The sequence below is a fragment of the Marinomonas dokdonensis genome (assembly GCF_052747885.1).
Genome location: NZ_JBRAND010000009.1, coordinates 1 through 41,528, shown reverse-complemented (window position 1 = coordinate 41,528; position 41,528 = coordinate 1). Strand labels below are relative to the sequence as shown.

At 44.0% G+C, this 41,528-nt stretch carries 42 protein-coding genes, 5 tRNA genes and 1 rRNA gene; 24 read left to right on the top strand and 24 right to left on the bottom strand.

The genetic code is table 11. The features are described from left to right. Positions 1-254 precede the first annotated feature (254 nt). Complete coding sequence (tyrS, locus tag ACUM5Y_RS15590) at positions 255-1,559, bottom strand: tyrosine--tRNA ligase (protein ID WP_445977795.1); 1,305 nt, start codon at positions 1,557-1,559, stop codon at positions 255-257. Positions 1,560-1,664: 105 nt separating this feature from the next. Between tyrS and ACUM5Y_RS15585 the strand changes: the two genes are divergently transcribed. After that, the gene (locus tag ACUM5Y_RS15585; RefSeq protein ID WP_445977794.1) at positions 1,665-3,143 is read left to right on the top strand and encodes a peptidoglycan DD-metalloendopeptidase family protein; all 1,479 of its coding nucleotides are present in this window, start codon (positions 1,665-1,667) and stop codon (positions 3,141-3,143) included. Positions 3,144-3,210: 67 nt separating this feature from the next. On the opposite strand, the gene trxA is transcribed toward ACUM5Y_RS15585, so the two are convergent. From trxA to lptM, 6 genes are all read right to left on the bottom strand, one after another. Continuing rightward, a complete protein-coding gene (gene trxA, locus ACUM5Y_RS15580; protein WP_445977793.1) occupies positions 3,211-3,537 on the bottom strand; it encodes a thioredoxin TrxA in 327 nt (108 codons plus the stop codon). Positions 3,538-3,642: 105 nt separating this feature from the next. Next, positions 3,643-4,356 carry an HAD family hydrolase gene (locus tag ACUM5Y_RS15575; RefSeq protein WP_445977792.1) on the bottom strand — a complete coding sequence of 238 codons (714 nt, stop codon included), beginning with the start codon at positions 4,354-4,356 and terminating at the stop codon, positions 3,643-3,645. Then, complete coding sequence (locus ACUM5Y_RS15570) at positions 4,353-5,018, bottom strand: DUF484 family protein (protein ID WP_445977791.1); 666 nt, start codon at positions 5,016-5,018, stop codon at positions 4,353-4,355. The genes ACUM5Y_RS15575 and ACUM5Y_RS15570 overlap by 4 nt, the downstream gene beginning before the upstream one ends. 7 nt (positions 5,019-5,025) lie before the next feature. Then, complete coding sequence (gene dapF, locus ACUM5Y_RS15565; protein ID WP_445977790.1) at positions 5,026-5,856, bottom strand: diaminopimelate epimerase; 831 nt, start codon at positions 5,854-5,856, stop codon at positions 5,026-5,028. 10 nt (positions 5,857-5,866) lie between these two features. Next, complete coding sequence (lysA, locus tag ACUM5Y_RS15560) at positions 5,867-7,120, bottom strand: diaminopimelate decarboxylase (protein ID WP_445977789.1); 1,254 nt, start codon at positions 7,118-7,120, stop codon at positions 5,867-5,869. A gap of 10 nt (positions 7,121-7,130) precedes the next feature. After that, complete coding sequence (gene lptM / locus ACUM5Y_RS15555; RefSeq protein WP_445977796.1) at positions 7,131-7,250, bottom strand: LPS translocon maturation chaperone LptM; 120 nt, start codon at positions 7,248-7,250, stop codon at positions 7,131-7,133. A 175-nt stretch (positions 7,251-7,425) separates the two neighbouring features. Between lptM and ACUM5Y_RS15550 the strand changes: the two genes are divergently transcribed. Further along, on the top strand, positions 7,426-8,358 hold the full coding sequence (locus tag ACUM5Y_RS15550) for a hypothetical protein (protein WP_445977788.1): 933 nt from the start codon (positions 7,426-7,428) through the stop codon (positions 8,356-8,358). A 76-nt stretch (positions 8,359-8,434) separates the two neighbouring features. Here ACUM5Y_RS15550 and argH read toward each other — a convergent pair whose 3' ends face one another. Then, positions 8,435-9,841 carry an argininosuccinate lyase gene (gene argH, locus ACUM5Y_RS15545; protein WP_445977787.1) on the bottom strand — a complete coding sequence of 469 codons (1,407 nt, stop codon included), beginning with the start codon at positions 9,839-9,841 and terminating at the stop codon, positions 8,435-8,437. A gap of 157 nt (positions 9,842-9,998) precedes the next feature. Between argH and hemC the strand changes: the two genes are divergently transcribed. Genes hemC through ACUM5Y_RS15525 form a run of 4 tightly spaced genes read left to right on the top strand, consistent with a single transcriptional unit; the run spans position 9,999 to position 14,309 of the window. Continuing rightward, positions 9,999-10,922 carry a hydroxymethylbilane synthase gene (gene hemC, locus ACUM5Y_RS15540; protein ID WP_445977786.1) on the top strand — a complete coding sequence of 308 codons (924 nt, stop codon included), beginning with the start codon at positions 9,999-10,001 and terminating at the stop codon, positions 10,920-10,922. A gap of 9 nt (positions 10,923-10,931) precedes the next feature. Beyond that, positions 10,932-11,693: a uroporphyrinogen-III synthase gene (locus tag ACUM5Y_RS15535; protein ID WP_445977785.1), complete on the top strand. Its 762-nt coding sequence runs from the start codon at positions 10,932-10,934 to the stop codon at positions 11,691-11,693. Continuing rightward, positions 11,683-13,077, top strand: a complete 1,395-nt coding sequence (locus ACUM5Y_RS15530) for a uroporphyrinogen-III C-methyltransferase (RefSeq protein WP_445977784.1) — start codon at positions 11,683-11,685, stop codon at positions 13,075-13,077. The genes ACUM5Y_RS15535 and ACUM5Y_RS15530 overlap by 11 nt, the downstream gene beginning before the upstream one ends. Then, complete coding sequence (locus ACUM5Y_RS15525) at positions 13,074-14,309, top strand: heme biosynthesis HemY N-terminal domain-containing protein (protein ID WP_445977783.1); 1,236 nt, start codon at positions 13,074-13,076, stop codon at positions 14,307-14,309. The genes ACUM5Y_RS15530 and ACUM5Y_RS15525 overlap by 4 nt, the downstream gene beginning before the upstream one ends. Before the next feature lie 81 nt (positions 14,310-14,390). Here the strand turns inward: ACUM5Y_RS15525 and ACUM5Y_RS15520 are convergent, their stop codons facing one another. Both ACUM5Y_RS15520 and ACUM5Y_RS15515 read right to left on the bottom strand, forming a co-directional pair. Further along, on the bottom strand, positions 14,391-15,302 hold the full coding sequence (locus ACUM5Y_RS15520) for a bile acid:sodium symporter family protein (protein WP_445977782.1): 912 nt from the start codon (positions 15,300-15,302) through the stop codon (positions 14,391-14,393). 47 nt (positions 15,303-15,349) lie between these two features. Then, the gene (locus ACUM5Y_RS15515) at positions 15,350-15,535 is read right to left on the bottom strand and encodes a hypothetical protein (protein ID WP_445977781.1); all 186 of its coding nucleotides are present in this window, start codon (positions 15,533-15,535) and stop codon (positions 15,350-15,352) included. An 89-nt stretch (positions 15,536-15,624) separates the two neighbouring features. Here ACUM5Y_RS15515 and yaaA point away from each other — a divergent pair, with 89 nt between their 5' ends. Beyond that, a complete protein-coding gene (yaaA, locus tag ACUM5Y_RS15510; RefSeq protein ID WP_445977780.1) occupies positions 15,625-16,398 on the top strand; it encodes a peroxide stress protein YaaA in 774 nt (257 codons plus the stop codon). A 59-nt stretch (positions 16,399-16,457) separates the two neighbouring features. Here yaaA and prmC read toward each other — a convergent pair whose 3' ends face one another. The 3 genes from prmC to hemA are packed head-to-tail and all read right to left on the bottom strand — an operon-like array spanning position 16,458 to position 19,658. Further along, positions 16,458-17,294 carry a peptide chain release factor N(5)-glutamine methyltransferase gene (prmC, locus tag ACUM5Y_RS15505; protein ID WP_445977779.1) on the bottom strand — a complete coding sequence of 279 codons (837 nt, stop codon included), beginning with the start codon at positions 17,292-17,294 and terminating at the stop codon, positions 16,458-16,460. Positions 17,295-17,297: 3 nt separating this feature from the next. Further along, positions 17,298-18,386: a peptide chain release factor 1 gene (prfA, locus tag ACUM5Y_RS15500; RefSeq protein WP_445977778.1), complete on the bottom strand. Its 1,089-nt coding sequence runs from the start codon at positions 18,384-18,386 to the stop codon at positions 17,298-17,300. Positions 18,387-18,389: 3 nt separating this feature from the next. Next, the gene (gene hemA / locus ACUM5Y_RS15495; protein WP_445977777.1) at positions 18,390-19,658 is read right to left on the bottom strand and encodes a glutamyl-tRNA reductase; all 1,269 of its coding nucleotides are present in this window, start codon (positions 19,656-19,658) and stop codon (positions 18,390-18,392) included. A 231-nt stretch (positions 19,659-19,889) separates the two neighbouring features. Here hemA and ACUM5Y_RS15490 point away from each other — a divergent pair, with 231 nt between their 5' ends. The 13 genes from ACUM5Y_RS15490 to ACUM5Y_RS15430 all read left to right on the top strand — a co-directional run bounded on the left by ACUM5Y_RS15490 (position 19,890) and on the right by ACUM5Y_RS15430 (position 27,802). After that, a complete protein-coding gene (locus tag ACUM5Y_RS15490; RefSeq protein WP_445977776.1) occupies positions 19,890-21,665 on the top strand; it encodes a CDC27 family protein in 1,776 nt (591 codons plus the stop codon). 2 nt (positions 21,666-21,667) lie between these two features. After that, a complete protein-coding gene (gene lolB, locus ACUM5Y_RS15485) occupies positions 21,668-22,249 on the top strand; it encodes a lipoprotein insertase outer membrane protein LolB (protein ID WP_445977775.1) in 582 nt (193 codons plus the stop codon). 4 nt (positions 22,250-22,253) lie between these two features. Next, positions 22,254-23,111, top strand: coding sequence for a 4-(cytidine 5'-diphospho)-2-C-methyl-D-erythritol kinase (ispE, locus tag ACUM5Y_RS15480; RefSeq protein ID WP_445977774.1), 858 nt, complete (start codon positions 22,254-22,256; stop codon positions 23,109-23,111). 63 nt (positions 23,112-23,174) lie between these two features. Next, positions 23,175-24,122, top strand: coding sequence for a ribose-phosphate diphosphokinase (locus tag ACUM5Y_RS15475; protein WP_445977773.1), 948 nt, complete (start codon positions 23,175-23,177; stop codon positions 24,120-24,122). A 68-nt stretch (positions 24,123-24,190) separates the two neighbouring features. Then, positions 24,191-24,769, top strand: a complete 579-nt coding sequence (locus tag ACUM5Y_RS15470; protein ID WP_445977772.1) for a 50S ribosomal protein L25/general stress protein Ctc — start codon at positions 24,191-24,193, stop codon at positions 24,767-24,769. A gap of 19 nt (positions 24,770-24,788) precedes the next feature. Then, entirely contained in the window at positions 24,789-25,373 is a 585-nt protein-coding gene (gene pth, locus ACUM5Y_RS15465; protein ID WP_445977771.1) for an aminoacyl-tRNA hydrolase, read from the top strand. A gap of 27 nt (positions 25,374-25,400) precedes the next feature. Next, on the top strand, positions 25,401-26,492 hold the full coding sequence (ychF, locus tag ACUM5Y_RS15460) for a redox-regulated ATPase YchF (RefSeq protein ID WP_445977770.1): 1,092 nt from the start codon (positions 25,401-25,403) through the stop codon (positions 26,490-26,492). A 112-nt stretch (positions 26,493-26,604) separates the two neighbouring features. Then, a tRNA-Gln gene (locus ACUM5Y_RS15455) sits at positions 26,605-26,679 on the top strand. A 7-nt stretch (positions 26,680-26,686) separates the two neighbouring features. Further along, positions 26,687-26,763 (top strand) — tRNA-Met (locus tag ACUM5Y_RS15450). A gap of 10 nt (positions 26,764-26,773) precedes the next feature. Further along, positions 26,774-26,848 (top strand) — tRNA-Gln (locus ACUM5Y_RS15445). A 16-nt stretch (positions 26,849-26,864) separates the two neighbouring features. Then, a tRNA-Met gene (locus ACUM5Y_RS15440) sits at positions 26,865-26,941 on the top strand. 17 nt (positions 26,942-26,958) lie between these two features. Beyond that, positions 26,959-27,033, top strand: a tRNA-Gln gene (locus ACUM5Y_RS15435). 103 nt (positions 27,034-27,136) lie between these two features. Then, a complete protein-coding gene (locus tag ACUM5Y_RS15430) occupies positions 27,137-27,802 on the top strand; it encodes a TIGR04219 family outer membrane beta-barrel protein (protein WP_445977769.1) in 666 nt (221 codons plus the stop codon). 77 nt (positions 27,803-27,879) lie between these two features. Here ACUM5Y_RS15430 and clpB read toward each other — a convergent pair whose 3' ends face one another. From clpB to rluD, 3 genes are all read right to left on the bottom strand, one after another. Next, the gene (gene clpB, locus ACUM5Y_RS15425; RefSeq protein ID WP_445977768.1) at positions 27,880-30,456 is read right to left on the bottom strand and encodes an ATP-dependent chaperone ClpB; all 2,577 of its coding nucleotides are present in this window, start codon (positions 30,454-30,456) and stop codon (positions 27,880-27,882) included. 119 nt (positions 30,457-30,575) lie between these two features. Then, positions 30,576-31,313, bottom strand: a complete 738-nt coding sequence (gene pgeF / locus ACUM5Y_RS15420; RefSeq protein ID WP_445977767.1) for a peptidoglycan editing factor PgeF — start codon at positions 31,311-31,313, stop codon at positions 30,576-30,578. 241 nt (positions 31,314-31,554) lie between these two features. Then, positions 31,555-32,538 carry a 23S rRNA pseudouridine(1911/1915/1917) synthase RluD gene (rluD, locus tag ACUM5Y_RS15415; protein WP_445977766.1) on the bottom strand — a complete coding sequence of 328 codons (984 nt, stop codon included), beginning with the start codon at positions 32,536-32,538 and terminating at the stop codon, positions 31,555-31,557. A 160-nt stretch (positions 32,539-32,698) separates the two neighbouring features. Between rluD and ACUM5Y_RS15410 the strand changes: the two genes are divergently transcribed. Next, complete coding sequence (locus ACUM5Y_RS15410) at positions 32,699-33,541, top strand: outer membrane protein assembly factor BamD (protein ID WP_445977765.1); 843 nt, start codon at positions 32,699-32,701, stop codon at positions 33,539-33,541. Positions 33,542-33,588: 47 nt separating this feature from the next. On the opposite strand, the gene ACUM5Y_RS15405 is transcribed toward ACUM5Y_RS15410, so the two are convergent. Further along, entirely contained in the window at positions 33,589-34,242 is a 654-nt protein-coding gene (locus tag ACUM5Y_RS15405) for a glutathione S-transferase (protein ID WP_445977764.1), read from the bottom strand. A 74-nt stretch (positions 34,243-34,316) separates the two neighbouring features. Next, positions 34,317-34,532 carry a cold-shock protein gene (locus ACUM5Y_RS15400; protein WP_445977763.1) on the bottom strand — a complete coding sequence of 72 codons (216 nt, stop codon included), beginning with the start codon at positions 34,530-34,532 and terminating at the stop codon, positions 34,317-34,319. 428 nt (positions 34,533-34,960) lie between these two features. Here ACUM5Y_RS15400 and ACUM5Y_RS15395 point away from each other — a divergent pair, with 428 nt between their 5' ends. Together ACUM5Y_RS15395 and ACUM5Y_RS15390 are read left to right on the top strand one after the other, a co-directional pair. Next, on the top strand, positions 34,961-36,172 hold the full coding sequence (locus ACUM5Y_RS15395; RefSeq protein WP_445977762.1) for an ammonium transporter: 1,212 nt from the start codon (positions 34,961-34,963) through the stop codon (positions 36,170-36,172). Positions 36,173-36,249: 77 nt separating this feature from the next. Further along, positions 36,250-36,708, top strand: coding sequence for a tRNA-uridine aminocarboxypropyltransferase (locus ACUM5Y_RS15390; RefSeq protein ID WP_445977761.1), 459 nt, complete (start codon positions 36,250-36,252; stop codon positions 36,706-36,708). Here ACUM5Y_RS15390 and ACUM5Y_RS15385 read toward each other — a convergent pair. The 5 genes from ACUM5Y_RS15385 to ACUM5Y_RS15365 form a co-directional block, all read right to left on the bottom strand. Then, positions 36,698-37,420: a fumarylacetoacetate hydrolase family protein gene (locus ACUM5Y_RS15385; RefSeq protein ID WP_445977760.1), complete on the bottom strand. Its 723-nt coding sequence runs from the start codon at positions 37,418-37,420 to the stop codon at positions 36,698-36,700. The genes ACUM5Y_RS15390 and ACUM5Y_RS15385 overlap by 11 nt on opposite strands. A 20-nt stretch (positions 37,421-37,440) precedes the next feature. Next, positions 37,441-38,199 (bottom strand): cupin domain-containing protein, encoded by a 759-nt coding sequence (locus ACUM5Y_RS15380; RefSeq protein ID WP_445977759.1) that lies wholly within the window; start codon positions 38,197-38,199, stop codon positions 37,441-37,443. 122 nt (positions 38,200-38,321) lie between these two features. Beyond that, positions 38,322-39,200 (bottom strand): porin, encoded by an 879-nt coding sequence (locus ACUM5Y_RS15375; protein WP_445977758.1) that lies wholly within the window; start codon positions 39,198-39,200, stop codon positions 38,322-38,324. Between the two features lie 425 nt (positions 39,201-39,625). After that, positions 39,626-40,177: a DUF2058 domain-containing protein gene (locus ACUM5Y_RS15370; RefSeq protein WP_445977757.1), complete on the bottom strand. Its 552-nt coding sequence runs from the start codon at positions 40,175-40,177 to the stop codon at positions 39,626-39,628. A gap of 129 nt (positions 40,178-40,306) precedes the next feature. Continuing rightward, positions 40,307-40,516 carry a cold-shock protein gene (locus ACUM5Y_RS15365; RefSeq protein WP_012071288.1) on the bottom strand — a complete coding sequence of 70 codons (210 nt, stop codon included), beginning with the start codon at positions 40,514-40,516 and terminating at the stop codon, positions 40,307-40,309. A gap of 514 nt (positions 40,517-41,030) precedes the next feature. On the opposite strand from ACUM5Y_RS15365, the gene ACUM5Y_RS15360 reads away from it, so the two are divergent. Further along, the gene (locus ACUM5Y_RS15360; protein ID WP_445977756.1) at positions 41,031-41,267 is read left to right on the top strand and encodes a hypothetical protein; all 237 of its coding nucleotides are present in this window, start codon (positions 41,031-41,033) and stop codon (positions 41,265-41,267) included. Positions 41,268-41,447: 180 nt separating this feature from the next. Here the strand turns inward: ACUM5Y_RS15360 and rrf are convergent. Continuing rightward, a 5S ribosomal RNA gene (gene rrf, locus ACUM5Y_RS15355) occupies positions 41,448-41,528 on the bottom strand; the annotation flags it as partial.

The following is a 41,528-nucleotide window of genomic DNA, read 5'->3' as shown; positions in this document are numbered from 1 at the left end:
GTTTGACGTCTCGTAAGACTTCAATTTTTTTGATCAACCTCTAACAAAAGCTAGTAAGTCGATCTTCTGAAGTCTCCAGCGAGCGCCCACACAAATTATCTGATTATCTATTTTAAAGAGCGTCTGAACACGCTATTCCGTGCCAGTGGGAGCGTATAATACCTTCTAACTTTTTTTGTGCAAGCAGTTTTTTTGATATAAACAAAAAAAGGCGCAAAAGCGCCTTTTTTGAGATTCAACACAGACCGAATTGTTTATAAAACAAACAGGTGGTGCTTCTTCTTACCTAGCTTCACCAAGAAATACTTACCGTAATATCCAGCCTCACTAGAGAAGATACTGGCAGCATCCATGTTATTCTCTAGGCCCTGCGCTTTACCATTTACGAAAACAGAGTTTCGCTGTAAGGCATCTTTTACTTGCTTACCACTGGCAGCCAAACCCGCATCTGCTAGCAAGCTAGTCAGCGGTGTTGCTGACAGATCAATACCTTGCAATGAGCTGCTTGGCAAACCGTCCAGCTGTATTTGCTCAAGATCTTGTTCACTTAGTTCATCCGCCTGACCGCTAAACAGTGCAGCCGTGATACGTTCAGCCGCCTGTAAACCTTCTTCTCCATGTACTAGCTTGGTGGCTTCGCGAGCAAGAATGGCTTGGGCTTGTGGTTTACCAGTACTTTCTTTGTCTGCCGCTTCAATGGCATCAATCTCTTCGAGACTCAAGAAAGTAAAGAATTTTAAGAATTTATAAACATCGGCATCTGCAGTATTCATCCAGAATTGGAAGAATGCATATTGGCTTGTCTTAGAAGGATCCAACCAAACAGCGCCCGATTCTGTTTTACCAAACTTGGTGCCATCAGATTTTGTAACCAGAGGAACGGTTAAACCAAAAGTTTGCGCTTGATTCTGACGACGAGATAAATCAATACCACCAACAATGTTCCCCCACTGGTCACTGCCACCTACTTGAATCGTACAATCGTAGGCACGATTCAACTCAGCAAAGTCCATACCCTGAAGGAGCGCATAGGAGAATTCAGTGAATGAAATGCCCGCTCCCTCTCTATTTAGGCGCTGTTGTACTGATTCTTTATTGATCATGGCGTTTACTGAGAAATGCTTGCCAATTTCACGTAAGAAATCCAGCATACTCATTTCACCAGCCCAATCTAAGTTGTTCACAACTTTTGCAGGGTTAGGTACATCGTCAAATTTAACAAACTGACTGACTTGACCACGAATTTTTTCTGCCCAGTTAGCGACTACATCTGAGGTATTCAATTGACGTTCTGCCGCCTTGAAACTCGGGTCGCCAATCAAACCTGTTGCACCGCCAACTAAAGCGATAGGGTTATGACCCGCATCTTGGAAACGTTTCAGAACTAGGAGAGGCACAAGGTGCCCTAGGTGCAAGCTATCGGCTGTTGGATCAAAACCACAATAAAGCGTACGACTGCTACTATTTAGGTGCGCTTTAAGCTCATCTTCTGCTGTCATTTGAGCAATAAGCCCGCGAGCTTGTAAATCTACCAAAAGGTCGCTACTACCAACTGTCATTATTTTGATCCATTTCCTAGTGAGTTAATCTTTATAAAGCATTCAATTATAAAAGTAATGTTGGTAGGATTATAAGGCTTTATTAAGAATTTTTGGGTACTCATTTTGACTAAGTTACTACCAACAAGGCACCTTCTCTCGATTGCAGCCATTTCTTTTGTGATTGCTATTGCCTTAATTGCCTTCCCTACTAAGGAAGAGAACACTTCAGGCGCTATTTCACTGGAGACTAATTTTGCCATTGTGGAACAGTCACAACTTACATTAGCTGATCTGCCAACACCTAAAACACAGCCTAGCCTGCAATTTCAAATTCCAACCAATGTCACCGCAAAAGGCTTACCCTATGAACTTGACTCACCACTCGCCAATAAAAACTCAACTCAATTAAGTAACACGGAATCTGTTCAGACCAATCCCCTAGCATCCACAGAAAACCAAACACTTATTGAAGAGCAGCGACCTAGCTTTCGCGAACAGTCGGCCACCGTTGTGTCTGGAGACTCGCTTTCTAAGATACTCAGCAGCCATGGCGTTTCAGCAAGTGATATTTACAAAGTTTCCCAAGCAGACCAGAACTATAAGTCATTATTAAGAATGCGACCGGGCCAGACTCTTGATTTTAAAACGGACAATCACTCGGGTGAGCTTACCTCGCTAACATTAACGCTTAACCGTTTAGAAAGCGTGGTTTTCCAACGTAACGATCAACAATTCGATCGTGAAGAAATAACACGCACACCAGAGATTGCCCAGACCTATAAAGAAGCCACTATTAACAATTCTTTATTTGTAGATGGCATGCGCGAAGGTATCAGCCAAGCCATGCTTATTGAGCTGGCTAACATCTTCGGCTGGGACATCGACTTTGCCTTGGACATTCGAAAAGGCGATAGTTTAAGCATACTTTTTGAAGAGAAATTTTTAGACGGTGAAAAAATTGGCGAAGGCAATATTCTTGCCGCGCAGTTCATTAATAATGGACGAACCTTTCAAGCCATTCGCTACAAAACAGATCGTGGCTCAAGCTATTACACTCCCGACGGCCTCGCCATGCGTAAGGCCTTCCTAAGAACCCCTGTCGATTTCACACGCATCTCATCTAAATTTAACCCTAATCGCCTCCATCCTATATTTAAAACTAGCCGACCACACCGTGGCGTAGACTATGCAGCATCAAGTGGTACACCTGTCAAAGCGGCTGGAGATGGTAAAATTTCTTTTGCTGGCAAACAGAATGGTTATGGCAATGTGGTGATCATTGATCACGGTAAAGGCTACCAAACCTTGTATGCACATTTGAAAGGTTTTGCACGTGGCACCAAGCGTGGCAACCGAGTGCAACAAGGCAAAGTGATTGCCTACGTTGGCCAAACAGGCTGGGCGACTGGCCCACACTTACATTATGAATTCCGCATTAACGGTGTTCATAAAAACCCAGTGACGGTAAAGCTGCCTAATGATGATCCAATGGCGAAGAAGGATTTAACCAACTACCTCCCTTACGCCAAAAAAGTTATGGCCACACTGGAAAACTCACATTCACCCGCCTTTGCTCAGAAACTGGCCTCTCTCAGTAACTAAGCCCAAACCAAAATTTAGACACAAAAAAAGCAGCCCGTTGGCTGCTTTTTTATTATTAACAATGCAATTAGATTGCGCTGTTAATAAACTCTACTAGTTGTGATTTAGAAACCGCACCGACTTTAGTTGCTGCAACTTCACCACCTTTAACGATTAGCAAAGTAGGGATACCACGAACATTGTACTTAGGTGCTGTTTCTTGGTTTTCATCAACGTTCAATTTAACAACTTTTAAGCGTCCTTCAAACTCAACGGCAATATCTTCCAATACAGGAGCAATCATTTTACAAGGACCACACCAAGGAGCCCAAAAATCAACGATAACAGGTAGTTCGGAATTCAATACTTCTTCAGCGAACTGAGCATCTGTAATTTGGATAATATTTTCACTCATAAATCTTTCCTTTCAAGCGATTTGATAACTAACGAATGGCAGCTAGTGTAACACCAAATCCTCAGGGTAAAAATGAGTTCCTACTAATAAGCTAATAGAAAAGTGCTATGACAATAATGAGCGTATTGCGGCAGGAAGCTCCAGCAAAGAATAAACTTCCGCATCCGCTGGCTGACTCCAGCCGTCTTGCCAACGTCTGGCCCCATGACGGTTAAACCAGATAGTTTTCGCCCCTGCATTTGCAGCGCCATAAACATCATCATGGGGGTGGTCACCAATATGTATAATCTGCGTTGTAGAAGTTTTTCCCTGCTCGGCAGCCATTTTAAAAAGCTCAGGATCCGGTTTCGCCACGCCTTGCTGGTCGGCTCTTAAAGCAAAGTCAAAGTAGCCACCTAAACCAATGTACGGGTGATACACATCGGCGTTGCCGTTCGTGATCACGGCCAACGAGTAGTCGCGATAGAGCTCCTCAAGAACCTCTGCCACATGAGGGAAAAGATCTACCCTCTGCCGCCATTCAGCAAAGTGCGCCAGCGCAGCCTTGGCAACCATCTCACACTCTTCCGAGGGTAACTGAAACTGCTTCAGTGCTTGCTGATACACGCCAAGACGAATTGCTGTCAAATTGCCGGTTAAATCTGGAGAACGGGCCAATAGCCTAGCCTTTTCTTCCTGTTGCCAAGCAAAATCGAACTGGTCATAAAAGCCAGGGAAACGCTCCTCAAACCAGCTCTCCATGGCGTATTCTGCTCGCACGATAACAGGCTCAACATCCCAAAGCGTGTTATCTAGATCAAAGGTCACTAATACCGTCATTTTATTAACCTAGTCAAAATAGCACTTAGAAGATCAGCAATATATTGCAAGAACATCGCCCCTTTATCATGATGAAAAGCAGATACTTGATCCGCCCCCAGTACTAACACCCCTAAATTTTGGGCACTATCAGGCCGAGTTGATAAGATAGGCAATACTGCGATGGATTGTATTTTTTTCGCGTTTTCCGCAAACAGAAAATCCAACTCCCCGTCTGGCAGCTCACCACAATAGCACTCAGTAAAACCTGAAGTTTGCGGCAGCACGAGATCATCTTCCGTTAAAAAATGTGTTCGAATACTACAATCTGGGTAGTCATCGAATAATACGAGGGAGTGAAAGGGGATATCAAAGTCGTCTCGGATCATATCATCAACCACGACGGCAAAATCATCGAGAGTTTCACAAGCTAAACTGGCTAGAACCAAACGGCGACTTTTTTTCATGGTGGACTCATTTTCTCGAGCCACTTCCACCAGCCGTTCAAACTCATTGCGATAACTGGCCGTAGATTTTCGCAGCTGATTGACCTGGTATTCCAGCAAAGAAATCGCTTTGCCTGAGGCAGGATGAGGAAGTGTTAAAGCCTCCAACAACTCGGTATGTTTAACAAAAAAATCCGGACTGTCTGATAAGAACTGAATTACTTCCTCTTCCTTCATACGACCTCTATAAGTATATTTGCCCTTCAAAGACTTTCGCGGCAGGACCTGTCATAAGAATAGGTTGATCACCACCCTGCCACTCAATATGTAGATCACCACCGGTTAAATGAGCAGTAACTTTAGAACCGAGCCAGCCCTGTTTAATACCAGCAACTACGGCGGCACAAGCACCTGTTCCACAGGCTTGAGTTTCCCCAACACCACGCTCATACACTCGCAGATTTATTTCACTCTTACTAAGCACTTCCATGAAACCAACATTCACATTATTTGGAAAACGCTCATGTGCTTCCAATTCTGGGCCTACGGTTGCGACCAATTCATCGTTTAATTGCTCTACTTTTAACACCGCGTGAGGATTGCCCACTGAAACGGGCGTAATATCATAAACACCCGATTGCGTCTCAACAGCATAAGTTGACTGAACAGCTTCTGCGGTAAAGGGTAAATCCTTCGGCACAAAACTTGGTGCTCCCATATCAACAGTGACTTGACCATTATTCAACACTCTTAATTGAATCGGCCCCCGTTTGGTTTCCACATCAATAATATGTTTGTTAGTCAGTTCACGATCCAGAACAAACTTAGCAAAGCATCGTGCGCCATTGCCACAATGCTCTACCTCAGTGCCATCTGAATTATAAATACGGTAGCGGAAATCCATCTCGGGATTGGAAGGCGGCTCAACCACTAACAGCTGATCAAAACCAATCCCCCAATTACGATCGCTTAATAGCTCAATCTGTTTTTTATTAAAAAAAACTTTTCGAGAAACCGCATCCACAACAACGAAGTCGTTACCGAGTCCATGCATTTTGGTAAATTTCAATAACACCTTCGCCTCCTTAGCTAGGCAAAACTTGTTCGCCAGCCAACTGGTGCTCTATCGTTTCACGAGCGCGAATCAAATGAGCTTGGTCACCGTCTACCATAACTTCGGCAGCACGATTACGACTATTGTAGTTAGAGGCCATAGTGAAACCATAAGCTCCCGCCGAACGGACAGCCAGCAAATCGCCTGCCTGAATATCCAGTTCGCGATCTTTACCGAGGAAGTCTCCAGTCTCACAAATTGGCCCGACCAGATCATAACTACGCTTACCTTCAGTGGTAGGCGACAATGAAACAGGCACAATGTCCATCCACGCAGAATACAAAGAAGGACGAATCAGATCATTCATTGCACCGTCGATAATGGCGAAGTTTTTGTGTGGAGTGCATTTTAAAAACTCAACTTGCGTCACCAGTACACCTGAGTTAGCAGATATAGAACGCCCAGGTTCGAACGCCAAAGATAGCTTACGGTCACCCAGTTTTTCCAACAAAAGCGCTGCGTATTCTGCTGGTTGTGGCGGCTCTTCATCACGGTAACGGACCCCTAAACCACCACCAAGATCCAAGTGCTTGATCTCGATACCATGGGCAGCAAGGTCATCAATTAAACCCGTAAGGCGGTCGAAGGTGTCTAGGAACGGCTTAAGCTCCGTTAACTGAGAACCGATATGACAGTCCACGCCCATCACATTTAGATTTGGCAATTCGTGGGCAATTTTGTAGATACGAACAGCATCTTGAATATCGATGCCAAACTTATTTTCTTTTAACCCAGTCGAAATATAAGGGTGAGTTTTGGCGTCCACGTCAGGGTTAACACGCAAAGACACAGGAGCAATTTTGCCACACTCTCCAGCCACTTCATTAAGTCGGTATAATTCCGCTTCAGACTCAACATTGAAACAGTGAATCCCTACTTCCAACGCTCGACGCATTTCAACCGCTTGCTTACCAAGGCCTGAGAACATAACTTTTGCAGGATCACCACCAGCCTTCAGAACACGCTCCAATTCACCAATTGAGACTATGTCAAAACCTGCCCCAAGACGTGCCAAGACATTCAATATGGCGATATTCGAACAAGCCTTCACGGCATAACAAATCAATGTCGGGTGCGAAGCAAAGGCCTCAGCATAGGCTAGGTAACGGTTTTCAAAGGCAGCACGGGAATATACATAGCAAGGTGTACCAAATTGTTCGGCAATAGTTGCTAAGGGTACATTTTCAGCATGTAACTGCTGGTCTGAGTAATTAAAAAATTCCAATTGGGGATCCTCAATTTGACGATGACGCTTGTTCTACTTCAATGTTTTTTTCTGGTAAATACAGGGCACCCTTGTTACCACAAGACATTAAAATCACAGCAAAAAAACATATTGAAACGCATTTTAGCATCATCTCTATCTCTTCTATTTTTGATGGCTACAGTATACTGGTAGCCCGCTAGATTCCCAACCCTAGTCTAGAAATTACTCAGAATTTCATCAGATTAGACAAATATGCGGCTAGCTCTTGAATTTATAAGCTTTACCTCAAGCTATTGAGCTATACACTAGCCAAGGTTAACCATTTGATCGAAACAGAAAGAACGCTCGGGATGAAGAAGAATACACTGCCAAAAATTATTGCTTTGATATTTGCCATTATGGCGCATCTACTCATCCTACACTTGTGGCTAGCAGATGATGAGGTGGCGGTTAGCCTTCCAAGCAATACCGCCTCACAAAGTAATTTCGAGATTTCGCTACTTCCTCAAACTGATGCGCCAGCGGAAAACACTGCGCCATCCATACAACAAGACACTGAGTCAACTAAGGGCGAGGTGGATACCAGCACGCCAGCCAACACTCCTCTAATTGGCACTGAAAATGAGGCGCTTCCACTTAGCGACATCAAAGATTTCGTCGCCTTTCCTCAAGAACCTGAAGATAACGGAGAAACATTTTACACAGACGAATCAGATAATTTAACCACAGATGCTAGCGAATCCGCCCTAGAAACAGATGACTTAAATGAAAGTAAAAATGAAGTAGATGAAACTAATCTAGCGGATACTGACCAAACTTCTGAGACTAGTGATACACAACCTAAAGCAGGGCACGAGGTAGTAGATACCGAAGCGGAATTTACAGACCTACGTAAAATTGAAAAACCATCGCTTTTAAATGTAGAAATTGACGAGCATGAAAACGCAACCAACTCAGCTACCGAAAAAGTCTTCTCTCCGACGCTAAAGGAGCAAATAACATCATCACAGAAAACACAAAAAGAGTATTTGAAGGCGCAAACAAAGGAAACTCGCTATCCAATTACCGAAGATGCGGACGGCACTCGATACGTTAATATAAAAGGGGTTTGCTGGCGTATTCCTAAAGACAACCAAAAGGAAGAATGGACAGTGGTACTTTCTGGTTGTGGTGGGCAAACCAAGACATTCCTGTTTGAGCTGAACATTGCACCAGATATTTTAGGGACCGATTCTCCATTTAATTTACCCCAATAAAAAACCCCTTAGTGACAGAGGTTATCCACCATCACTAAGGGGTTCGACTCGCTTAGGCTAACGAGCTACTAACGGGTTAGGCCATACGTTGCGTCAATTCAGCTTTGGCGCGCTCTACTGCTTTCAACACTTGTGCTGGAGCCGTGCCACCCACATGATCTCGTGCTGCGACAGAGCCTTCTAGAGTCAGTACATCGAACACATCCTGTTCAATCATACTGCCAAAACTCTTAAGCTCTTCAAGGGTCATTTCAGACAAGTCTTTGCCCTCTTTAACACCGTAACCTACTGCTTTACCAACCACTTCATGGGCATCGCGGAAAGCCACACCTTGACGAACAAGGTAATCTGCAAGATCCGTTGCGGTAGAGAAACCACGACGCGCCGCTTCGTACATAGGCTCTTTACGAGCTTCGATAGCAGGGATCATGTCGGCAAATGCGCGTAACGACCCTTTCAAAGTATCAACTGTATCAAACAAAGGCTCTTTGTCTTCTTGATTATCTTTATTGTAGGCCAAGCACTGAGACTTCATCAGTGTTAACAGACTCATTAAATGACCATAAACACGGCCTGTTTTACCGCGTACCAATTCAGGCACATCTGGGTTTTTCTTCTGAGGCATGATAGAAGAGCCTGTACAGAAGCGATCTGGCAAATAAATAAAGTTAAACTGGGCAGACGCCCACATCACCATTTCTTCCGCCCAACGGGACATGTGCATCATGATGATGGATGCAACAGATGTGAACTCGATGGCAAAGTCACGATCACTCACTGAGTCCAATGAGTTATAAGTTGGGCGCTCAAATCCCAATAACTCTGCTGTCATATTACGATCAATAGGATACGTTGTGCCTGCCAATGCCGCCGCACCAAGAGGCAAGATATTGATGCGCTTACGGCAATCAACTAAGCGCTCGTAGTCACGCTGCATCATTTCATACCAAGCCATCAAATGGTGACCGAAAGTCACTGGCTGAGCAGTTTGTAAGTGCGTAAAACCTGGCATGATGGTGCTGGCTTCTTTTTCTGCCAAACTTAAAATGCCCTGTTGTAGTCGTGTCACTTCTTCTAACAGAAAATCCACTTCGTCACGCATGTAAAGACGAATATCCGTTGCTACCTGGTCGTTACGCGAACGGCCTGTATGCAGTTTTTTACCTGTTATACCAATTTTTTGTGTTAGGCGAGCCTCGATGTTCATGTGTACATCTTCAAGTTCTACCGACCACTGAAATTCGCCATTAGCAATTTCCGTTTCTATTTCCGTTAAACCTTGAATAATCTGATCACGCTCTTCTTCCGTTAGCACGCCAACCGCGGCTAACATTTTACCGTGTGCAATCGATCCCTGAATATCTTGTTTTGCCATTCGTTGATCAAACTCAACGGAAGCGGTAAAACGTGCTACAAAAGCATCTACAGGCTCAGAAAAACGGCCACCCCATTGCTGGTTGGTGGTTTTATTCGTATCAGTCATTCAATCAGTTCCCAGACAAATTAAAACAGCTGCCAAGAGTACCCTAAGCGCCACTACATATAAAGTACAGAAGGATGACGCTGGCACGCTTAACGAGTATGATTGACGATAAATTTGATAAAAATATCCCTTAGAAGCCCCATCGTTAGGAGACTTTGTGAAAGATAAGATTGTGATCGCCACTCGTGAGAGCCAACTGGCATTATGGCAAGCCGAAAATGTAAAAAGCCAGCTCGAACAACGCTACCCAGACCTTCAGGTAGAACTCTTAGGAATGACGACCAAAGGCGATCAAATTTTAGACTCCCCTCTATCCAAAATTGGCGGCAAAGGTTTATTTGTCAAAGAACTAGAAAGTGCCTTGCTTGATGGCCGTGCCGACATCGCGGTTCACTCAATGAAAGATGTCCCAATGCATTTTCCTGAAGGGCTAGGGCTTGCCGTAATCTGTGAGCGTGAAAATCCTACTGATGCGTTTGTTTCCAACAACTACAAAGAACTGGATCAATTACCAGAAGGTGCTGTGATTGGCACTTCCAGTTTACGCCGCTCCTGCCAGTTAAAAATGCAATATCCTCACTTAGTCATTAAAGAGTTACGAGGCAACGTAAACACCCGCCTAAGAAAGCTCGATAATGGTGAGTATGATGCCATCATTTTAGCCACAGCGGGCTTGCTACGCCTTGAAATGGCTGACCGCATCCAGCAAGAAATTCCCGCCGAGTTAAGCCTACCGGCAGGTGGTCAAGGCGCTATGGGCATTGAGTGCCGCACCGACGACCAAGACACATGGCAGTTACTTAGCCCTCTTCAACACGAAGAAACAAGCTATCGCGTAATCGCGGAGAGAGCCGTAAACGAAAGACTTAATGGTGGTTGCCAAGCCCCTATCGCTTGTTTCGCACTACTTGAAGAAGACCAAATTTGGCTCCGTGGCTTAGTGGGAAGCCCCGATGGTAAAACCATGATCACAGGGGAAATTCGTGGCACTAAAGCACAAGCTGAGCAACTTGGTGTGCAACTTGCCGATGACTTATTGGCTCGCGGCGCAGACCAAATTCTAAAAGACTTATATAAGTAAAGAGACGGAATGCCACACAAAATTCTGATCACTCGGCCTGAGCCAGAAAATGCGCAGACCTGCCAGCGACTTGCTGAGCAGGGCATTATTGCTGTGCCTCTGCCCATGATGTCTATTACCCCTATTACAGACAAAACGGAAATCGCTAAAATTCGTTCACAAGTCTTTAATATTGATGAATATGATTACGTGATTTTCGTTAGCAAAAATGCAGCAAGAGCCGCCGCAGAATGGCTAGACGAATGTTGGCCCATGCTGCCCGAAAAAGTTTACTGGATAGGGATAGGCCAAGGCACCACCCAAACCTTAATTGCAGAGGGTATTCCAGCCTTATCCAACCCAGGGCATACCAGTGAAGATTTATTAGACTGGCTCAAGCCCGTAAAAATGACTGGCCTTAAAATACTGATCGCTCGCGGCTCAGAAGGCCGCCCCACTTTAGGAGAAAAACTCTCCCAAAGAGGAGCAAAAGTGAGCTATCTTTCTCTATATGAAAGAAAAAAACCCACATATAGTGCTCAAACTTTTGTTATGTTACCCGATATTAATAAAATATGGGCAACCAGTGGGGAAAGCCTGCAAACATTAACGGAATATACCTTAGCTCTGAAAAAAGCATGGCTGGACTATCCATTATTTGTCCCCAGCCAAAGAGTCGTACAACAAGCCACGGAAGCTGGCTGGAAAAATGTTATATGTGCCGACGGTGCGGATGACTTTAGCCTATTAAAAGCAACTGAACTTCATACAGGAAGATCGAATGACAGATAATAATGAGCAAGTAGCACAACAAAAAGATGCGGACCTAAACAAGTCGGACGATAAAAAAAGTAGCAATGCTCCCCATCCTGCTCAATCTAAAAAAGCCATCAAGGTTGGCACAACATCCTCTTCTAATAAACTAGCCAGCCTTGCTATTGGTCTATCTGGTATCGCTTTATTAAGCAGTGCTTGGCTTTATTACCAAAGCACTAACAACCAACAAAGCTATCATGAAATTACCACACAGCTAGGCACCCTTAGCCAACAGCAAGACACTCTAAACGCCCGAGTCAATAAACAGGGTAATCAGCAAGTCCAGCTGAACGCCATCACCAAAGAAATCAAAAGCCTCCAGCAAGACAGTCAAAATACAACAGCAGAATTCACCTTAGCACAGACTAATCAAGCAGAAAAAATCCAGCAGCTTGAAGCTAAATTGAATCGTTTGAACAACACCACTAAAGAAGATTGGAAGTTGGCTGAAGCTGAGTACCTAGTCCGCCTTGCCAATCAAAGGCTATTGCTGGAATCAGACAGTGCTGGCGCCGAAGCTCTGCTCAGCAATGCGGACAATATATTAAAAGAACTAGAAGACCCTATTTTCTTTAGTGCCCGAAAAGCGATTGCCAAGGACATACAATCACTGAAAGCCGTGAGCCAATTTGACCTAGAAGGCCATTATCTGCAACTGGACGCCTTATATGAGCTAATCCCTCAACTCCCACAGCGAGAACCCTCTAAAGCTTGGCAGGAATCCGCAAAACAAACAGAGCAAGCCCAACAAGAGTCCATTGAGCAAGCCAATGTATTTGCCAGCACCCTTGAAAAGCTTTGGTTATCCATACGCTCTCTTGTAGTGATTAATTATCAGCACAAGCCAATTGAAGCGCTTTTGCCACCCGCTGAATACCAGCAACTCATTACCGGCCTACAACTCCAAGTAGACGTGGCTCAAGTCGCGCTCGTCAAAGGTGAGAGCAATATCTACCAGCAAGCCCTTGCTCGTGTTGCCGGCGCGATTACAGAACACTTTGATACCGACTCTCAACGCGTCACAACCTTCTTGGCAAGTCTCACGGCATTACAGCAGATTAATCCAAATCCGGACTTACCTTTACCTAGAGATTCACTGCTTGCCATGCAATCTCTTATGAGTGAATGGAAACAACGCAGCTCAGTACAAAACACTGAAGCAAATTCAGAAGCGCCTGCTCAGACCCCAGCATTGGATAAAGAACCTAGCAATGCACCAGAAGACACGGCATCTTCAGCGACAGCCGCGCCAACGCAAGTTCCTAATCCACCACAGGAAGAGCCAACGACCAGCAATACACCTCCTGAACAGAGTGACAGCACCACGCTAAACACTGAAGTAACAGGAGAGCAGGTATGAGAAAGTTTCTCTTCTTACTGGTCATCATGATGGCGGTTGGCGGTGTATTAGGACTGCTAATGCGACAAGACAGCGGCTATGTTCTCATTGCCTATAATGGCGTTACCCTTGAAACCAGTTTATGGGTGTTGGTGGCGGCACTCATCGTGACATTATTTGTGTTGAGCTGGGTAAAGCGCATTTTGTTTATCACTTTAAGGCCGAGCAACTCACTGGCCAAAGTCACCGGTAACCTTGCTCAAAAACGCGCATCAAAAAATACCATTCGAGGCATGCTGGAGCTTATTGGGGGCAACTGGAATAAAGCAGAAAAACTGTTAACCAATAGTGCTGATCGTGTTCCTTACCCTTTGATCAACTACATTGGCGCGGCTTATGCTGCCAGTGAGCAAGAAGAGCATGAACGATCTAAATCCCTGCTTCGCAACGCCCATCAGGCAACCCCAGAAGCTGAGTTTGCCATCGGCTTTGCCCAAAGCCAAATACAGATGCGTCAAAAGCATTACGAGAGCGCTCTTGCTTCCTTGTTGCGTCTGCAGAAGCTCAAACCTAAACACAAACAAACCCTAAAAATGCTGGTTTCCGTGTACACCCAACTTAAAGATTGGGATGCTTTGCTTGCCCTAACACCGACGCTAAAGAAGTACGGCATTTTTGATAACGATAATATGTTTGAGTTAGAGCGCAATGCTTTCTTAGCACTGTTAGACAAGATGAAGTTTCGAAACAAAATGGGCGACAATAACAAAGAGCTCGTTCATGACATCGAAACCCTTTGGCGTAAACTTGACACCCTAGATCAAGATCAGCGTATGCAACAGCTTTATGCACAAACCCTGATCACCTTTGGAGATGAAGCCAAAGCTGAAAGCTTTATTCGCACCAGCCTAAACAAGAAGTGGTCCGAAGAGCTGATCTACGAATACGGCCAACTAACCGAAAACAATACTCGTAAACGCCTAAGTCAATGTGAAAGCTGGTTAAAGAAGCACACCGAGAGTGCTAACCTTTACTTAGTGTGCGGTCGACTCAGTCAATCATTACAGCTGTGGGGCAAAGCCCGTGACTATTACGAGCAAGCTTTCTCTTTAGACTCGCAGAATGAAGCAATGGCCGAACTTAGCCGTTTATTGCATGCACTAGGCGAAACACAAGCCAGCAACGAAATGCTAATGTTTAGCCTAAAACAAGCGAGCCATCATCTAAAAGAGCTGCCGCTGCCTCATCATTAATTAAGCACCATGGTTAAGAACGCAAAACGCCGCTAACAAACTAATGCTAGCGGCGTTTTTATTTACCTAAAGAATACTCTCTTAATCCTTTAACACCTTATTGAGCCACCGAACAATCACAGGCAATACTGAGGTTGGTATCTGTAAAGCACCAACCATGGGCAGAAAAGCCGGACCAAGTAATCCACCAGCAATACTGTAAGTAAGCAATACGTTACGATTAGCCGAAGTCAGGGCTGCGGTTAAGGCAACAGCTTTGCCACAACGTTGGTAAAAGCAATAAGCCAATCCAAAAAAGATACAACACAAGCCGATGGCAATAAGAAAATAGTTAAGGGCCATCCAAGGATCTTCATCAAACAATAAGCGGAAACTACCAACCAAACCGAAAGGAAAAGCAAACACCAACAAAATGGTATAAGGGGAGATTTTTGCCAACACCCGTTGTAGCTTCTCCTCTGGACAAAACCCATGCACGATAAATGAAATCAGCATGGGTCCAAAAATAAAAATGACTAAGCGAATAAAGTAGGTAACCAAATCAAGATCAATACGCCCTTCTTGAAATAGCAGCAAAGCCATCATAATACTAATAGGCAGCAAGAGTGTACTCGCAATAGTCATGGCCATAGCCCCTAAACTATCAAAGCCTAACGCTCTGATAATCGCAGGCGTGGCAAATAATGAGCCTGTTGCAGCCACCCCTACTACGGCCAGTAAAAGATCATGATCAAAACTCAGCAATTTGGCGAACAGTGCCACCACCAGCATCATCATAAAAGAATGCAACAAAGCATATCGCCACACAGCAAAGCTCTTCAGGCGCTCGACCAACAGTTTTTGCTTCATGCCTAGCAAAGTCAGAGCCATCAAGAAAAAAAGCACTATGGGTAAAAAGGGGAATATCGCCAGAGAAATTCCTGGGAGCAAGAAGCCTAAAACGGCAATAAGAAACATAAGCAATAGAGAGTGACGCACAACAAAAGCGAGCAAGAGACATTCCTTTGACTAGATCGACCAGCTATAGACCCGGCCTATTATTATTTTTTTGTACTAGAGAATAACTTATTATTTTCCGGCAGCTCAGCGATCTCAACAGGCCAGTTTTCACGAGCTCGGTCGAATTGATCACGCAATGCTACCAGTTCATCCCCAGAAGTCGTCAGGGTTTGATCACCCGCCTGTGGTTTTTTTATCTTCGGGAATGGAATTAAATTATTCTTCATAAATTATCTCTATTAAAGCATTCTCTAGATATCTATCGGCACTCTATGGATAATCTTAAGCAAACGCAACGGCGAACAACGGAACTTATATGAAATTTTTAATATCACCAGCAAAAACTCTAGATTTAACCTCACCGCCGACGGTGGAGGATAATAGCCAACCAAGCTTGCTCGAGCACTCTCAGGAGCTGATCGATACTATAAAAGATTACACTCCAGCACAAATTGCTAGTTTAATGAAACTTAGCGATAAATTGTCTTTATTGAATGTCTCACGCTACCAAGAGTGGCAACAGAGTCACACCCAAGACAATAGCCGACCAGCGGTTTACACCTTCATGGGTGATGTTTATACAGGTTTAGACGCCTACTCCCTTAGTGTCGAAGATATAGCTTATGCCCAGAAAAACCTCCGTATCCTCAGTGGTTTATACGGCCTATTGAAACCGCTAGATCTAATGCAAGCTTATCGCTTAGAGATGGGGACCAAGCTGACCAATAACCGAGGTAGCAACTTATATCAATTCTGGGGCGATATTATTGTTGATAAACTCAACAGTGAATTAGAAGACGGTGAACTTGTGGTAAACCTGGCCTCAAATGAATACTTTAAAGCCGTCAATAAGAAGAAGTTAGCGGCTCGCTTGATCAGCCCCAACTTTTTAGATGAAAAGAATGGTCAGTTCAAAGTGATCAGCTTTTACGCCAAGAAAGCCCGAGGGTTAATGGCTCGCTACCTGATTGAAAACCGCTGCCAAACTTTGGCGGACATCCAAGCGTTCGATCTAGCGGGTTATCGCTTTGACCCAGAGCAATCAACGCCTGACGCTCCGATATTTGTTCGCCCAGAAAGCGCACAATAAAACCACAACCATAGCTAAGGGGCTTATTTCCCCTTAGCTATAAAACCTCAAAGCTAGCTTTAGGAATAATGCCCTAAAGTGACCCTATCGTTGCCGCCATAGTCTCGAAAGCTTTCTATTTGCTCGTAACCTTCTGCGGCCAATATTTCTCGAACCTGTGCCGCTTGATCATAGCCATGCTCAAAAATCAAACAAGCCCCCTGAGCTAAATAAGCTTTTGCTTGCATAACAATATGACGAATATCCGCGAGACCATGCTCTTCTGCTATCAAGGCCGTTTTAGGTTCAAAACGCACATCACCTTGCTCTAAATGTTGATCCGCAGGGTCAATATAGGGGGGATTAGAGACGATGAGATCGAATGGCGCTTCGCTCTCCAACTGCTCAAACCAGCTACTCTGTCTAAAATGAACACTCAAATCATGACGCTGGGCATTACGCCTTGCCAATGCCACTGCCTCATCAATAAGATCTACCCCAATTACTTGGGCATGATGACACTCTGATGCCAGAGCTAATGCAATCGCTCCTGTACCAGTACCCAAATCTAAAATACGGCTAGCCGCTTGAGAGGGCACCTTAGTCAAAGCAACCTCTACCAAACGTTCCGTATCCGCCCGGGGAATTAAGGTACAAGGGCTGACTTCGAGATCCAATGTCCAGAACGCCTGCCGTTCTAAAATATAAGCGATTGGCTCCCCTGTTAAGCGACGCGCCAGTAGCGCTTCAAAAGCCACCAGCTGTACGTCATCAACAACTTTATCGGGCCAAGTGTAAAAATAAGACGTAGAGACTTCTAACACTTGCGCCAATAATAACTGCGCATCAAGCAAAGCACTTTCATAAAAAGGCGCTAAGCGCTGACTCGCACTTTTCAGCAGCGCTTCTATTTGCATGGCTTAGTTATCGCCACTTAATGTCGCAAGCTGCTCCGCCTGGAATTCATTCACCAAAGGGTTGATCAACACATCCAAATCACCGGTAACGATTTCATCCAATTTGTATAAGGTTAAGTTAATACGGTGATCGGTAACTCGCCCTTGAGGATAATTATAGGTACGGATACGTTCCGATCTGTCACCACTGCCCACTAGGGATTTACGCGCTTCGGATTGCTCGCTGGCTGCTTTTTCTTGCTCAGCAGCCAACAAACGAGACGCTAACAAGGACATGGCTTTAGCACGGTTTTTATGCTGTGAACGCTCTTCCTGACACTCCACAACAACACCCGTTGGAATATGCGTTAAACGGATCGCTGAGTCGGTTTTGTTAACATGCTGACCACCCGCACCAGAGGCTCTGAAGGTATCAATACGCAAATCCGCTTTGTTGATATTGATATCCGCCACTTCGTCCATTTCTGGCATTACTGCCACGGTACAAGCAGAGGTATGAATACGACCTTGGGATTCTGTTGCTGGTACACGTTGTACGCGGTGGGCACCGGATTCAAACTTCAATTTTGAATAAGCACCTTCCCCAACAATACGAGCGATGACTTCTTTGTAACCACCATGTTCACCTTCGCTGGCGCTAACGATTTCAACTTTCCAACGTTGAGTTTCCGCATAACGGGAATACATACGGAACAGATCACCAGAGAAGATAGATGCTTCATCACCACCTGTCCCCGCACGTACTTCTAAGAAAACGTTTCGCGAGTCATTCGGGTCTTTCGGAAGCAAAAGTTTTTGTAGGGTCAGCTGCAACTCTTCTTTCTGCACCTGTCCCTCTTTCATTTCTTCGACGCCCATCTCTTTAATATCGGGATCGGAGTCGGTCATCATCACTTCAGCTTCTAGCAAGTTTTCTTCAACTTGCTGATATTCATTGAAACATTTCACCACAGGCTCTAATTCCGCATACTCTTTTGAATAAGCACGGAACAAGTCCTGATCCATAATAACTTCAGCAACACCTAACAGGGCCGCTAACTCTTCGTAACGATCAGACAAGCTTTCTAATTTTGATTTTATCGATTGTTTCATTTTTTAATGGTCTTTTTCTTCGTCTATACCCAATACACTCGATGCGATGTTCAACGCTTGCTGATCAGCATCCGCCCCGGCATCACGCAAATAGCGAGTGGGGGCATGAATGAGTTTGTTCATTAATCCATGAGCCAGTTTCGTCATCACTTGCTCTGGTGCTTGGCCTGTTTCTAGGCTTTTTAGTGCTTTTTCTAATTCTTGATTCTTGATGGATTCCGCCGCTTGGCGAAAGGTAACAATTAAATCGGAGACTTTTCTCGACTCCAGCGCTCGCAGGTAGAGTTCTACCCCTTCATCAATAATGCTCTCTGCCGCTTTCGCGGCATCTTGCCTTGCTTTGACATTTTCTTCAATAACCGAATGCAAATCGTCGACTGTGTACAAGTACGCATCTTTTACTTCTTCAACTTCAGGCTCAATATCTCGTGGCACGGCAATATCCACCAACAAGATAGGCGCATGGCGACGCTGAGCCGTAGCCCGCTCCACCATACCTTTACCGATAATAGGTAATTGGCTGGCAGTGGAGGAAATAACAATATCAGCCTGTGACAAATAGTCACCAATATCCCCAAGCAGGATAGCTTCTGCCTGAAGATCTGTGGCTAACTTCTCGGCACGGGCTAACGTTCGGTTAGCAACGATCAGACGTTTAACGCCGTTTTCTTTCAAATGCCTTGCCACCAACTCTATCGTTTGGCCGGCACCAATCAGTAATGCGGTACTTTGGCGGATATCAGCAAATATTCTCTGCGCCAGACTAACGGCAGCAAAAGCGATGGAAACAGGATTCTCGCCAATGGCCGTGTCTGTTCGTACACGCTTGGCGATGGAGAAAACACGCTGAAATAACGACTCTAATTCTGAGCCTAAACACGTCCCTTCTTGGGAAACCGCATAAGCAGATTTTACCTGCCCTAGAATTTGCGGTTCACCTAAAACTAAAGAGTCTAACCCTGAGGCAACACGCATAACGTGACGCACACTATCGGCTTCGAAATGTGAATAACAGTATTTTCGTAAGTCTTGTTTATCTAATCCATGATACTCGGCTAACCAATCAATGATTTGAGCAATGCGCTCTTCATTATCCACAGAGCAATAAAGCTCGGTACGGTTACAGGTAGACACAATCACTGCTTCATTTGCCTTTTGGTCAGCAACCAAGGAAGACAAGGCATTTATCATTTTCTCAGGGGCAAAAGCCACGCGTTCACGTATCGCTACAGGCGCAGTTTTATGGTTAACACCCACAGTAATTAGCGGCATCAGGAAACTCTTATAAAAGAACGAGATCTTAAGATCATGAAAGGAGGAGACATTGCCCCAACACGACTTTTCGTTATAAAAACTGTATTATACGAGAATTTGATTGCTTTTCTAACCTGTTAGTTCAATAAAACTAATAGGAATATTTCATAGCAATAGCTGACAGAAGCAGCTACGAACGATAATATAATTCATTGAAATCATATTTTTGAGAAAATGATGCCCTTAAGCATGAAAGCGAAGATCATAGAGACACGCTTGCTATTGATAAAATCATCAATGGTCAGCCTGTTATCGCTTATTGCTTTATTAGGTTGCGGCACGACTTCCGAGAAAAACCCAACTAGCCACTTAGCTTCTACACCTTCATCAAGTGAAGCAAACCAGCCAACTCCACATCTTGAGGATCTACTCAGCGCTGAGTTTACATTACAACGAGTCGGAGCGGATGCGGCTTATCCACAGTTTTACGAGCTCGCACTCCAATCAAAAGAGTTAGAGCTCACTAAACGACTAACAGAGATCGCCTTAGCCACTCGCAACACGTCTCACGTCGTCGACAGCACAGGCCTGTGGCTGACCATTGACCCTCAGGATCCCGAAGCTTATGCGATCAAAATGCAAGCCTTATTAAAAGCTCATCAGCCGACGGCAACGGCGAACATGCTTAGAGATGCACTAGATAATCAAGCATCACTTGAATTTTTGCCTGCTTTTTTAGAGAAAAATCTAAATGAGAACAGTCTAATAAGCACTCTGGCAGATGCCCTCAAACTGCTACCAGAGCTTCAACCACAAAACAAATACGTGCAACTTACTCGGGCACGTATACATTACCTTGATGGTCAATACCCTCAAGCCATTAGCATCACCAAACAATTACTTAAAAATCATCAGTACAAAGATGAAAATACCTTTCTAATTCTTGCTTACAGCCAAGAGAAAATGGGCAATCTAAAAGCAGCCATAAAAGCTTTGCAAGCCTCTTTAGATAATCACCCAGAAAGCCTAGATACGTTAACACCGTTATTAGAATTCCTCGTACAAGGTAAAGAACCAGATACTGCTTATAAAACCTACCAAGACTATAAAGTCAGCTCGACACATAAATTTCCCCTCGCCATTAGTTTTAGCAGTGTTCTTCTTAAATTCGAACACCCTGATTTAGCGTTAAAAGTGCTCGAAAAGCTTCCTAATACAGAACAAAGACTGGCTGAACAAGCCACCTACCTTTCTGCTCAAGCATTAGCTCGATTAGACCGCAAAGCAGAAGCCATTCAAAAAATGGAGGCCGTTGAAGGCGTGCTCCGCTCTAGTGCAACCAACCAAATAGCAGTGTGGTTATACGATGAAGCTAGAGAAGAAGAAATCAATACTATGATACTGCGTCGCCTTCAAAGAGAGAGCGCCCCAGAAGAAATTGCTAATATTAGCCAATTACATCAAGAAAAAGGCAAGAGCCAACTTTCCTTGGAACTACTCACTAGGGCTTTAAACAGTTACCCCGAATCCAATATGCTGCGCTACCAGAAAGCGCTGTTGTGCGATTCTCTAGATCTTTGGCAAGATGCCATTACAGAGTTTAAAACCCTTTTATCCAAAGACCCTCACAACCCGCAATACCTTAATGCGCTTGGCTACACTTTACTCATCCGCACGCCAAACTTAAAAGAAGCTATGGGCTATATTGAATTAGCTTACGAGCAATCAAATAATGACCCAGCCATTATCGACAGTTTAGGCTGGGGCTTCTTCCTCATGAACGAATTAGAACAAGCCGCTTATTATTTGAAAAAAGCCTGGTCTATTCTTCCTGACCCTGAAATTGCGGCACATTACGGGGAGTCTTTGTGGAAGCAAAAGAATTATCAGCAAGCCATTAACGTCTGGCAAGCGGCTTTAAAAGAGTCGCCCAATTCAGCTTTATTGTTAGACACTATCAATAGGCTTTCACCGACGCTCATACAATTCGCCTCTCAACCGTCTGCCAATACACCGGAGCAGTAAACATGCTTTTCAGAGTTTTTTTTCTCATTTTCGCCAGCTGTTTACTTATTGCGTGTAGTAGCCAACCCTCTGGCCCTAGTACACCGCCACCGACGAACGCTGCTAACATTATTGCTTGGGATATTTCAGGGCGCATCGGCATCCGCACTCAAGATGACGCGTTATCTGGAAACTTTAGCTGGCAGAAAAGCGCCGAAACCTTTGATCTCAATATTTCAGGGCCATTTGGACAAGGCGCCACTTCTTTAGTAAAAGAAAAAGACGCTTTGGTTACCCTAGCCTACGATGATAAAACCGTTATGGGAGAGAGTGCTAAGCAGTTATTAGAGGATGAGCTAGGTTGGGCTTTCCCTGTCGAACAGGTTGCTTACTGGGTTCGAGGTTTAACCAGCCCAAATTCTGCTGCAGTGATTATTCCATCGGACGAGAATTTGGAGCAGATCCATCAAATTGATCAAGATGGCTGGCTGATCGAATATAAAAGCTTTACAACGGTAAGCGAGCTAGAGCTACCCCAAAGAATTCAAATTTCAAAAGCACCTTATAGAGTGAACCTAATCATTAATCATTGGACCATTCAATAAACTAATGAAACTCCCCTCCCCAGCAAAATTAAATTTATTTTTACACATCACAGCACAAAGGGAAGACGGATATCATAACCTGCAAACCGTTTTCCAATTTATTGATCTCTGCGACCAGCTAGAATTTAAATTAACCCATGATGGTGACATTCGATTGGCACCAGAAATCCCTGACCTACCCTGTGAGCAAAACCTTATTTATAAAGCAGCCAAACTCTTACAGGCCTATCGTCAGGCACCTACTTCAGGCATCAAAATAACCTTGGAGAAACAATTACCTATGGGTGGGGGGATTGGTGGTGGCAGCTCGAACGCAGCAACTACTTTACTAGCACTTAATACACTCTGGAACTGTCAACTGAGCCTAGAGGAACTGGCTAAAATTGGCTTAACTCTAGGGGCCGATGTCCCCGTTTTTGTAATGGGTTTTGCGGCCTTTGCAGAAGGTGTCGGCGAACAATTATTACCTGTTGAACCAGACACACCTTACTATTTGCTCGTAAAACCCAATTGTCATGTATCTACCGCTCAAATTTTTACCGATAAGTATTTGACAAGAGACACCCCTCCCATCAAAATATCGCACGCCTTGACACTGGACGGGCATAATGACTGTCTAGAGGTGGTAAAAAAACACAATCCTGAAGTAAATGAAGCCTTTTCATGGTTACAACAACATGGAAACGTTAAGTTGACCGGTACGGGTGCATGCCTATTTATGGCCCTCCCCTCAAGAGCAGAAGCCGAAAGGCTAAAACTCATGGTTCCGGACAAATGGCAGGCTTGGGTTTGCAAAGGGTGTAATAGGTCACCAGCTCATAAAGCATTAGACCAGTGGATAGAGCATAATAGAGGTGTGTAGTCATAATAATCTACACCCTTCGCCAGTCTATTTTCATCGCTACAAAATACAAGGGTATACACAGTGTCCAAGTTGATGGTTTTTACCGGTAATGCAAACCCTGAACTCGCTCGCAGAGTGGTACGCCGTCTAGGGCTACCAATCGGAAATGCAACAGTAGGTAAGTTTAGCGACGGAGAGATTACGGTCGAGATTAATGAAAATGTTCGCGGTAAAGACGTTTTCATCATTCAATCTACATGCGCCCCTAGTAACGATAATTTAATGGAGCTCATCGTCATGGCAGATGCCTTACGTCGAGCTTCTGCAACACGAGTTACTGCCGTTATCCCTTACTTCGGATATGCGCGCCAAGATCGTCGAGTACGCTCTGCTCGTGTGCCAATTACGGCTAAAGTTGTAGCGGATATGATTTCTGCTGTTGGCATCAACCGAGTTTTAACGGTTGATTTGCACGCAGATCAGGTTCAAGGGTTCTTTGATATCCCTGTGGACAACGTTTACGCAACACCATTGTTGCTGGACGATCTGCAACGTCAAGGCCACGAGAATATTACCGTGGTTTCTCCTGATGTTGGCGGTGTTGTTCGTGCTCGTGCCTTTGCGAAGTTACTTGATGATGCTGACTTGGCTATCATCGACAAACGTCGCCCACGCGCAAACGAAGCGCAAATCATGCACCTTATCGGTGATGTGGAAGGCAAGACCTGTGTATTGGTCGATGATATGTGTGATACCGGCGGCACCTTGTGCGCTGCTGCGAAAGCACTAAAAGAACATGGTGCGTCCAAAGTACTCGCGTACTGTACACACCCTGTGTTATCTGGCAAAGCCATTGATAACATTTCGAATTCTGTGCTCGATGAGTTGGTTGTGACTGATACCATCCCATTGACACCTGAGGCACTTAAGTGTCCTCAAATACGCCAGTTGTCGATGTCTGACATCATGGCGGAGGCGGTTCGTCGCGTATGCAACGAAGAGTCTATCAGTGCCATGTTTGGGGCCTAAACCAAACACTTTCGCTCGGAATGGGTCGCAGTTCTGGGCACAACTTTATTATTTATTAGGAAATAACCATGACATTATCTATTAATGCCGTAGCACGTAATCTAGAAGGTAAAGGTGCGAGCCGCCGCCTTCGCAAAGAAGGTCAAGTACCTGCTGTAATTTACGGCGGCGATGTTGCCCCTCAATCTGTTTCTTTCAAAGACAACGAACTGCTTAAAGCAGTTTCTACTCCTGGCTTCCTTACTGGCCTAGTAGAAGTTTCTGTTGAAGGTAAAACTGAACAAGTATTGGTTAAAGCACTTCAGCGTCACCCAGCTAGTGGCGACGTTATGCACATGGACCTTCAACGCGCTCAAGCTGATAAAGTGATCACTACTCGTGTTCCTCTAAACTTCATCAACGCTGCGAAAAGTGAAGGTGTTAGCAAGCAAGGTGGTCGTTTGACTATCGAAGCGAAATTGGCAGAAGTTCGTTGCCTACCAGCTAACCTACCTGAAGCTTTGACTATCGATGCTATCGACGGTCAACTTGGTCAAATCTTCCACTTGTCTGATGCTCAGCTTCCTGAAGGCGTTGAGTTAGTTGCTTTGCTTAAAGGCGAAGACCACGATCAGCCAATCGGTCGTATCGACAAGTCTAAGCGTTAAGAGCATTGAAGGCAGTATTGTGGCAGGTTTCAAATTATTAGTCGGTCTGGGTAATCCAGGCAGCGAATACGAGAACACTCGCCATAATGCTGGCGCTCAGTGGATAGAGGCATTGGCTCGTCAGAGCCAATGCCTTTTACGTTCTGACAAGAAGTTTTCAGGACTGTTTGGTAAAGTTTCTATAGCTGGTGAAGAATGCTATCTACTCATTCCCACCACCTATATGAATTTAAGTGGCAAGGCGGTTCAAGCGGTTTGCCAATTCTATAAAGTCCTTCCTCAAGAAGTCCTCGTCGTCCATGACGAATTGGACATTCCACCTGGCAGCGTTAAATTAAAACAAGGTGGCGGCCACGGCGGCCACAATGGCTTAAAAGACATTATCGCGAAACTTGGCAACAACAAAGAATTTGCACGCTTAAGGCTTGGCATAGGCCACCCAGGGCATGCCAGCCAAGTAGCAAATTATGTTCTTAAAAAGGCCGCGCCAGATGAGTACGCTAAAACCATGCAAACGATCGATGAATCGTTGCGCTACGTTGATGACATAGTTAAAGGTGACTTAAACCGTGTCATGAATCAACTACACAGCTTTAAAGCATAATCACACACATTATTCAGGATCTTCATTATGGGTTTTAATTGCGGCATCGTTGGCTTACCTAACGTTGGTAAATCCACTCTTTTCAATGCTTTAACCAAAGCAGGTATTGGTGCAGAGAACTTCCCTTTTTGTACCATAGAACCAAACGCTGGCATCGTTGCTATGCCAGACCCTCGCCTTGATGCTCTAGCAGAAATCGTTAAGCCTGAGAAAGTGCTGGCGACGACCATGGAATTTGTTGATATTGCAGGCTTAGTAGAAGGCGCTTCCAAAGGTGAAGGTCTGGGTAATAAATTCCTAGCCAACATACGTGAAACCGATGCTATTGCCCATGTTGTCCGTTGTTTTGAAGACGACAATGTTATCCACGTATCAAACCACGTGAACCCAAAAGCCGATATCGAAGTTATTAACCTTGAGCTTATCTTTGCTGACATTGAGTCGATTGATAAGCAATTACTGCGCACCGGTAAAAATGCAAAAAGCGGTAACAAAGAAGCCATTGCCCACAAAGCTTTCCTTGAAAGCATTAAAGAGCACTTAGAAAACGGCTTACCTGTGCGCTCTATGGACCTTACTGACGACCAGAAAAAAGAAGTTAAGCTTCTTCATCTGTTGACCACTAAGCCTACCATGTACATTGCTAACGTCTCTGAGGATGGTTTTGAGAACAACCCTTACCTAGACGAAGTAAAAGCCATTGCAGCCTCTGAAAACGCCGTAGTCGTGGCTATCTGCAATCAACTTGAAGCTGAAATTTCTGAACTAGACGCAGAAGAAATGAAAGAGTTTCTTGATGAAATGGGTATGGAAGAACCAGGTCTAGATCGCGTTATCCGCGCAGGGTATGAGTTACTAAATCTTCAAACATACTTCACCGCTGGGGTAAAAGAAGTTCGCGCTTGGACCGTTAAACAAGGTGCAACTGGCCCTCAAGCAGCAGGGGTTATTCATACGGACTTCGAGAAAGGTTTCATCCGTGCTGAAGTGGTGGGTTACGAAGATTTCATCCAATATAAGGGCGAAAATGGCGCCAAAGAAGCTGGCAAATGGCGCCTAGAAGGAAAGGATTATATTGTCAAAGATGGCGATGTGATGCATTTCCGCTTCAATGTTTAATTAATATCAAGAATTTAACAAAAACACTTGACCCATTAACGGGTTATATGAATAATATCGCGCCACAGAGACAGCAGATCGTTTTACGAAAACTGTTTTTGTGTGTGTCTGTTGGGGTATAGCCAAGCGGTAAGGCAACGGGTTTTGATCCCGTCATGCGTAGGTTCGAATCCTGCTACCCCAGCCACAGACATGGCTATGTAGCTCAGTTGGTTAGAGCACATCACTCATAATGATGGGGTCACTAGTTCGAATCTAGTCATAGCCACCAATTCGATAATTGGGGTATAGCCAAGCGGTAAGGCAACGGGTTTTGATCCCGTCATGCGTAGGTTCGAATCCTGCTACCCCAGCCATCGTCACACAGAATTAGGCTATGTAGCTCAGTTGGTTAGAGCACATCACTCATAATGATGGGGTCACTAGTTCGAATCTAGTCATAGCCACCATTCTAATTCTTTTCTATTGGGGTATAGCCAAGCGGTAAGGCAACGGGTTTTGATCCCGTCATGCGTAGGTTCGAATCCTGCTACCCCAGCCAGAAAATCTTCTTTCCTTCATATTCTTTATTTATCTGGATTTTGTTTGTACACAACCTATAATGTGTCTAAACCTTTCTGTTTCTAAAATATGGATTTATGAAAATGAAAAAAGCCCTTTTACTCGCATCTGTAACTGCTGTTCTTAGTGCCAACACTGCTTATGCCGATCTACTTGGCGCTAACGCTGAATTTGGTATCTTTAAATCTGAAAACACACTGACAACTAATGACAGTTCTGAATTCAATCTTGAAGATGAGTCAGGCCAATACTTTAGTGCGGATGTGCAACACTTTATCCCACTTATTCCAAACGTCCGTGTTGACGCCTTCAGCCTAAGCACGACAGGCACATCAACAACTGCTGGCGTTTCTTCTACGGCTAAGCTAGACATCGAAACGAAAGACATCACAGGCTACTATGGTCTAGGGCTACTATGGGTAGGTGTTGAAGGTGGTTTAACCGTCCGTAATCTTGAAATGGACTACGATGTTGGTGGAAGTACAACCTCTATCAGTGAATCAGCAATTCCTATGCTATATCTTGCCGCTACTATTGATATCCCTGGAACAGGCATCACCATTGCTGCTGAATCCAAAACTGTTTCATCTTTTAGCGATGTAACCATTACGGATGAAACTTTCAAAGTCCAGTACAGCACGCCTTTCTTAGTGGGTGTTGAAGCAGGTTACCGTAGCATTGAGCAAGAAGTTAAAAATACAGAATCTAAAAACTCAGGCTACTTTATCGGTGTAACAGTAGACATTTAATCGCGACCGATTTAATTGCAAAAAACCTCTAACCTAGACAGTTAGAGGTTTTTTTATATCTCACTGCATGACTTTTACTATTTACTAAAGCAAATAAGCTCATCTTTTACTTGCGCTTTAATCTGGTCACCACTCAAAAATTTACCCGCCAGCAGATCGTTCGCCAATGGGTTTTCAATCCACTGTTGAATCGCACGTTTCAAAGGCCTCGCTCCGTAGATTGGGTCGTAACCCACCTCAGAGAGTTTATCCAGCACTTGCTCACCAAGCTCTAGGGTCAAGCCCATTTCTTCTAAACGCTGATTCAAGTGAGCTAACTGAATACTGGCGATACCCTTAATTTGAGACTGCAGTAATGGATGAAACACTACCGTTTCATCAATACGGTTGATGAACTCAGGACGGAAATGCCCTGACACCACGTCCATGACTCGAGATTTAATCTCTTCATATTGCTCATTAGAACGGAAATCTTGAATGACATCTGAGCCTAGATTTGAAGTCATTACTACAACTGTATTTCTAAAATCTACTGTGCGGCCCTGACCATCCGTTAAGCGACCATCATCCAGCACTTGCAATAGGATGTTAAACACATCAGGGTGAGCTTTCTCAACCTCATCGAGCAGTAACACAGAGTATGGCCGACGACGTACTGCTTCGGTTAAATAACCACCCTCTTGATAGCCAACATAACCCGGTGGCGCACCGATTAAACGTGCCACGGAATGTTTCTCCATGAATTCGGACATATCGATACGTACCATGGCTTGCTCGGTATCAAACAAGAAGCGAGCCAGTGATTTACACAACTCTGTTTTACCCACCCCTGTAGGCCCTAGAAACAAGAAAGAGCCATTTGGGCGGTTAGGATCAGCTAAACCTGAGCGTGAGCGCCTAACCGCATTAGAGACCGCTGAAACCGCTTCTTCTTGCCCTATCACCGACTGATGCAAGGCACTTTCCATAGCTAATAACTTATCACGCTCCCCTTCGAGCATTTTATCCACTGGTATGCCAGTCCAACGGGAAACAACGGTAGCGATCTCTTCCTCCGTTACTCGGCGTTTAAGCAACTGCATTTCAGTGGTTTCTTCCATTTGGCTGGCTTTCTCAATTTCCGTTTCCAGCATTGGAATAATACCGTATTGAAGTTCCGACATTTTAGCCAGATTACCTTCACGGCGTGCCTCTTCCATTTCATGACGAACGGCTTCGAGCTCTTCTTTTAGCTTCTGCGCCCCTTGCACAGCGGCTTTTTCGGAATTCCAAATCTCTTCTAAATCACTAAACTGCTTTTGTAGACTGGCGATTTCCTCTGACAATTCAACTAAACGCTGTTTAGAGGCTTTATCTGTTTCCTTCTTAAGCGCTTCTTGCTCTATTTTTAACTGAATGAGACGACGCTCTAAACGATCCATATTTTCTGGCTTAGAGTCCATTTCCATACGGATACGGCTGGCAGCTTCATCAATCAAATCAATGGCTTTATCTGGCAATTGACGATCCGTGATATAGCGCTGTGAAAGCTTGGCTGCTGCGATGATAGCCGAGTCAGTAATATCGACCCCATGATGCACTTCATAACGCTCTTTTAGACCCCGTAGAATCGCAATGGAATCCAACACACTTGGCTCTTCCACCAGCACCTTTTGGAAACGACGCTCAAGGGCAGCATCTTTTTCAATATACTGTCGATATTCGTCTAGGGTTGTGGCGCCCACACAATGCAGCTCACCACGAGCCAGTGCAGGTTTAAGCATATTGCCTGCATCCATAGAGCCTTCTGATTTACCGGCACCGACCATGGTGTGTATTTCATCAATGAAGAGAATAATCTGGCCTTCTTGCTTAGAGAGCTCACTTAATACTGCTTTAAGACGTTCCTCAAATTCACCACGGTATTTTGCCCCAGCGATCAAGGTGCCCATATCTAACGACAAGACTCGCTTATTTTTTAGCCCCTCGGGCACCTCACCATTGATAATACGCTGAGCAAGCCCTTCCACAATGGCGGTTTTACCCACCCCAGGCTCACCAATCAATACTGGATTATTCTTACGGCGACGCTGCAGCACTTGAATAGTTCGACGAATTTCATCATCTCGACCAATCACTGGATCGAGCTTGCCTTGGGCAGCGCGCTCGGTTACATCTACCGTATATTTGTCCAGAGCTTGACGATTTTCTTCAGCATTAGGGTCGTTAACTGTATCGCCACCACGTACTTGATCAATTATGGTTGAGATATCAGCTTTGGTTATGCCGGAAGCCTTAAGCGCTTTGGCTAGATCATCCTTGCCATCAAACATAGCCATAAGCATTAATTCGGATGATATGAACTGATCTTTGCGTTTCTGCGCTTCTTTATCAGCAAGGTTTAACAAACGGCCCACTTCTGGAGACATCTGTACATTGCCATCATGGTCTTGTACTTGTGGAAGTCGCGTCAGTAATCCATTCAAACTTTCACGGAAACTGCCTACAGAAAGACCAGCTTGCTGCAAGATAGGTCGCACACTGCCACCTTGCTGGTCCAGCAAAGAAATCAGAATATGCACAGGTTCGATATAGGTGTGATCGTGCCCAAGTGCGACAGATTGGGCATCTGATAGGGCTAGTTGAAGCTTACTGGTTAAACGGTCGATTCTCATGGTGACCTCCTGACTACAAATAAGGTTGAGTAACTCTATGAGCCTTTAATAGGCCCAAAAAGTTACTTTTCAATAGCAGGGTGTCATTTTTTTGACAGTCCAATATTTACGCGAGTGAATTACTCTTCAAACCAAATAACCGATGCCATTCGGCCTGTTTTGCCATCACGACGATAGGAGTAAAAACGGTCTTTTTCTAGGTAAGTACAAAACTCGCCTCCGTATACATTGGTCACACCCACCATGGCAAGGCGCTGCTTGGCTAACAGATACAAATCCCCCAACCACTTTCCATTATCTTTTTGTGTGAAAGCCTGCTCGGCTTCTGGGTCTTTCTCCATAAAAGCCTCACGCACTTCAGGGCCTACTTCAAATGCCTCTGGCCCTATGGCAGGCCCAAGCCAAGCCATAACCTCTTGCCCTTCAAATGCCATCAAGGTTTGTTCTATAACGCCTTCACAAAGCCCTCGCCAGCCTGCATGGGCAGCTGCCACCTGTGTCCCAGCAAGATTACAGAAAAGTACCGGTAGGCAATCTGCCGTCAGGACCGCGCACACCTGCTGCTGAGTGGCGGTGAACGCCGCATCCGAGGTGACATCACTACAAGAAGAAGGTAGTTTTTTTACACCTGTACCATGCACTTGGTTTAACCAAACAAGGGAGTCCGGCATGGCAATAGCTTGAGCAAATAAATAACGATTCTGGGCTACATGATCGGGCTTGTCTCCCACATGACCACCAAGATTAAGAGAGTCAAACTCTCCCTCACTTACACCCCCTAAACGGGTCGACACATAAGCCTTAACATTCGTAGGTGCAGGCCATTCAGGCGTTAAAAATCGCTTTGTACTTGTCATAGTAGAACCTTATTAAAGGCGAGATTAGGGATAGAAATAATGAGAGACATTAGCAACTTAAGCGCCATACCGACAACTTTTTTACCAGTTTTTTACGACTCAACAGACTTGGAGAGAATGCAATGATATCGAAGGAGGAAAAGAGATCAGCAAACTCTAAGTTTATGAGTTCGTAAAAAAGGAGCTGATTAGGAAGGAAGCAGCCCCAAGATACTGAGACTGCATTGTAGTTATCTGTTGGCTAGAAATACTCTGAATCGTTACTGCCTGATTCAACCATATCGGTTTTAAGAGAAGCGAGCAGTTGCTGCATATCTTCAGGCAAGTCAATCTCCCACTCCATCCACTCCCCAGTGATTGGGTGAGCCAATTCAAGCTTTTTCGCATGCAGGGCTTGGCGACGGAAGTGACGTAAGGATTCCTGCAATTCCGGAGAACAAGCCTTAGGCATTTTTAAGCGACCGCCGTATTGCGGATCACCCACTAACGGGTATTGAATAAAGGCCATGTGCACACGAATTTGGTGGGTTCGGCCGGTTTCCAGCTTCAAGCGCACGTGTGTGTGATTTTTATAGCGCTCCACTAAACGGTAGTGTGTTACGGCATCTTTACCATTAACAGGTTCTACCGCTTGTTTCTGGCGATTATGAGGGTGACGACCAATAGGCTCATCGACTATGCCGCCACCTGTCATCACACCAATCGTGATGGCTTCGTATTCGCGCCCCATGCTGCGTTCTTGCAATTGCGCAACCAGATCCGTTTGAGCCGCCAGTGTTTTGGCTACCACCATAAGACCTGTGGTGTCTTTGTCTAAGCGATGCACGATACCAGCCCTTGGAATATGAGCGGTTTCTGGTGCATGGTGCAAGATGGCGTTCATCAAGGTACCATCACGGTTACCTACTGCAGGATGGACCACTAAACCCGCAGGCTTATTAACAATGATGATATCGTCGTCTTCATAGACAATATCCAATGGCATGTCCTGAGCCTCATGGTCTTCTTGATCTTCAATCAAGACATCCAATGAAACCACTTCACCACCAAACAACTTTTCTTTAGGTTTGGTCACCTTGCCATCTACTTTTAGCTCGCCTTCTTTGATCCAAATTTTTATTCTCGAACGAGAATAATCGCTAAAAAGTTCTGTCGCGATTTGATCAAATCGGTTGCCGCTCAAATCGAACGGTACCTGGGCTTCTTTTACTATGCGCTCTGCCATACAATGTACTTATGCTTGTTGTTCAAGGCCTCTAGAAAGTATCATAGGGGCCTAATGTGAAAAAAACGTGTAGCGCCTTGTTCTTCATTTTTTTTCGTAATATAACGCTACAAATGCCGATTGAGGCCAATCTACTACTTTACCAAGGTTTTTATTATACATGGGATTTCATCACTCGTTGCTCCGATTCGTCGGAATCATTAGTTTTTCTTTGCTTGTCGTCGCTTGTTCTAGCAAGCCAGTCCACGAACCAGACCTTCCTGAGCAGGTTTACTACGATAAAGCTCAACAAGCCATTGCTGACAATCTTCCCGTCACAGCCATTAAGCACTTAAAAGATTTGGATTCTCGCTATCCTTTTGGGGAATACAGCACCCGCGCAGAACTAGATCTTATTTACGCTCAATACGAAGCGGGCGAGTATATTGCAGCACATGCTACTGCCGACCGTTTCATCAAGAACTATCCTAATCATGAGCTTTTAGATTATGTGTACTATATGCGTGCGCTGTCTACCTATACAGGCACTCAGACTCTAGTCGCACGCTATCTGAACATTGACCCTAGTGATCGAGATTCAAAGGAGTTCACACAGTCCTTCAATGAATTAGGGGATTTATTGGCACGCTACCCAAATAGCCAATATGCGCCAGATGCAAAAGCAAGAATGCAGCACTTACGTGAAATTCTAGCCAGACATGAGACTCAGGTTGCGTTTTACTACCTTAAGCGCCAAGCGCCTCTTTCTGCTTTACGACGCAGCCAAGAAGTCATCCAACACTATCCGAGCAGTTTAGCTGTTGAAAGGGCTTTAGCCATTAGCGTGCAGTCTTACTATGATTTGAATCAAGAAGATTTGGCCAAGCTAAATATCAGCGTATTACAAAACAACTACCCAAACACTGAGTATTTAGATGAGTCGGGGAATTTCATTGCGTTAAGTTTACCAAGCGATGCGGATCCAGGCTTCTTATACTGGATAACCTTTGGTCTAATTGACTAATAATAACCCGGCGTATATCCCACGTTAAGGAATATACGCCTTTTATCTTATGGGAAAACAATCTCTTCCTGCCCACTTTGCCAAGGTTGGTATTTTTTCATTACCAATTCAAATACCTTAGAATCTAGAAACCTCTTTAACCAAGCCTTTACCGCATCATATTCACTATTATTAAACCAAGTCGCATCCACGCCAGAAAATTGACGAATAAAAGGAAAGACCGCAATATCCGCTAGACTAATCTCTTCACCGAGTAGAAATGATTGTTGGTTTAAGCGCTCATTTAGGCGATGTAAAAACACGCAAGCTTTACTACGATAATGCTCTTCGCTGTGTTCTGGGTAGCGATCAGCATATTTGTACCTGTCTAGCCAATACTTAAAATGGTTGTCGTTGTAATTAATCCAAGCATGAATTTTAAAGTTAAGCCTGCTATCAGTTGGCCATAACTGAAGTACACGATTCTCTAACTTACTTTGCGACAAAGCAAAGTGCATAATATCTGCACTCTCTTCATATCTTCGGCCATCCGTATCGATCAATTGAGGAACCGTGGTACGACCACCTAAGGCAAGTAGTTGCGCTGGTTTATCTTTAAGTACAACCTCTCTCAAGGCAACAGGTACTTGCAACAAGGCCAAACAATAGCGAGCTCGTATCGCATAGGGGCAACGACGAAATGAATATAATACTGGTAACACAAATACTCCCTTAAATTACGGGCATAAAAAAGCCATGCTCAAGAACATGGCTTTTTAAACAAAGAAGGCAAAAGTTATTCAACTATTGTTACATTCTCTGCTTGAGGACCTTTTTGACCTTGAGTGACTTCAAAGCTTACTTTTTGGCCTTCTAGAAGAGTACGACGACCGGTGCCATTAATTGCGCGAAAATGAACGAACACATCGGAACCGCCATCTTGCTCAATAAACCCGAAACCTTTCTCATCGTTAAACCATTTAACAATACCTGAAACTAACTGACCTGACATACAAACCTCAATTCTTATTTAAATTGTTCTGGTAGAACAAACTACTCATTAAGCTAAAAGTCATTAAGCCTTTTGCCATCTTATAGAAGTTAGATTAATTAAATAAAACTAACACCTATGATAATAAAGCGTTAAAAATAAAATAGGAAGCCAATAAAAACCCAGATTTACAAAACATAAAATAATATTTCTTCCTACGCTCCAAAAAATTTTTAACCTTTTGTACAGCTTTTCACCTAAAGCACCAAAACAACACACGACATCAGCACCAAAAACAAACACCCGCACCACAAGTAAGCGAAAATGGAATGTTTTTTGCTTATTTTTGCGACTCTCTTAGCAAAGAGCTAAAAACAACAAAAATTAAGTTCTAAGAGAGTGCAAAACAATAACCAGCACCGCATAGGTGCACCTTTAGGAGTCATTTCGTGATATCAACCCAAAGCGCAGTAGAAATGCTGGTAGCAAGCTCAAACACATTTTTCATTTTATTAGGCGCGATCATGGTATTTGCCATGCACGCAGGTTTTGCCTTTCTTGAAGTCGGTACCGTTCGACACAAGAACCAAGTAAACGCCTTAGTCAAAATAATGACCGACTTTGCAGTCTCTGCCTTGGTCTATTTCTTTGTCGGTTACCAAATCGCTTATGGAATCAATTTTTTTGAAAGCGCCAGCAGCCTTGCGGAACAAAATGGCTATACCTTAGTTAAATTCTTTTTCCTAATGACCTTTGCCGCAGCAATTCCGGCTATTATTTCTGGCGGCGTTGCAGAACGAGCAAAGTTCTACCCCATGCTTATCTCCGCCGCCATTATTGTCGGCCTTGCTTACCCATTTTTTGAAGGCCTGATTTGGAATGGCAACTACGGCTTTCAAGATTGGTTGACGAATACTTATGGGGCACCATTTCATGACTTTGCCGGTTCAGTAGTTGTTCACGCTTTTGGTGGCTGGGTAGCTCTTGGGGCAATTTTACTACTTGGCACTCGTAACGGCCGCTTTCGTAATGGCAAACTCGTTGCTTTTGCCCCATCCAACATTCCTTTTCTTGCCTTGGGTGCTTGGATACTTTGCATTGGTTGGTTTGGGTTTAACGTCATGTCAGCCCAAACCCTAGATGGTATCAGTGGCTTAGTAGCAGTCAATTCATTGATGGCGATGGTTGGCGGTATCGTAGCAGCCATGATTTTAGGTAAAAATGACCCAGGTTTTATTCATAACGGCCCCCTTGCTGGACTCGTAGCCATCTGTGCAGGCTCAGACATTATGCATCCAATCGGAGCGCTGGTAACAGGCTTAGTCGCTGGAGCACTATTCACTTGGTTGTTCACCTTGATCCAACAAAAATTCAAGCAAGTCGATGACGTTCTTGGTGTATGGCCTTTACACGGTATCTGTGGCGCTTGGGGTGGTATTGCGGCAGGTATCTTTGGCTTAGAGAGCTTTGCAGGCTTAGGCGGTGTTAGCTTTACCTCGCAAATCATAGGTACTTTCACGGGCGTTGTCTTCGCGACCGCTAGTGGCTTAGTTGTGTACGGGGCAATTAAAGCGATCAACGGTCTACGCTTAAGCGAAGAAGATGAATTTAATGGTGCTGACTTGTCTATTCACAAAATTGGATCTGTCAGTAAAGAGTAATTTCTTATAAGCTTTACCCTAGTATTTACGCCCTGCTTTTGCAGGGCTTTTCTTTTCTGGGGCAAGCAGATACAAGTATGAAAATTTGGTTACTCACTCATAGCGAAGAGCTTAAAAAAACCAGCGCGACAGGCCCGCTCGTTAAGCAACATCTAATGGAAGAATGCGAGGTCGTCACTTGGTCAAGAGTATGCCCACCAAACGAAATTCTTAGGCTTCCTAAAGAGAGAACCATCCTAGTGTATTTAACAGATGATACCTCTAAACGAGCTCATGAAGATGATGCTCTTAACGCAGAGCACATCATTGTCATTGATGGAACCTGGCAGCAAGCTCGAAAGATGTATAACCAATCACCTTACTTACAAGACTTAATGCATTATCAAATTAGCGGTGAGACATCTGTCTTTAGCAAACGTCGTAATCAAAAAGAGGACGGCCTGTGCACAGCTGAAGTGGCGCTTCACTTTCTAAAAAAGCGCCAACACCTTAAAACACAGGCCTTACAGCAAAGCTTTCATGAGTTTAATCAGTAACCTTAAGACTGATTGAACCTAAATGCTCAATACTGGCATCCATGACATCCCCAATCTTCACAGCACCAACATTTTCTGGGGTTCCTGTCATAATGAGATCACCAGGACGCAACTCGAAGACTTCAGACAGCTTACAAATTACTTCTTCAATCGACCAAGTAAGGTGAGAAATATCACTCTTTTGCTTTACCTCGGTGTTTACCTGCAAAACGATTTCAGCCTTAGCAAGGTCTTTTGCAACAGTACTATTATTTAAGACTATAGGACTCATTGGAGCAGACAAATCAAAAGACTTACCTACCTCCCAGGGGCGACCTTTCTTCTTAGCTTGGGTTTGTAAGTCTCTACGTGTCATATCAAGACCAACACTAAAGCCTAGAATACTGTCTTGCGCTTGCTCAATAGAAAGATTTTTACCACCTTTTCCTATTGCGACAACCAGCTCTACTTCATATTCAAACTGCTCAGTAGCCATAGGATAAGGCAAATCCGTCTGAGTCGAAAATGCAACCGGCAACACGCATGAAGCATCCTTGGCAAAAAAGAATGGTGGGTCTCGATCAGGATCATCCCCCATCTCTCTCGAGTGAGCAGCATAATTACGACCAACGCAATACACTCGACCTACAGGGAAAAATTGCTCACTCCCCTCAACGGGCAAGTAAACTCTTTCTTGTTTGGCAACAATACAACTAATATTTGCGCTACTCATTTAATCTGGTACTCCTTAACTCAAAAATGTCCTGATTTTATCCATAGCAGAGTTGAAGACTTTACCTGCCATTCATCACTGTGAAAATTTGGCTCTCTCATCCAACTACCTGCTTGAAGCTCAAAATTACCATAAACGGCTTCACCAGAAATAACAAAAACTTCAATATTCGCAGAGAGGTCTAACGATAAAAGCAAATTAACCTCAGGGCTCATCCGCGCCAACCAAACAGATTCCTGACCAAAGCGATAAAGCAATGCACTTGCCACGTCTTCACCATGCCAAAAATGAACCGGTGGATTCAAACAGGAATTCAAATCCGTTTCTTGGAATTGGTGTAGCTTAACAAATAACAGACATCCTTCCTCACTATAGGGGGCATGACTACTGCCCGGCGGGTTTCTAAAATAACTTCCTGCTGGATAATCACCATTTTCATCAGAAAAAATTCCATCGAGCACTAAGATTTCTTCGCCCAGTGGGTGAGGATGGGGACGAAACAACGAACCTGCTTCGTATTGAACTAAACTCGTAGCGTGACCTCTTTCAGCTTCAGCTCGAGCTAACGGCTTGCGCGAAACACCAGCCATTGGGCTTAACTGCCAATCTTGTTGGGAGGTATGTATTAAAACAAATTTACTAAAATCCATATTAATCATAGCCATCCCCAATAAACTGTAAACGTTAAAGTCTAACGTTTTGATCAAATAACAATCAAGCTCTTTATTGAGGTTCAGAACAGCATAAAAAAGGCACCAGATGTTGCCATCTGATGCCAAGGAATGTTCCAACAATCTGCTATTAAAGAAGAAATATGGAACCTTGAATGATCGTATTTAACATAAGGCTTTTCGCACCTAAGCACGAAAAGCCCTAGAGTAAATAAAATCGCTAAACGACCTTAGAAACCGTAGTAAACACCTACTGCAGAAGTAGTGTCTTCAGCTGAACCAGTTTGACCTAGCTCACCAAATACATACATATTTGCAGCAAGACTATAACTAACACCTGCAGCATATTCGTTATAATCATCAGTACCATCTTCAGAGACAACTTGTGCAGAAGCGTAAAGATCTCCTGCGCCATAACCGTAACGAGTAGACAAGCCAGTAATATCTTGGTCGTCATTGCTCTCAACTTTCGCAGAGACAGATAGCGCTGGAGTTACTTGATAGCCGACAGAAAAACCAACGGTTTCTTCAGCATCATCAGAAAGTGAGTCATAACCTGCCGCAATGGTCAGTGCATCAACACTGTACTTAGCTACAGCTGTTGTAGCATTACCTTCGCCCTCAGCAGTATTAACTTGTGAAGAAACTTGGAATTCAAAGCCGTTGAATGAAGGAGAGAAGTAAGCAATAGTATCGCCTTCTTCTGTAGTAGAAGAACCAGCAAAACCGATGTAATCAAACTGGTCAACAGAATCTTGGATAGCGTCACCATAAATGCTATCAAAAGAACCTACTTTTACTTTACCAAAGTTACCCTGCAAGCCAACAAATGCTTGGTCCAGTTTCGCTTCGTTATCGTCGTCGCCATCTTCGTCAGCATCAAATTCCAGCTCATACTTGAAGAAAGCCGTTAGATCATCATTGATTTTTGTATCGCCTTGTACACCTAGAGTAGAGCCGTTATCTTCGAAATCTCCAGCACCTTCAGTATCAGTAATTGCATACTGGATGTTACCGTATACATCAAATGTAGAACCTTCTGCTGCCATAGCAGATACAGAGGTCAATGCTGCGCTAGATACAGCAAGAGCAATAATTGATTTTTTCATTCTCGTTTCCCTTTAATAGATGCAATTTACTTTTTTTCTAATGAATGCTCGATACACGCAAGCAACAGCTATTTAATCTAAACATTTCTACAAATTTGACAATAAGTTGGATGTTACTTGCATGCTCTTACCTTTATCTGTTCATTTTTTTTGAGAAAAGTTAAAAAAAGAGGAAATAGAATCGAATAAAGATAAATAGCAATTCTATATTTTCAACAAAATCATAGAGTTACAAAAATAGAGAAGGAAATGTGTAAAACAGTGGCTTAGAAGATGTCACTTTTGCGACACATAGTGCAATGTAATCGTAAAAGTACACTTTAGAAATGTGCAAAAAGGCAGAAGACAAAAGGAGAAAATGGAATATTAGGAAGATAAAAAAGTAAAAGTGGACATTAATTTGCCCACTTTCATGAAATAAAGGACTACCACATCAAATCATCAGGGATTTTAAAGTCAGCATAAGGATCATCTTCATCCTCAGCTTCTTCTACACGATTGTTACACACCAAAATGTAACTCTCATCTCTTTGCTTGATTTTAAGTGCTACAGGCTCCGCCACTAGCTCATACTTCTCATCGAGTTTAGCAATAGCGAGGCGACCACGACTCAACTCATTATGCATTGATTGGCTTATATACAACTGCTTAACTTTTTTCTCATCAGTAAAGTGATAAGCGATATCCCCTTCTTCTTTAGGAATCTTATTCTGCTCAATCATCTGACGGATTTGACCTTGAATCGCTTTATGCTCAAGCTGCTTCTGTTTTTCAAGATTTAACTCACGGTCTTTTTGTGCTTTATCTTCACGCTGCTTTCTTAGCTCAGCTTGGCGAGCACTGTCATCGATAGGTGCCGCTTTGCCATTTTTTACCTTTTGCTTATGCTGTAACTTTTCAGCTTTTATCTTGTTGGCTTTTTTCTTATTAATCAGCCCAGCACCTAATAGCTGCTCTTGTAATGACTTCGCTGCCATACCGTCCTCCAGAAACCATCTTAATTCACAGACCCAAAATAATTTTAACCATGTACAAAAACAAAAAAAGCGACTTAAAAGTCGCTTTTTAGCATTCGCACTGCTGAGAGAAACCTCAGCAACGTTACCTTATAAAGGTGTAACGTTTTGAGCTTCAGGGCCTTTTTTGCCTTGAGCTACTTGGAATTCAACTTTTTGGCCTTCAGCCAAAGTTTTGAAACCAGAAGTGTTGATTGCAGAGAAGTGAACAAAAACGTCAGGACCTTGATCCTGAGTGATGAAACCGAAACCTTTAGTTTCGTTGAAAAATTTTACTGTACCAGTAACTACGTCAGACATGTCTGTTTATCCTGTAGATTAAGTTAATTTACTCGTAGAAAATATTATCTACGATATAGTGCTAAAAAAACTCGGTATTACTTATGACTTAACAGGACCGAACATACTGACGTATTATTCGCAACTCTGGACATAAATATTGCCAACTCTTTTAAACGAACTTGATTGTAGTCCTCATAGATGCACCGGGTCAATCATGTTTTGGATATTTTCTATAAATAAATGCAATTAAATTATATACAGGCTTATCTGAGATCTCTGCCTGGAGAAACCTTCACCGAATACCGCAATACCTACGAACCAGTATAAATTGCGCTTGATACAGCTTTACCCGCACACAGAAAATCATTTTTGTAGGTGCGGCTTCAGCCGCAGGCGGAATTGGCAGCAACCAAGTGCAATCATATAATCCAGAGATTAACCCAAACATCATCGGTAACCGTGGTTCCTGCGGAACCATTTCCGAATAAACGGGCTAATTTTGTAGGTGCGGCTTTAGCCGCAGGCGGACGTGATGACAATCAAGCACAATCATGCAATCCAAAGATTAACCCAAACATCATCGGTAACCGTGGTTTCTGCGGAACCATTTCCGAATAAACGGGCTAATTTTGTAGGTGCGGCTTTAGCCGCAGGTGGAATTGATGACAATCAAGCACAATCATGCCATCGAGGATTAACCCAAACATCATCGGTAACCGTTGTTCCTGCGGAACCATTTCCGCATAAATGCGTACCTACAATTGGTTAGCAGGATTTATTGAATTTGTTGTTTGAAATTAGGGAAGGTTGTGGGTTTTCATTTACGCTGACGCGTCGAGGTACGAGACAGGCGCAAGTAAATGGAAAACCATAACCGATCCATCCACAATGCCCCAGAACGAAAAACCCCCACACAGCGTTGGCTATGTGGGGCTTCTTGGATTATAAAGCTTGACGACGACCTACTCTCACATGGGATCTCCCACACTACCATCGGCGATGGCGCTTTTCACTTCTGAGTTCGGGATGG

Coding starts and splice junctions, on each gene's coding strand:
- ACUM5Y_RS15385 (WP_445977760.1), bottom strand. CDS start 37,420: ATGAGTAGCGCAAATATTAGTTGTATTGTTGCCAAACAAGAAAGAGTT.
- ACUM5Y_RS15365 (WP_012071288.1), bottom strand. CDS start 40,516: ATGTCTGACGTAGTTACTGGTACAGTAAAATTTTTCAACGAAACTAAA.
- prmC (WP_445977779.1), bottom strand. CDS start 17,294: ATGCAAATAGAAGCGCTGCTGAAAAGTGCGAGTCAGCGCTTAGCGCCT.
- clpB (WP_445977768.1), bottom strand. CDS start 30,456: ATGAGAATCGACCGTTTAACCAGTAAGCTTCAACTAGCCCTATCAGAT.
- ACUM5Y_RS15370 (WP_445977757.1), bottom strand. CDS start 40,177: ATGGCAGCGAAGTCATTACAAGAGCAGCTATTAGGTGCTGGGCTGATT.
- ACUM5Y_RS15575 (WP_445977792.1), bottom strand. CDS start 4,356: ATGACGGTATTAGTGACCTTTGATCTAGATAACACGCTTTGGGATGTT.
- ACUM5Y_RS15470 (WP_445977772.1), top strand. CDS start 24,191: ATGACATTATCTATTAATGCCGTAGCACGTAATCTAGAAGGTAAAGGT.
- lptM (WP_445977796.1), bottom strand. CDS start 7,250: ATGCTAAAATGCGTTTCAATATGTTTTTTTGCTGTGATTTTAATGTCT.
- rluD (WP_445977766.1), bottom strand. CDS start 32,538: ATGGCAGAGCGCATAGTAAAAGAAGCCCAGGTACCGTTCGATTTGAGC.
- ychF (WP_445977770.1), top strand. CDS start 25,401: ATGGGTTTTAATTGCGGCATCGTTGGCTTACCTAACGTTGGTAAATCC.
- pgeF (WP_445977767.1), bottom strand. CDS start 31,313: ATGACAAGTACAAAGCGATTTTTAACGCCTGAATGGCCTGCACCTACG.
- ispE (WP_445977774.1), top strand. CDS start 22,254: ATGAAACTCCCCTCCCCAGCAAAATTAAATTTATTTTTACACATCACA.
- argH (WP_445977787.1), bottom strand. CDS start 9,841: ATGACTGATACGAATAAAACCACCAACCAGCAATGGGGTGGCCGTTTT.
- tyrS (WP_445977795.1), bottom strand. CDS start 1,559: ATGACAGTTGGTAGTAGCGACCTTTTGGTAGATTTACAAGCTCGCGGG.
- ACUM5Y_RS15570 (WP_445977791.1), bottom strand. CDS start 5,018: ATGAAGGAAGAGGAAGTAATTCAGTTCTTATCAGACAGTCCGGATTTT.
- hemA (WP_445977777.1), bottom strand. CDS start 19,658: ATGCCGCTAATTACTGTGGGTGTTAACCATAAAACTGCGCCTGTAGCG.
- ACUM5Y_RS15525 (WP_445977783.1), top strand. CDS start 13,074: ATGAGAAAGTTTCTCTTCTTACTGGTCATCATGATGGCGGTTGGCGGT.
- ACUM5Y_RS15530 (WP_445977784.1), top strand. CDS start 11,683: ATGACAGATAATAATGAGCAAGTAGCACAACAAAAAGATGCGGACCTA.
- yaaA (WP_445977780.1), top strand. CDS start 15,625: ATGAAATTTTTAATATCACCAGCAAAAACTCTAGATTTAACCTCACCG.
- ACUM5Y_RS15535 (WP_445977785.1), top strand. CDS start 10,932: ATGCCACACAAAATTCTGATCACTCGGCCTGAGCCAGAAAATGCGCAG.
- ACUM5Y_RS15430 (WP_445977769.1), top strand. CDS start 27,137: ATGAAAAAAGCCCTTTTACTCGCATCTGTAACTGCTGTTCTTAGTGCC.
- ACUM5Y_RS15515 (WP_445977781.1), bottom strand. CDS start 15,535: ATGAAGAATAATTTAATTCCATTCCCGAAGATAAAAAAACCACAGGCG.
- lolB (WP_445977775.1), top strand. CDS start 21,668: ATGCTTTTCAGAGTTTTTTTTCTCATTTTCGCCAGCTGTTTACTTATT.
- ACUM5Y_RS15375 (WP_445977758.1), bottom strand. CDS start 39,200: ATGAAAAAATCAATTATTGCTCTTGCTGTATCTAGCGCAGCATTGACC.
- ACUM5Y_RS15410 (WP_445977765.1), top strand. CDS start 32,699: ATGGGATTTCATCACTCGTTGCTCCGATTCGTCGGAATCATTAGTTTT.
- prfA (WP_445977778.1), bottom strand. CDS start 18,386: ATGAAACAATCGATAAAATCAAAATTAGAAAGCTTGTCTGATCGTTAC.
- ACUM5Y_RS15400 (WP_445977763.1), bottom strand. CDS start 34,532: ATGTCAGGTCAGTTAGTTTCAGGTATTGTTAAATGGTTTAACGATGAG.
- trxA (WP_445977793.1), bottom strand. CDS start 3,537: ATGAGTGAAAATATTATCCAAATTACAGATGCTCAGTTCGCTGAAGAA.
- ACUM5Y_RS15490 (WP_445977776.1), top strand. CDS start 19,890: ATGAAAGCGAAGATCATAGAGACACGCTTGCTATTGATAAAATCATCA.
- ACUM5Y_RS15390 (WP_445977761.1), top strand. CDS start 36,250: ATGAAAATTTGGTTACTCACTCATAGCGAAGAGCTTAAAAAAACCAGC.
- ACUM5Y_RS15360 (WP_445977756.1), top strand. CDS start 41,031: ATGACAATCAAGCACAATCATGCAATCCAAAGATTAACCCAAACATCA.